The following is a 56,830-nucleotide window of genomic DNA, read 5'->3' on the forward strand; positions in this document are numbered from 1 at the left end:
CCTCGTAGCGGAGCTACTTGGGTCTTCGGCCGGTGCGGCGAGGGTGCGTGCCGGGCGCCGCGGGTGCTGTGCGGGACTTTCGAAACACCCCCTAGACGTCACAGCCTCCGAGGATCGCCGAGATGAACACCCCCGCCGCCGACGGCTTCCGCATGCCCGCCGAGTGGGCCCCGCACGACCGCACCTGGATGGCGTGGCCGGGCCCCAACCCCACCTTCGCCGACGGCGACGACCTGGCAGCGGCCCGCGCCGCCTGGGCGAGGGTCGCCCGCACGATCCGCCGCTTCGAGCCGGTCACGGTGGTGTGCGGGCCGGGGCAGTCGGCACAGGCCGCCTCCCTGCTGGGCGACGGCGTCCAGGTGGTCGAACGCGACCTCGACGACGCCTGGATGCGCGACATCGGCCCCACCTTCCTGACCGGCGCCCACGGCGAACTCGCCGCCGTCGACTGGACGTTCAACGGCTGGGGTGCCCAGGACTGGGCCCGCTGGGAGCACGACGCGAAGATCGCCGCGCACGTGGCCGACCTCGCGGGGGCGCGGACGTACGCCTCGAAGCTGGTCAACGAGGGCGGCGCGATCCATGTCGACGGCGAGGGGACGGTCCTGCTGACGGAGACCGTCCAGCTCGGCCCGGAACGCAACCCCGGCTGGACCCGGGAGGAGGCCGAGACCGAGATCCACGCCATGCTCGGCACCCGCGAGGCGATCTGGCTGCCGCGCGGCCTCACCGCCGACTACCCCCCGCACGGCTTCGGCACCCTCGGCCATGTCGACATCGTGGCCGCGTTCGCCCGCCCGGGCGTCGTGGTCGCCCACCACCAGCCCGACCCGGCGCACCCCGACCACGAGGTGACCAAGGAGGTCATCGGCATGCTGCGCGCCCGGACCGACGCGCGCGGCCGCCGGCTGGAGGTCGTCGAGGTCCCCGCCCCGACCGTGCTGGAGGCCGACGGCCACTGGGCCGACTACTCCTACATCAACCACTACCTCTGCAACGGCGGAGTCGTCCTGTGCGGCTTCGACGACCCGCGCGACGAGATCGCGGCCGGCATCTTCCGCCGGCTGTTCCCCGGGCGGGCGGTGACGCTGGTCGACGCCCGGACGATCTTCGCGGGCGGCGGCGGCATCCACTGCATCACCCAGCAGCAGCCGAGGGCCGGGGTCAGGTAGAACGTACGGGTGAACGTACTGGTCTGCGCGGCCTGCGGCTGCCGCCTCACCGAGCCGCTGCGCCTCCTGTCGGAGCTCCCGCCACGCCCCGGGTACGACGGGCTGCCGCACCCCGACGGCTCGCGGCACGCCCCGCCGACCATGCCGCGCGGCACGTACGCCACCCGCATGCACGACGGTGAGCTGATGATCTCCGCCGGCCCGCGCGGCACCCTCGTGGTGCACCCGGATGACACCAGGGGACGGCTGAGGCGCAACCCCGCCTCGAAGGAGCCGACCTGCCGCGGCCTGCCCGGCAGCGAGGGCCCCAACCAGGTGTGCGAGGGATGCGGCGCGGTGGTGGCGACACAGTTCTGCGAGTGCTGCACCCGCCATGAGACCCACTTCCTGCCCGACGCGGTGCAGGTGGCCGCCGTATGAGCCCCAGCAGCCGCACCCCGGCCCCACCGCGCGAGCGGATCCTCGCCGCCGCCATGGCGATGATCGCCGAGCGCGGTCTGGAGAAGCTCACGATGGCCGCGCTCGGCCGCGAGGTCGGGATGAGCAGCGGCCACCTCCTCTACTACTTCCACTCCAAGGACGAGCTCCTCCTGCAGACCCTGGAGTGGAGCGAGGGCCGGCTGGGCGCCGAGCGGGCCCGGCTGCTGACCCGGCCCGCGAGCGCCCGGGAGCGCCTCGACGCGTACGTCGACCTCTACGTCCCCGACGGGCACCGCGACCCCCACTGGACGCTGTGGCTGGAGGTCTGGAACCGCTCGCAGAACGCCGACGGCGCGGCCCGCGACCGCCAGGCCGCCATCGAGGGCGCCTGGCACCGCGACCTGGTGGCCCTGCTGGCGGAGGGGATCTCCGGGGGCGAGTTCCGCCCCGTGGACGCCGACCGTTTCGCGGCCCGGCTGCGGGCGCTGCTGGACGGTTTCTCCATCCACGTGGCGATCGGGCTGCGCGGCACCGGCCGGGAGCAGGTGCTCGGGCACGTCCGTGAGTTCCTCGATACGTCGCTGCTCGCATCCTGAGACGCCCGGTTCACGGCGGGACGGTTTGTGCCAGACTGCCCCCGTGCTCTCGTTCGCCACGATTATTGGCAGCAGGCGCGCCGGTCCGCAGTGACCGCCACGTACGACCAGGTACGGGTGGCCACCGTCGTCCTCGACCCGCGCGCAGACCTCTCGCACCCGCGAGAGGTTTTTCGCTTTTCTGGCCCACCCGCAGCCGGGAGCGAGCGCACGGAGGACCATGGGGACGGTGGAGCCGGTCAATCCGGTAAGACCGAAGATCCACAACAGGAGCCTTGAGACCATGACCGAGACGGCAACCAGCGAGCTCGACGACTCGTTCCACGTCTTCGACACCACCCTGCGCGACGGCGCCCAGCGGGAGGGCATCAACCTCACCGTCGCCGACAAGCTCGCGATCGCACGGCACCTGGACGACTTCGGCGTCGGCTTCATCGAGGGCGGCTGGCCCGGCGCCAACCCGCGCGACACCGAGTTCTTCGCCCGCGCCCGGCAGGAGATCGACTTCCGGCACGCCCGGCTGGTCGCCTTCGGCGCGACGCGCCGGGCGGGCGCGAAGGCGGCCGACGACCCGCAGGTCAAGGCGCTCCTGGACTCCGGCGCCGACGTCATCACCCTCGTCGCCAAGTCCCACGACCGGCACGTGGAACTGGCGCTGCGCACCACGCTGGACGAGAACCTGGAGATGGTCAGGGACACCGTCGCTCATCTCCGCGAGCAGGGCCGCCGGGTCTTCGTCGACTGCGAGCACTTCTTCGACGGCTACCGCGCCAACCCGGAGTACGCGAAGGCGGTCGTCCGGGCGGCCTCCGAGGCCGGCGCGGACGTGGTGATCCTCTGCGACACCAACGGCGGCATGCTCCCGGCGCAGGTGCAGGCGGTGGTCTCCACGGTGCTCGCCGACACCGGCGCCCGGCTGGGCATCCACGCCCAGGACGACACCGGCTGCGCGGTGGCCAACACCCTCGCCGCGGTGGACGCGGGCGCGACCCACGTCCAGTGCACGGCGAACGGCTACGGCGAGCGCGTCGGCAACGCGAACCTGTTCCCGGTCGTCGCCGCCCTGGAGCTGAAGTACGGCAAGAAGGTGCTCCCCGAGGGCCGCCTGCGCGAGATGACGCGGATCTCGCACGCGATCGCGGAGGTCGTGAACCTCACCCCCTCCACCCACCAGCCGTACGTCGGCGTCTCGGCCTTCGCCCACAAGGCCGGCCTGCACGCGTCGGCGATCAAGGTCGACCCGGACCTGTACCAGCACATCGACCCCGAGCTGGTCGGCAACACCATGCGCATGCTGGTGTCCGACATGGCGGGCCGGGCGTCGGTCGAGCTCAAGGGCAAGGAACTCGGCATCGATCTGGGCGGCGACCGCGAGCTGGTCGGGCGGGTGGTCGAGCGCGTCAAGGAGCGCGAGCTCAAGGGCTACACCTACGAGGCGGCCGACGCGTCCTTCGAGCTGCTGCTGCGCACCGAGGTACAGGGCGGCAAGCCGCTGCGCTACTTCGAGGTCGAGTCCTGGCGGGCCATCGTCGAGGACCGCCCCGACGGCACCCACGCCAACGAGGCCACCGTGAAGCTCTGGGCCAAGGGCGAGCGCATCGTCGCCACGGCGGAGGGCAACGGTCCGGTGAACGCCCTCGACCGGGCCCTGCGGGTGGGGCTGGAGAAGATCTACCCCTCGCTGGCCAAGTTCGACCTGGTCGACTACAAGGTCCGCATCCTGGAGGGCGTCCACGGCACCGAGTCCACCACCCGCGTCCTGATCTCCACGACCGACGGGACGGGGGAGTGGTCCACGGTGGGCGTGGCGGAGAACGTCATCGCGGCTTCCTGGCAGGCCCTGGAGGACGCGTACACGTACGGTCTGCTGCGGGCGGGCGTGCAGCCGGCGGAGTGACCCTCACGGCGCCCGCCAGACGTTGTCGAAGGCGGCGTCCTCGATGCGCCGCCGCTGCCGTACCCCCTCCAGCTCGGTCAGCGCGCCGCCCACGGCCGCCAGGACGGTCAGCACCGCGTCGTCGGCCGGGCCCCCGGGCGCGTCGGCCGCTCCCTCGGGGATGTCCAGGGCGGCCGCGAGACCGACGAGCACGGGCTCGCGGGACGCCCAGCGGTCCGCTGCCCGGCGCCGGCCCGGCGAGTCGGCCGGGGCGGGGTGCCCGCCCCGGCCGAACAGCCGGCGGAGGCCGGACGTGCCCGGGTGCTCCTCCGCCTCCACGGCGGTGGCGTAGGCCGAGGCCAGTCCGTTGCCCCGGCGCCACAGCCAGTCCTCGACGGACTCGTACGGGGCCTGCCGGACGAGCGCCGCCCCGGCCTCGTCCAGCAGACGGTCGCCGGTGGCCGGGACCAGGCCGGGCACGATGCGGTCGTCGTCCAGCGCGACGGCCTCGAGGGCGAGCAGGTCGGCCAGTTCGGCGCCCGCCAGGGCGAGCGACAGGTCCCCCCGTTCGACGGGACGGCCGGACGGCACGTCCAGGGAGACGATCAGCAGATCCTGCGCTGTGGTCATGTCGGACTCCCTCTCGGTTTCCCCCATCCTCCCCCCGTCACCGGCCCGCGGCACGCCCTATCTCAGGGACCACTTCTGGTTCGCCGCACCCGTGCAGGACCAGATCTGTGCCCGTGCCCCGTTGACCGGCGAGTTGTCCGTCACGTCGAGGCACCTGTCCGCGGCGAGGTTCACCACGTCCCCGGTGGCGGCGTCGTACGACCACCGCTGGGCACCGGTCCCGTTGCAGCCGTACAACTGCACCTTGGCCCCGTCCGCCGTCGAACCCGACGTCACGTCGAGGCACTTGCCGAGGGCCTGGACCGACCCGTCGGCCGTCACGGTCCACTTCTGGGCGGCCGTCCCGTTGCAGTCGTGGAGCTGCACGGCCGTACCGTCGGCGCTCGAACCCCCGGCGACGTCCAGGCACTTGCCGGCCAGCCCCACGAAGGAGCCGGTGGTGCCGCCGCCGCCCGACGGGGTGCCGGACCAGGTGAAGGTGGCCGAGGTCCGGCCGGGCAGCGAGTACGTCGCGTGCCGGGAACCCCAGTTGACCGTCACCGTCCGCGCCGTGGTCGCGTCGTTGTACGCGATCAGCGCCTTGGAGCCGTCCGGGTTGCGCCACGCCACGTTCGGCACGGCCGACGACGCCGTGGAGGCGATCCGCTGGGCGCCGGGCCGGACGAACTTCGTCAGATGGCCCATCGTGTAGTACTCGACCGTGTAGTCGACGGTCCCGCTCGCCGCGTCCCCGTGGTGCACCGTGATCAGCCCGGTGCACGTCCCGCAGCCGCCGTTGTGCGGGCCCCGGTTCTGGTCCACCGCCAGCGACCACTTGGTCACCGACTTCGCCCAGTTCCGTGTGTGGTCCACGATGTCGCGCATGTCCTCGCGCTGCTGGTGCGCGATCCACGTCCCGCCGGAGTGCTCGGTGCCGAACGCGTCCAGCTGCGGATACCGGTCGTGGACGGTCGTCTGCTCGGCCACGTCACCGCCGTATCCGTGCCAGGCGATCCCGCCGAAGTTGGGGTGCGACCGCACCGCCGCGTCGTCCACGGTCTGCGCGGCGTACGCGGCGTACACGTCCCAGTTCCAGTCGTGCGCGAGCACCTTCGTGGACAGCCCCGCCGCCGCGAGCTTCGGCAGCAGTTCGTTCTTCGTGAAGTAGGCCAGCCCGGACGCGTTCCAGCTCATCGACGGATAGCCCGAGCAGCAGGTCGGCTCGTTCTGCGCGGTCACGTACGCCACCGGCACCCCCTGGTCCCGGTACGCCTGGAGGTACTTCACGAAGTACGACGCGTAGGCCCCGTAGTACTCCGCCTTCAGCCAGCCGCCGTTGAGCTGCCCGCTGTCCTTCATCCAGGCGGGCGCCGTCCACGGCGAGGCCATCACGGTCAGGGACGGGTTGAGCCGGAGCGCCTCCCGGGTCAGGGGCAGGACGTCGGCGAGGTCGTGCGCGAGGGAGAACCGGGCCAGCGACGGGTCCGTCTCTCCCGCCGGGACGTCGTCGTACGTGTATCCGAACCGTGCCAGGTCCGAGGCGCCCATCGGGTTGCGCAGGAACGACAGCCCGATGCCCTCCGTCGGTGAGAACAGCTTGCGCATCGTCGCGTCCCGGGTGGCCTGCGACAGCGCCCCGCTGCCGTTCATCAGCCAGGCCGCGGTGTCCGTGAAGGACGCGCCGCCGCCGGTGAAGGTCTGGTAGCGGGTGTTCTCGTCGACCGTGATGTTCTCGCCGCCGCCCCCGGTGCCGGACTGGAAGGCGAACGGCGTCTGGGCCTGGAGCCCGCGCACGACGTGGCGCCCGGCGTCGTCGTCGGTGGTGGTCAGCCAGACGCTGACCTGTTCGCCGGCGGCCTGTGCGGGAGGTGCCGCCGCGGCGAGCCCGGCCGTGGCGGAGAGCAGCGCGGCCAGCAGCAGCCGGACGCCGGATTTCCTGGCAGGTTCCATGGTGCGTCGCCCTTCCTGACGAGACTGACGGGACGTCTTGACGGGTCTGCGCGCCGTTAGTTAACTCACGGCATGATCTAAGTCATGAGTGAACCGGAGAGCCCCGAGTGAACCAGAGAGCCGAGGGAAGGTCCATGCACAGAACCGCCCTGCTCGTCTCCACCGCCCTGTTCGCCGCCCTGCTGTCCCCGACCGCCGTCCGGGCGGCCGCCGACCCCGCGCCCGTCCCGGTCGACCGCTTCGAGGGCGAGGTCCCCTTCGCCGCCCAGCCCGCCGAGGGCATCTTCACCTGGGGCAGCGACGCCGACGACCCGCCCGCGCTGCGGCTGACCGACCGCACCGACGCCCCCGAGGGCGAGAAGGTCCTCACCGGGACCTACGACATCAGCGGCTGGGGCGGCTTCACCCACGACTACGCCGCCACCGGACCCGCCCGCGACTGGTCCGCCCACCGGGGCATCCGCTTCTGGTGGGAGGGGCGCGGCGACGGCCGGGTCATCGCCTTCGAGATCAAGGACGGCGGCGCCCACGGCGAGGCCTCCGAACTGTGGACGACGTCCTTCACCGACGACTTCACCGGCTGGAAGCAGATCGAGATCCCCTTCACCGACTTCCGCTACCGCACCGACTACCAGCCGGTCGGCGGCATCGACCACGTCCTCGGGCTGACGCAGATGTGGGGGTACGCGCTCACCCTCCCCGCGGGCACCCGGGGCGACTTCGCCCTGGACGGCGTCGAGCTGTACGGCCGGGCCGACCAGTCCCTGCGTGCCTCCGTCACCACCGACGCGGCCGTGTACCCGGTCGACGAGGGCGGCACGGCCACGGTCCGGGTCACCCTGGCCACCACCGGCTCAGCCCCGGTCGACGAGCCCGTGACGGTGACGTACGAGACGGCCGGCGGCACCGCCGAGCCCGGGCGGGACTACACGCCGGCCACCGGCACCCTCACCTTCCCCGCGGGCACCGCCTCCGGCACGACCCGCACGATCCGGGTCCCCACCCTGAAGGACAGGACCGCCGAGGCCGCCGAGACGGTCCCGCTGAGACTCACCGTCAACGGTGCCAAGGCCCCCGCCGAGAATCCGCAGGTCGTCGTCGACGCCCACGGACTGCCGTACCTGGACGGCAGGTTGCCGGTCCGCAAGCGCGTCGCCGACCTGCTCTCCCGGATGTCCCTGGCGGAGAAGGCGGGCCAGATGACCCAGGCCGAGCGCGGCGCGCTGACCGCCCCGGGCGACATCGCCGCCTACGACCTCGGCTCGCTCCTGTCCGGCGGCGGCTCGACCCCCACGCCCAACACCCCCGCGGCGTGGGCGAAGATGATCGACGCCTTCCAGCTCCGGGCGCGGGCCACGCGGTTCCAGATCCCGCTGATCTACGGTGTCGACGCCGTGCACGGGCACAACAACCTGGTCGGCGCCACCGTCATGCCGCACAACATCGGCATCGGCGCCACCCGCGACCCCGGGCTCGCCCGGCGGACCGGTGAGGTGACCGCCGCCGAGGTCCGCGCCACCGGCGTCCCCTGGGACTTCGCCCCCTGCCTGTGTGTCACCCGCGACGAACGCTGGGGCCGCTCCTACGAGTCCTTCGGCGAGGACCCGGCGCTCGTGGAGTCCATGGAGACCGTGATCCAGGGGCTCCAGGGGCGGGCCGACGGACGGGACCTGAAGGACGACGACAAGGTACTCGCCACCGCCAAGCACTTCGTCGGCGACGGCGGCACCACCTACGGCTCCTCCACCACCGGCACGTACACCATCGACCAGGGCGTCACCGAGGTCACCCGGCAGCAGCTGGAGGCCGTCCACCTGGCGCCGTACCAGGAGGCGGTCGACCGGGGCGTCGGCACGGTCATGCCCTCGTACTCCTCCCTCGACCTCGCCGGCGACGGCCGCGGACCGGTGAAGATGCACGCCCGCGCCGACATGATCAACGGCGTGCTCAAGGGCCGGATGGGCTTCGACGGCTTCGTCATCAGCGACTGGGCGGCCATCGACCAGCTCCCGGGCGACCAGGCCTCCGACGTCCGTACGTCGGTCAACGCCGGCCTCGACATGATCATGGTCCCGTACGCCTACAAGGACTTCACCAGGACGCTGATCAGCGAGGTGACGGCGGGCCGGATCAGCGAGCGCCGGATCGACGACGCCGTCTCCCGGATCCTCACCCAGAAGTTCCGGCTCGGCCTCTTCGAGCACCCGTACGCCGACACCACCGGCGCCGCGCGGATCGGCTCGCCGGCGCACCGGGCCGTGGCCCGGCAGGCCGCCGCCGAGTCCCAGGTGCTGCTGAAGAACGCGGGCGGGGTGCTGCCGCTGCGCAGGAACCAGAAGGTCTACGTCGCCGGCTCCGACGCCGACGACATCGGCAACCAGACCGGCGGCTGGACGGTCACCTGGCAGGGCGCGTCCGGGGACACCACGCCCGGGACGACGATCCTGGACGGCATGCGGAAGGCCGGCGGAGACCTCACGTACTCCGAGGACGCCTCCGCCCCCCTCGCCGGCCACGACGTGGGGGTGGTCGTCGTGGGCGAGACCCCCTACGCCGAGGGCGTCGGTGACGTCGGCAACGGCCACGACCTGGAACTGAGCCCGGCCGACCGGGCGGCCGTGGACAAGGTGTGCGCGGCGATGAGGTGCGTGGTGCTGATCGTCTCCGGACGCCCCCAGCTGATCGGCGACCGGCTCGGCGCGATCGACGCCCTCGTCGCCTCCTGGCTGCCGGGCACGGAGGGCGACGGCGTGGCCGACGTCCTCTACGGCAGGCGCCCCTTCACCGGGCAGCTCCCCGTCACCTGGCCCCGCTCCGAGGCCCAGCTGCCGATCAACGTCGGCGACGCGGCATACGATCCGCAGTTCCCGTACGGCTGGGGCCTGACGACGCTGACGAAGGTGCCGGAGGGCGGCACGGCGACGCTGCGGGCGCTCGCTGCTGCGGCCAGGGCCGCCGAACGGGCCGGGACCGACGCGGCCGGCCGCGCCCTGGTCACCAAGGCGCGGCTGATCGTCCAGCGCAAGGCGGGTCAGGACATCACGGCGGCCCTGGCGAAGCCCTTCGCCGCGGCGGACCATCTGCTGCTGACCGGACGGTACGGGGCGGCCGTGGCGAAACTCGAGGAGGCCTACCGGGCGGGGTGACCGGTTTGGGGGGCTTCGGGTAGTTTCGAAGCATGGACGGTGTCGTCGTGCGGTCCCGGAGCCTCCCGATCCTGCTGCTGGCTCTGGCGCTCGCCGTGCTGACCGTGTTCGCGCCCCGGGCGTCGGCCGCCACAAGTGTCTCGAAGATCGCCGAGGCGCTGCGCGCCGGCCCGGTGTACGTCGATCCGGCCGCGTCCGCCCAGCTCTCCCCGGCGGACGCGCACGCCCTCCGGCAGAAGATCGAGGACGCCGGCAAACCGCTGTTCATCGCCGTCCTGCCCGCGGACCAGCCGACCGCGGGCCTCTTCGGCGACCTCCGCACGGCCACCGGCATCACCGGTCTGTACGCCATCCGGCTCGGCGACCGCTTCGACGCCCGCGCCGACTCCTCGGTGCTGCCGCGCACGGCCGTGGGGAACCTGGTGAGCAGCGTCCAGGACGAGCCCGACGCCCGGACCCAGCTGGACGACTTCACCGACCGGGCCCTGGCCTCCATGGGCGGTTCGGCGCCCGCGAGCTGGAGCTCGTCCGACGGCGGGGGCGGGGTCTCCACGACCGCCCTGGTCACCCTCGGCGCGGTTCTGGTCGCGGGCGGCGCGGGCGCGTACACCCTGGTCCGCCGCAACCGCCGACGGCACGCCGAGGAGCAGCGGGCGGCCCTGGAACGGCTGCGGGTGGTGGTCGACGAGGACATCACCGCGTTCGGCGAGGAACTGGACCGCCTGGACTTCCACCCGGCCGAGCCGGGCGCCGACGACACCATGCGCGCCGACTACGAACGCGCCCTGGACGCCTACGACGGGGCGAAGTCGGCGATGGCCGCCGCCACCAGACCGGAGGACGTGCGCGCGGTCACCCAGGCCCTGGAGGACGGCCGCTTCTCCCTCGCCCAGCTGGCCGCCCGCCGCGAGGGCAGGGCCCTGCCGGAGCGCCGCCCGCCCTGCTTCTTCGACCCCCGCCACGGCCCCTCCACCACCGACGCCACCTGGACCCCGCCCGGCGGCGCCCCGCGCGAGGTCCCGGTCTGCGCGGCGGACGCCACCCGGCTCGCCGACGGCCGCGACCCGGTGATCCGCGAGGTGGACAGCGACTACGGCCGCCGCCCCTACTGGGAGGCCGGCCCCGCCTACGGCCCCTGGGCCGGCGGCTACTTCGGCGGCGGCCTCCTGCCGGGCCTCCTCGTCGGCACCATGCTCGGCGGCATGATGGCCACCCCCTCCTACGCCTCCGACTACGGCGCGGGCTACGGCGACTTCGGCGGCTACGAGGGAGGCGACGTCTCCGGCGCCGACTTCGACCCGGGCGACTACGGCGGCGGCTTCGGAGACGGCGGCGACTTCGGCGGCGGAGGGGACTTCGGGGGTGGCGGGGACTTCGGGGGCGGTTTCTGAGACGGGACGTCTAGGGCGCCGGACTGATCGCGCCGTTCCTGTCCATGACGAAGCTGCCCTGGGTCTTGCCGTCGACCTTGAGGTGCTTGAGCCAGTGCTTCGACAGGCTGTGCAGGTTCTTGTGCTGGATCTCCCAGGGCATGGAGTGTCCGGCGCACTCCACCTCGACGATCAGCTTGTGCTCCCCCTTGATGGCTTTGTAGAGCGCGGGGACCGAGAAGTTGAGCCTGGGGTCGGTGCTCGGCGGCGTCGTGTTGGCGGTCCTGTCGCTCTCGCCGTGCACGATCAGCACGGGCACGCTGCCGCCCAGGACGCGGTCCTGCCCGGCGGTGGTGTTGTTCCAGCCCCATCTGTAGAAGTTCCGGATCCGGCTCACGCCTTCCGGCCGCCCGGTGGCCGCGTCGACCGCGCCCCAGTTCCGGCCGACCGGGTCCTCCTCCATGAGGGCGTTCCACGCCACGTCGAGCATGTCGGGTTCACGCTGGTCCGCGCAGTCGAGCTCGCTGTCCCAGCCGTTCTTGAGTCCGCTCCGCGACAGCACGAACATCGGAAAGCCGGGCAGCGGCAACGCGGCCGACGGGTTCATGTCGTCCAGGGGCGGGAAGATCGGCGCGAGCAGGAACAGGCTCTCCACCTTCTTCGGGTTCCTGACGGCGTACGGACCCATCGTGAACGACGCCGCGGACCACCCGATGAGAGCGACCTTCTCGACCTGGCGCTCCTTGCGGATGTACTCGACGACGGTGGAGAGTTCGTCCGCGTCGCTGTCGGAGTTGGTCAGCTGGAACGGGTAGCTCGGGGTGCGCGTGCCCGTGAGCCAGGGCATGGCGAGCTTCTGCTGGGCGGGACTGATGTTGCACGGGTCCTCCATGCGGGGCCGCGGTGAGCGGCCGGAGCCCTGGAGATCCATCATGAAGACGTCGTGGCCGGCCCTGGCCAGTGCTTCGGCCCATCCGTACGAGGTGTGCTGGAGATCGAATCCGGCCAGCGCCGGCACGCTCCGGCCGTGCAGCATGAGGACGGGCTTGCGATCGGCCGGCGGGACCGACGCGTCGTAGCGTTCGCGCACGAAGAGCTGGACCTGCTTGTCCTTCGTGGCGGGGACCGACGACTTGTGGGGGACCCAGTGGTCGGTCATCTTGAGGGCGGCCATGGGCGTCCCTTCCGTTCGGCGCGAACTCGGGCGGTGCGCGCGGAGGCGTCCTGACCAGCGTCGGTACGGCGGGTTTCGCGCGCCACCCCGGACGGTCCGATCGCCTGACGCGCCCACCGGAGGAACGGGAACGGGAACGGGCCCGGCGCGGGGCGGCGCCGGGCCCGTGGGTCTCGCACGGGGACGGGACTCAGAGCGAGGACGCCGCCGAGGCGATCGCCGAGGCGAAGGTGGACACCTCGGAGTAGACGCCGGGGGCGTTGGGCCGGGCGCAGCCGATGCCCCAGCTCACGATGCCGACCTGGATCCACTCGTTGGCGGCGTCGCGGCGGAACATCGGGCCGCCGGAGTCGCCCTGGCAGGTGTCCACCCCGCCGGAGGCGTACCCGGCGCAGATCTCGTCGCTCGCGACCAGCCCGCTGTACCCGCTGTACGTGCGACAGGTCGCGTCGCTCACGAAGGGCACGGTGGCCTTGAGCAGGTACCGCTGCTGGGCGCCGCCCTCGGTCGCGGCGCCCCAGCCGGCGACGGTGAAGGTGCCGGTGTTGTACTGCGTGGTCGTGGCGATCTTCAGGGTCGGCAGGTTGATGGGCTGCGCGAGCTTGATGAGCGCCCAGTCCTTGCCGTTGCCGTTGTAGCCGGGGGCCCGGTAGACGTACGTGGACCGCACCTGGACCCGGCCGCTGGTCGACTGGAGGTCCGCGACGCCGGCGGTGGCGGTGATGCCGGTGTTGGCGCCGGTGCCGCTGACGCAGTGGGCGGCGGTCAGCACGATCTGCTGGGTGTAGAGCGCTCCGCCGCAGCCCATCGAGAGCCGGACCATGAACGGGAACTCGCCCTGCGTGGCCCGGGTTCCGCCGACGACGGGGGAGGGGGCCGCCTGCGCGGCCGAGACGGGCTGAAGGCTCGCGACGGCGAGGGCGGTCGCGCCGGCGGCCGCGAGTCTCTTGAGCGCGGTGAGGAGCTTCTTCATGGTGCTGCCTCCGTGGGGGGTGGCGAGGGGGGTCCACTCATGACGTGCCCATGTCATCGAGCAAGGCAAAGGAACGACCATGGACTGACATGGCCAGGTCAAATCTGTTGCTGGATTATGTGAACCCTGTGAGCCCCCGCACAAGGGGGCCGATTCGGCCACGCCCGGGCGACTCCGGCGGCAGGAGCCGGGGGCCGGAATAGGACGGCAGCTGTCCTAGTACGCGTCTACGGTGGCCGTATGACCGCAGCAGCCGACCCCCTGGCGCCCCTCTCCTTCGCCTCCGTGGCCGCCCTCGACGCCTGGCTCACCGAGCATCCCGCGCCGCACCCCGGTCTCTGGGTGAAGATCGCCAAGAAGGGAACCGGACTGGACTCCGTCACCGCCCGGGACGTCAACGACGTCGCCCTGTGCCACGGCTGGATCACCGGACAGCGCAAGGGCCTCGACGACCGTCACTACCTGCAGCGGATCACCCCGCGGCGGCCGGGCAGTCTCTGGTCGATGGTGAACGTGAGGCGGGTGGCGGAGCTGAGCGCCGAGGGGCGGATGCGGCCCGGCGGCCTCGCCGAGGTGGCCGCCGCGCAGGCCGACGGCCGATGGGCGGCGGCCTACGCCTCGCAGAAGGACGCGGACGTCCCCGAGGAGCTCGCGGCCGCTCTGGCCCGCAATCCGCGCGCCAGAGCGGTGTTCGACGGGCTCGGCAGGACAGACCGGTACCTTGCCATGCTCGGTCTGCTCCGGGCCCGCACCCCGCAGAGCCGGGCGGCGCAACTGGCGGCCGTCGTCGCGAAGTTGGAGGCGTCCGCCGGTACGTCCCGGTGAGCCGTCGTCAGTCCTGCGCCGCGGACCTGGCGAAGTCGAGCAGTGCCTCGAAGTCGATCGCCCCGGGATCTCCGTGCTGGTTCTCCGGGACGTGCATGTGCCCGCACACCCCCTTGAACGCGTTCCACCGCTCGTGACTCATCCGCTGCCCGCCGCCGTTCCCGGCGGACTTCGGGTAGGCCGGCCACAGCGCAGGGCCGCGCAGCGGCACATGGTGGTGGATGTGCATCCACGCCAGGTACTGGGCGACACCCCGCAGCGCCCACTCGGGGGCCTTGGGCCAGTAGATGTGGGGCAGGTCGCTCGTCCGCCACTTGGTGTGCCGCTCGGGATCGCAGGTGCCGACGAATTCCACCTGGCAGACGTTCAGGGTGTTCGTCTCGACGCCGCCGCGCAGATTGACCAGCGCGCGCGAGGAGATGTCGATGTCGAAGTGCTGGTACCACCGCAGCCGCCTGGCGCCGAAGTCCGGCACGGCCGTGAGGTTCGGTGCGCTCGCGCCGCCCTGGTAGCCGGGCAGTGAGCGGCCCTCGGTGGTGTGGAGGACGATGGCGTTGACCTCCATGCGGTCACCGCCGAACTTGCTCTGATACCAGTGGTCGCGGTTCGCGCCCGGGTAGTGCTGGGGTCCGGTCCTGGTGCTCATGGCCGCGACTGTGGCACATATCACAGACAGCGGCCGGGCATATACCGCTTCCGGCCGCTATCCGCCCTTTCCTGTTGTTTTCTGTCCCGGTCGGACGCCGGTTCACGCGTTCTTGATCGCCGAAATGTCGAAGTTCAGCTTGATCTTGTCCGAGACCAGGACGCCACCGGTCTCCAGCGCCGCGTTCCAGGTCAGGCCCCACTCGGAGCGCAGGATCTCCGCCTTGCCCTCGAAGCCGACGCGCTCGTTGCCGAACGGGTCCTTGGCGGAGCCGTTGAACTCCAGGTCGATGGTGATCGGCCGGGTGACGCCGAGGATGCTCAGGTCGCCGGTGACGCGGTAGTCGTCACCGCCCAGGGCCTCGACGGAGGTGGAGCGGAAGGTCATCTCCGGGAACTCGTCGGTCCGGAAGAAGTCCGCGCTCTTCAGGTGGCCGTCACGGTCGGCGGACCCGGTGTCGATGCTGTCCATCCGGACGTCCAGGGACGCGGTGGAGCGGGACGGGTCGCTGCCGTCCAGGTGCAGCGAGCCGGTGTGGTCGTTGAACTTGCCCTTGACGTTCGTCACCATCGCGTGGCGGGCGACGAAGCCGATCGTCGAGTGTGCCGGGTCGATCGTGTAGTCGCCGGTGAGCGCGGCGAGGTCCGGGTTCACGGCGACGGTGGTGGTGGTCTCGCCGGTGTCCTTGCGGCCGAAGATGCCCATGACGTGCCTCCTTGAGAAGGGGGAAGACCCCTGATGTTTAATCTTCAACCAGGTTAACGCGGGCCGCCGCGTACCTATTCCGGGGCGGCCGGGCCCGCCGCGTCACTCCCCCGGCCGACATCGCGCGGCGCGGCGCACGGGCCGATGTGAACTGACTCTCACCGCTCCCCTTTGTGTGACCTCTACAAGCCACACACCTCCTGAGCAGTCAGAACGGCTGCATGCCCCCCTGCTTCTGTTCGGTGGTACCAGGAAAACGCGCCGGAGACTGTACGGAGTCGACGTCTCCCTTTCCTTGGCGGGCTTCGTAAGGTCACTACATGACCGTTTTGGAAGAGACGACGGGTGAGCCCACCGCGGAGCCCTCGGAACCCTCGGAGCCCACGGACGCGCGCGGGCGCGTGGCCGAGCTGCACGAGATCCGTGCGCAGGCGCTGGCCGGTCCGAGCGAGAAGGCGACCGAGGCGCAGCACGCCAAGGGCAAGCTGACCGCGCGGGAGCGCATCGAGCTGCTCCTGGACCCGGGGTCCTTCCAGGAGGTCGAGCAGCTGCGCCGGCACCGGGCGACCGGCTTCGGCCTGGAGGCCAAGAAGCCGTACACCGACGGTGTCATCACCGGCTGGGGCACGGTGGAGGGCCGCACGGTCTTCGTCTACGCCCACGACTTCCGCATCTTCGGCGGCGCCCTGGGCGAGGCCCACGCCACGAAGATCCACAAGATCATGGACATGGCCATCGCGGCCGGGGCTCCGCTGGTCTCCCTCAACGACGGCGCCGGCGCCCGTATCCAGGAGGGCGTCTCCGCGCTCGCCGGCTACGGCGGCATCTTCCAGCGCAACACCAGGGCCTCCGGGGTCATCCCGCAGATCTCGGTGATGCTGGGCCCCTGCGCGGGCGGCGCGGCCTACAGCCCCGCCCTCACGGACTTCGTGTTCATGGTCCGTGAGACCTCGCAGATGTTCATCACCGGCCCGGACGTCGTCAAGGCGGTCACCGGTGAGGAGATCACCCAGAACGGCCTCGGCGGCGCGGACGTGCACGCCGAGACCTCCGGCGTCTGCCACTTCGCGTACGACGACGAGGAGACCTGCATCGCGGAGGTGCGCTACCTCCTGTCGCTGCTCCCGCAGAACAACCGCGAGAACCCCCCGCGCGTCGAGTGCTCCGACCCGGCCGACCGGCGCGGCGACGTCCTGCTCGACCTGGTCCCGGCGGACGGCAACCGGCCGTACGACATGACCCGGGTCATCGAGGAGATCGTCGACGACGGCGAGTACCTGGAGGTCCACGAGCGCTGGGCGCGCAACATCATCTGCGCGCTGGCCCGCCTGGACGGCCAGGTCGTCGGCATCATCGCCAACCAGCCGCAGACGCTGGCGGGCGTCCTGGACATCGAGGCCAGCGAAAAGGCCGCGCGTTTCGTGCAGATGTGCGACGCCTTCAACATCCCCATCCTCACTCTTCTGGACGTACCCGGCTTTCTCCCCGGCGTGGACCAGGAGCACGGTGGGATCATCCGCCACGGCGCGAAGCTGCTGTACGCCTACTGCAACGCGACCGTGCCGCGGATCTCGCTGATCCTGCGCAAGGCGTACGGAGGTGCCTACATCGTCATGGACAGCCAGTCCATCGGTGCCGACCTCACCTACGCCTGGCCGACGAACGAGATCGCCGTGATGGGCGCGGAAGGTGCCGCCAACGTCATCTTCCGGCGCCAGATCGCCCAGGCCGAGGACTCCGAGGCCATGCGGGCCCGCATGGTCAAGGAGTACAAGTCCGAGCTGATGCACCCGTACTACGCGGCCGAGCGCGGTCTGGTCGACGACGTCATCGACCCGGCCGAGACCCGCGAGGTGCTCATCCGCTCGCTGGCGATGCTGCAGTCGAAGCACGCCGACCTGCCCTCGCGCAAGCACGGCAACCCCCCGCAGTAACCCGGCGGACTTTCCGCGACACCCCAGCGGAAACCTCTCTCACGGAGACTGACACCCATGAACACTCCCGACATCCGCGTCGAGAAGGGCCACGCCGAGCCCGAGGAAGTCGCCGCCATCACGGCGATCCTCCTGGCCCGCGCCGCGGCCCGCACCTCCGAGCCCACCGAGGCCCACCGTCCGCACCGCAAGGCCGGCTGGCGCCGCCTGGAGCGCGAGGGCGGCTTCCGCGCCCCGCACAGCTGGCGCTGAGCCCGCAACGACAAGAAGGGCCCCTCTCCTTGAGAGGGGCCCTTCTTCGCGCCTCGGGGGCGCCAGGAACCGTGTGCGGACCACGGGCTGCCCGCGCGGGACGGCCGACGACCGTCCCAGGCAGCCCGGTGGCCGCCCGTCCACTACCGCAGCCGAGCCATCAGGGCGTGCTCCACGAGCGTGATCAGCGCCGACTTGGCGTCGGCACGATGGCGCGCGTCCGTCGTGATGATCGGGGTGTCGGGGCCGATCTGCAGGGCCTCGCGCACCTCGTCCGGGTTGTACGGCTGGTTGCCGTCGAAGCCGTTGAGGGCGATCACGAACGGCAGGCCGCTGTTCTCGAAGTAGTCGACCGCGGGGAAGCAGTCGGCCAGGCGGCGGGTGTCCACGAGGACGATGGCGCCGATCGCGCCGCGCACCAGGTCGTCCCACATGAACCAGAAGCGGTCCTGGCCGGGCGTACCGAAGAGGTACAGGATCAGGTCCTGGTCCAGGGTGATACGGCCGAAGTCCATGGCGACCGTGGTGGTCGTCTTGTCTCCGGTGTGGGTGAGGTCGTCGATACCTGCCGAAGCAGATGTCATGACGGCCTCGGTACGCAGCGGGTTGATCTCCGAGACGGCCCCGACGAACGTGGTCTTGCCCACGCCGAAGCCACCCGCCACCACGATCTTCGCCGAGGTGGTGGAGCGGGAAGGACCGCCGCTAGAGCTTGCGAAGTCCACTGAGCACCCTTTCGAGCAGTGTCACGTCTGGCTGGCCGCCGGCGTTCTCGTCGCCGCCGGGCTGATGGATGGCGACCAGTCCCGCCTCCGCCAAGTCGGCGACGAGGATCCTGGCCACGCCGAGAGGGATCGTCAGGAGGGCCGAGATCTCGGCCACCGACTTGATCTCACGGCAGAGGTTGCAGATCCGCTGATGCTCGGGCAGCTGGCCCTGCATCTGGTGCGGCTGCGCAGTGGTGTGCACCAGCGCCTCGATGGCGAGCTGGTAGCGCGGGCGGGTCCGGCCGCCGGTCATGGCGTACGGACGCACCAGGGGGTTGTTCGACGCCCCGGCGGGCGCCGGCTCGGGGGTGCGGCGATGCGGCTGCACGGGCTGGATGCGCGGGGCCGGCGGCTGGTCGTACGGGGACGGCCCGGGGCCCTGCGGCCTCTGGGGCGAGTACGGCCGCTGCTGGCTCGGGGAGGAGGGGAAGTTGTAACGGTTCGGGTTCTGGGAACCGTCGTTCGGACCCTGGGCAGGGCCGTACGACCAGTTACCCGTATTGGAACCGCCTGGGGGTGTTGCCACTTTCTCTCCTCCTCCGACTGTGCCTGGCACCCATCACTGTGGAGCCGCGTCCCGAAACCCTACGGCCTCGGGACGCCAAAACGCACCGTCCGACTGTTAGTTGAGAAGGCTCCCTTGGAGCTCTGCACGAAGGTCGGGCGTCAGAACCGTACCGGCACGGTCCACCAGAAGGGCCATCTCGTACCCAATGAGGCCGATGTCCGCCTCGGGGTGCGCGAGAACCGCGAGCGAGGAACCGTCGGAAATGGACATGATGAACAGGAATCCCCGCTCCATCTCCACAACCGTCTGGTTCACACTGCCTCCCTCGAAGATCCGGGAGGCGCCTGCCGTCAGTGACGTCAGACCGGAGGCGACGGCCGCGAGCTGGTCGGCGCGGTCGCGGGGGAAGCCTTCGGACATCGCCAGAAGGAGTCCGTCGGCGGAGACCACCACCGTGTGGGACACCCCCGGGGTGTTGTCCACGAAGTTGGTGATCAACCAGTTCAGGTTCTGTGCCGCCTGGCTCATCGGGCTCACACTAACGCTCCTGGTTGTAGGTGCTGTCAGGACCGAAGCCCTGGCCGTTCGTTTCACTGCCTGCGTTGCGCCCTCGCTGGACGCCTCGGCGCAGGTTGCTCAGCCTGCCCCGGACGTCCTCCGGAGCGCGGGAGACCTGTGGGCCTCCCTGAGGGGTGCTCTCGGCGGCGCCCTCGACCAGGTTGGCCTTGGGTACCCGCCTCGGCAGACCGGACGAGGTGACCCCGCCTGCCTTGGGCTTCCGGAGCTGCGAGGCCTGCTGCCAGCGCGCGTCGTTCGCCGAACGCCAGCCGCTGTCGCCGTTGCTCTCCGAAGTGGGGGCCGGCGCTTCCGCGTTCCCGGGCCGCACGGCGCCGTTCGAACCGTTCGCCGCGGTGGATCCGCGGCGGGGAAGCCCGGCGTCGGTCAGCTCGTGGGCGGCGGAGGGGGCCGGTCCCGGACGGTCGAAGCCTACGCGGTCCTGCTCACTCGCGTCAGCGGCCTGCGCGGATTCCGCTTCCGGAGCGTACTGGTCCGGGTAGCCGTTCTGGTAACCGGACTGCTGCGGCCAGTCGTCCTGGTAGGACTTCTCCTCGTACGCCTGGTAGCCGTCCGCCGCGGAGGTGTGCGCGGACGAGCGCTCCTCCTGGGCCGGCTCCGCATACGCGGGGTCCGGGTAGCCGCCGTTGGCCGGGAAACCGTCGTGCTGCGGCATGCCGCCGTTGTGCGAGAAGGACTCGCCCTGCGGCAGACCGTCGTTCTGGGTGAAGTACTGGTCGTCGTACGCCTGGCGCTGCTGCTCCTCGTACGACGCCTGCCGCTCCTCGTACGACGCCTGCTGCGGCTCCTGGTACGCCGTCCGGCCGTTCTGGCCGTTCTGGCCGTCGAACGCCCCGGGCTGCTCCACGAAGGCCGTCCGGCCGCTGTCGTAGCCCGTCGGGGCGGCGTCGAAGCCGTTGTCGTACGAGGGCTGCGGGGTGCCGTCGAAGCCCTCGCCGAAGGAGGGGACCTCCTGCGTCTCCTGCGGCTGGCCGGTCTGGGACTCCAGGGCCGCCTTGCGCTCCTCGCGGATCAGGGAACGGCCCACGGGGTCCAGGTCGCGCAGGTCGTCGGGGACCTCGTAGCGGCTGTCGTCGAAGCCGAGCTCCGCCGCGGTGCGCATCGGCAGGCCGTTGCTGAAGTCCTCGCCCGGCAGCTGCTGCTCCGGGATGATCTGCGAGACCGTGAACTCGTCGCGCTCCGGCTGCTCGCCGCCGCCACCGTGGGTGATGGCGTCCGGGAGCATGACCAGCGAGGTGGTGCCGGCCTGCTCGCCCGAGGGGCGCAGCTGGACCCGGATGCCGTGCCGGTCGGACAGCCGGCCGACCACGAAGAGGCCCATGCGCTGGGAGATCGCGGCGTCCACGGTCGGCGGGTTGGCCAGCTTGTGGTTGATGTCCGCGAAGTCCTCGGCGGTGAGGCCGATGCCCTTGTCGTGGATCTCGATCATCACGCGGCCGTCGGGGAGACGGGTCGCGGTCACGCGGACCTTGGTCTGCGGGGAGGAGAACGTGGTGGCGTTCTCCAGCAGCTCGGCGAGCAGGTGCACGAGGTCGGTCACGGCGCGGCCGTGGATCTCGGCCTCCGGGACGCCCGACAGCTCGATGCGCTCGTACTGCTCCACCTCGGAGGAGGCGGCGCGCAGCACGTCGACCAGCGGGACCGGCTGGTCCCAGCGGCGGCCGGGCTCCTCGCCGGCGAGGACCAGGAGGTTCTCGCCGTTGCGGCGCATACGGGTCGCGAGGTGGTCCAGGCGGAAGAGGTTCTCCAGCTGGTCCGGGTCGGCCTCGTTGTTCTCCAGGTCGGTGATCAGGGTCAGCTGGCCCTCGATCAGAGACTGGTTACGGCGCGAGAGGTTGGTGAAGATCGCGTTGATGTTGCCACGGAGCAGGGCCTGCTCGGCGGCGAGCCGGACGGCCTCGCGGTGGACCTGGTCGAAGGCGCGGGCGACTTCGCCGATCTCGTCCCGGGTGTTGATCGGGATGGGCTGGACGCGGGTGTCCACGCGGCCGGGGTCGGTGCGCGAGAGCTGGTCGACCAGCATCGGCAGGCGCTGCTCGGCGATGCCGAACGCGGCGTTGCGCAGCTGGCGCATGGAGGTGCTCATCTGGCGGGCCATGAGCGAGGCGATGATGAACGCCGCGAGCAGGGCGATGATGACGATCGAGGCGTTGATGATCGCGTCGCGCTGGGCGTCGGAGGCGATCTGGCCGGCGTCGTCCACCGCGCGGTTGATGAGCTCGGTCTCGACCTGGCTGTAGCCCTCGAACTTCAGGGTGGCGGCCGACATCCACGAGCTGGCGGTGACGCCCTGCGCGGAGAGCTGGGCGGGCGTCTGGCCGCTGCCGATCAGCTTGATCATGTCGGTCATCGAGGGCGGGGTGGTGAAGTTCTTGCCCGCGGCTTCGGCCTTGGCCTTGGCGTCGGCGACCTGCTTCTCGCCCTCGGCCTGCTTCTCCTTCATGACCTCGGCGAGCCGGGCGGCGTCCTGGGTGGTGCCACCGGAGCCGTACTCCTGGACCGCCACCTGCTCCAGGTAGGCGTACGAGGTGAAGGCGACGAGCTGCTGGCGGTAGACCGTCTCGTCGGGGCTGGGCCGGACCAGCAGGTGCATGCCGATCGCGCGCTGCAGGGACTCGGCGCCCTTGGCCAGGGCGATGGCGTAGACCGTACGGCCGTAGGCCGTGATGTTGCCGGTGCCGAGGCCGAGTTCGTTGGAGAACTCCATCAGCAGGTGCTCGACCGCGACGTAGCCCTCTTCGGTCTTCACCGGGTCCATGGCCTTGGTGTAGGCGGCCGCGCGGATCTTCGTCAGCGTCGGCTCGGCCTGTTCCACCAGGTTCAGACGGCGCTTGAGGCCCTCCTTGTCGGGCATCCCGACGGTCTCCTGGTGGAAGGCGGTGGCCTTCTCGTCGGTGAGGGTGCGGGCCTGCTTGACCGCCGAGTCGTTCTTCTTGTTCTCCAGCAACGGCTCCGCGGTGAGGTCGCGCTCGTTGAGGAGGGCCTCGGCGTACTCACCGGCGGCGGCCACGATCTTCGCGGTCTTCTCCGCGTCGCGGGCCTCCTGCCAGGTGTCGATCGAGCCCTTCACCTGGAAGCCGCCCATGACGAGGCCGACCAGCACGGGTATGAGCAGGATCGCGTTCAGCCGGGTCGGCACGCGCCAGTTGCGCGGAGAGAGGCGGCCGCCGCTCTTCGCGGGCGCGGCCGACGGCTCCGAGCCGGGCACAGGGGCGGACGCCGCTCCGCGCGGCGGCGGGGTGAAGTTGCCCCGGGCCGCAGGCTCGGGACTTTTCTTGCTTCGCCTCACTCGACCAACAACCTCTCGGCGGTCGGCACCTTCCGTGCCGCAGTGACTCAGAGCCCGGTCAGCCATCGACCATCAGTACGTCATTGACTATTGGGCAGTTCAGGCATTCCAGCACGACGGCCTGCGCTCTTCCAAACATGGAGAAGTGCCGGTTCGAAGTGATGTAAGCCCCAGATAAAACGGTCAAAAAGAGCGAGCCCCGCCAAAAGGCGGGGCCGTCGTGCGCACAGCGAGACCAAGCGACCGCGACGCGTTGCGGTACCACCCGATTCCTCTGCCGAAACGTTATGAACACCGGAGCCGGCCGTGTCAAAGGCCACAGCCGGCTCCGAAGCGTCTACGACAACTGCCATATGCGCCCGTGTACTTGAAAGTTACCGCAGTCGCGCCATGAGCGCGTGCTCGACCAGCGTGATCAGCGCGCTCTTCGCGTCCGAGCGGTGTCGCGCGTCGGTCGTGATGATCGGGGTGTCCGGACCGATCTGCAGCGCCTCGCGCACCTCCTCGGGCTGGTAGGGCTGCTGCCCGTCGAAACCGTTGAGGGCCACCACGAACGGCAGGCCGCTGTTCTCGAAGTAGTCGACCGCGGGGAAGCAGTCGGCCAGCCGGCGGGTGTCCACCAGCACGACCGCGCCGATCGCACCGCGCACCAGGTCGTCCCACATGAACCAGAACCGGTCCTGGCCCGGCGTACCGAAGAGGTACAGGATCAGGTCCTGGTCCAGAGTGATACGGCCGAAGTCCATGGCCACCGTGGTGGTGGTCTTGTCCCCGGTGTGGGTGAGGTCGTCGATGCCCGCGCTCGCGGACGTCATCACGGCCTCCGTGCGCAGCGGGTTGATCTCGGATACCGCTCCCACGAACGTGGTCTTGCCCACGCCGAAGCCACCCGCCACCACGATCTTCGCGGATGTGGTGGCCCGGCCTCCGTCAGAGCTTGCGAAGTCCACTGAGCACCCTTTCGAGCAGCGTCACGTCCGGAGCGCCGCCGTTGTTCTCGTCGCCGCCCGGCTGGTGGATGGCCACCAGGCCGGCCTCGGCGAGGTCCGCCACCAGGATCCGCGCCACACCCAGCGGCATGGCCAGCAGCGCCGAGACCTCGGCGACCGACTTCACCTCACGGCACAGGTGGCAGATGCGCTGGTGCTCCGGGAGCAGCCCCATGAGTGCTGCCGGGTCGGCCGTGGTGCTGATCAGCGCCTCGATGGCGAGCTGATAGCGCGGCCGGGTCCGGCCACCGGTCATCGCGTACGGACGCACCAGCGGCTGGTCGCCCTCATCCCCGTACGGCTCCGCGTACGGATCATGATGGGCGGGGGGCGGGGTCATGGATCCTCCGGGCGGGACAGCATTCTCGGTCAGTCGTGCCGTCCGTCGAGGCCGGTGGGGGGATTGTGTCGGCCGGACGGTGATTTCGTGAGGCGGGTGGTACCGGGGCGGGTCAGTGGAGCAGACTGCCCTGGAGCTCGGCGCGCAGGTCCGGGGTGAGGACCGCGCCCGCGCGGTCGACCAGCAGCGCCATCTCGTAGCCGACGAGGCCGATGTCGCACTCGGGGTGCGCGAGCACGGCCAGGGAAGAGCCGTCCGAGACGGACATGAGGAAGAGGAACCCTCTCTCCATCTCCACGACCGTCTGTGCCACGTTGCCGCCCTCGAAGATCCGGGAGGCACCGGCCGTGAGCGAGGTGAGCCCCGACGCGACCGCCGCCAGCTGGTCGGCACGGTCGCGCGGGAAGCCCTCGGACATCGCGAGCAGAAGCCCGTCGGCGGACACGACGACGGTGTGGGACACCCCGGGGGTGTTGTCCACGAAGTTGGTGATCAACCAGTTCAGGTTCTGTGCAGCCTGGCTCATCTGGCTCAACTAACGCTCCTGCGGGTGAGTGGGGCTCGGGAAACTGCCGGTCTGACCGTTGCCGGCCTGACGACCCTGCGCGATGCCCCGACGAAGATTGGTCAGCCGTCCGCGCACGTCGTCAGGCGCACGCGAGACCTGCGGACCGGTTTGGTGCTGTTGCTGCTGAGCCGTGCCCGGGACGAGGTTCGCCCTCGGCACCCGGCGCGGCAGGCCGGACGTGGTGACGCCGCCCGCGGCCGGCTGCCGGACGCGCTCGGCCTGGCGGACGAGTTCGTCGTTCGGCGAGGTACGCCACGAGGGAGCCGAGGCGCCGGTGGCCGCGGGACGCTGGGGGGCAGCCGGAGCCTGCGGCTGCTGCTGCGGAGCCTGCGGTGCCGGAGCCTGACCACCCGCCTGCGAACCGTGGAACCAGTTGGTCTCCAGCGTGTCGTACAGCGGGGTGCGTCCGTCGCCCGGACCCTGGGCCGGCGGCAGCGCCTCCGGCTCGGGACGGTGGGCCGGACGCGGCGGAACCTGCGGCTGCGGGGTGCCGTAGCCGTTGGTCCCGTTGCTCTGGGGGCGCTCGAACTGTCCCGTCGACGACAGGTCCTGGCGGCCGGGCAGCGCGTGCTGGCCGGTGGAGGAGTTGTCGTAGCCGGGCGCGGCGAACTGGCCGGTGGAGCTGTTGTCGTACGCCTGCGGAGCGAACTGGTTGGGGTTCGCCGGGGCGTTCTGGCCGCCCGGGGCGCCGTAGACGTCGGACCGGGAGAAGCCGTTGTCCTGCGGGGCGCTGGTGCCCGGGCGCTGGAACTGGCCCGTGTCCTGGCGTCCGCCCCGGCCCTGGGGACCGCCCACGGCCGGGAACTGGCCCGTGCCCTGCAGACCGGTCGCACTGAAGTCGGCCGGACCCTGGCGGTCGTCGAAGCGCGGGATCGCCGGCATCTCCGTGGTGGAGGGGCCCTGGCGGTCGTCGATGCGCGGCATGCGCGAGGTCTGCGCGACGTCCGGCTCCTCGTGGCCGCGCGGGGCGTCCAGCGGGGTGCGCGGCACCGGCGGCTGGGCGTTCTCGTCGCCCCAGCTGGTCACGCGCGGCTGCGGGTTGCCGCCGGGCAGCTCGGCGCGCGGCGGGAGCTGCGGCTGACGGCCACGCGGCTCGTTGTTGTTCTTGCGCTGCGGCGGACGTCCGCCACCGAAGAAGTCCTGGTTCTGGCCGTTGGCACCGGTGCTCTGCAGACCCTGCGACGCGCCGGGCGCCTGACCGCCGAAGCCGGCGCCCGCACCGGCCGGAGCCGGGCGGCCCTGCTGGGGCGAGGCGGGAGGCTGCGTTCCGCGCGGCGGCTGACCGCCGGGACGGCCACCGCCGTCACGGCCGGGCAGCGCGGCCCGGGGACCCTGGCCGGCGCCGAGCCGGCCGCCTCCGCCGGGACCGGAGCCGGTGCCCGCGCCGAGGGCGCCGCCACCGGACGGAGCACCGAGGGAACCGCCCTGCTGACCGCCCTGACGGCGCGCGGCTGCCGCGCCCGCGGCGGCCTGCGCGGCGGCGGGGCCACCCGCGGCGCCGCCCTGACCGGGCTTGGGCTGGGGCTTCTTGCCGCCCTGGGCGACGTCGACGGGCAGCATGACCAGCGCGGTCGTACCACCGGAGTCGGACGGGCGCAGCTGGATGCGGATGCCGTGGCGCTGCGACAGACGACCGACCACGAAGAGGCCCATGCGCCGGGACACCGAGACGTCCACGGTGGGCGGCGAGGCGAGCCGCTCGTTGATCGCGGCCAGGTCCTCGGGGGAGAGGCCGATACCGGTGTCGTGGATCTCGATCAGGACGCGGCCGTCGGGCAGCGCGTGACCGGTGACCTTGACCTTGGTCTGCGGCGAGGAGAACGAGGTGGCGTTCTCGAGCAGCTCGGCGAGGAGGTGCACGAGGTCGTTGACGACCCGGCCGGCCACTTCGGTGGTCGGCACGGAGGCCAGCTCGATGCGCTCGTACTGCTCCACCTCGGAGGCGGCGGCGCGCAGGACGTCGACCAGCGGGACCGGACGGGTCCAGCGACGGCCCGGCTCCTCACCGGCGAGGACGAGGAGGTTCTCACCGTTACGGCGCATACGCGTCGCGAGGTGGTCGAGCTTGAACAGCGAGGACAGCTGGTCCGGGTCGGCCTCGCGGGACTCCAGCTCGGAGATCAGCGACAGCTGGCGCTGGATCAGACCCTGGGAGCGGCGCGAGAGGTTGGTGAACATCGCGTTGACGTTGCCCCGCAGCAGGGCCTGCTCGGCGGCGAGGCGGACCGCCTCGCGGTGCACGTCGTCGAAGGCCGCGGCCACCTGGCCGATCTCGTCCCGGGAGTGCACACCGACCGACTCCACGGACGTGTCCACGTCCTGCGGGTCGGCCTCGGACAGCTGCTTGACCAGCTCGGGCAGACGGTCCTGGGCGACCTTGGTGGCGGTCTCCTGGAGCCGGCGCAGCGAGCGGATCATGGACCGGGCGACGACGAACGCGCCGACCAGCGACACACCGAGCACGAGCAGGATGAGCGCACCGGAGATGATCGCCTCGCGCTCCGACTCGGCGCGCAGCTCACGCGCCTTCTGCTCCATGTCCTCGAGCAGCGTGTGCTCGATGTTGTTCATCTGCCGGATCTTGGTGGTCGCGTCGTCGATCCAGTCCTGGTACGACCGCTGGTCCTGCGACGTCAGACCGGAGGCGGAGGCGAACGCGCGGGAGGCGTAGGTGTCGGCCTCCTCGATCACCGGGTTGCCCTGCTCGATGGGCTTCAGCAGCTCCTCGGCGCCGTCGTCGCCGTAGATGCTGCGGAAACTCGCGAGCTCGGAGTCCTCGTTGTCGAACGCCGCGCCGCCGTACTGCCGCTCGTTGTTGGAGAGCTCGCCGTACGAGGTGTTGTTCGCGGGCAGCGCGGCCGCGAGCACGGCGCGCTGGATGGAGGCGTACTCCTTGGCGTTGGAGAAGGCGGCCAGCGCACGCGTGCGCTGGATCATCTCCGGGTTGCTGGTGGCCTGGGCCATGTCCTGCGAGAGGTCGAGCAGCTTCGTGATGAGCTGGTGGTAGGCATCGACCGTCTGGGAGGAGTTGCCCTTCTCCGAGTACGCCGTCTCGCGGATCTTCTGGAGGTTGTTCAGGTCGTCGAGCAGACCGATGAGGCTGTCGCGGACACCCTGGAGGTTGCCGTCCTGGGTGGCGTCGTTGATCTCCTCGGACGCGTCCTGGAAGGCGGTCACGGCCCGGTCCGCCTTGGTCCGGTAGCCCTTGATGCCGAAGTCGGTCGCCTTGGTGCCGTGCGCCAGCGGTCCGGCCGAGCGGTCGCGCTCCTCCTGGAGGGCGACGGCGAGCTCGGTGGCCTGCTTGGTCATGTCCGTCAGCAGCTTCATGTTGTCGAGCTGCTGGATGTCGTCCATGGACTCGTTGATGCGCAGCGCGCCCAGCGTGGTGGCCGCGACCACCGGCAGGGTCAGCAGTGCCACCAGACGCGTGGAGATGCGCCAGTTGCGCAGCGCCACCCGGGGACCGGGGCCGGGGGGACCGGCCGGCGGCTTGACCGTCGGAGTCGGGGGAAGGGAGCTCGGCGACGCGGACGCGCCGGGGCGCCCGGAGCGCTCACCGCCGTCGCCGGACGCAGCCGGGCCCGGGTTCTGGGCGTGCTGGGGCGAGGAGCTGCCATTGCTGGGGGCAGTCCCGCCGTGCGGCTCCGGCTCCGCCGAAGCACTGCCATCCCTCTTGAAACGTCCCTGCACTAGCGTCGCAACCTCTGGACCAGGCGCCCTTCCGGGTGAACGGAAGGACGGTGTCGGCGTGTTGGGGGACGCCCTGAATTACGTCCCTCGAATGGTCGTGAGTGACCGGCGCTGGCTCCCCCTTCCAACCGCCACTACGGCGCTGATGCGCCCCGGTGCGCCGGTTCGATCCAGCGGCGGTCCGTGAGATTCCAGCACAGTGCCGGATCTCCAACAAGGTGTGTTGGCCGGGCTGTGACATGCGTGACAGCTTGTGAGGGGCGCGTCACGGGATGTAGAAAAGGTTCCCGTATAAAGCGGGCATAAGGGCGCGAAGCACCGAAGGGCGGTGCGTGTCCCAGTCGCCATGATCAGGAGCGGAATGAGTGCTTCAGGTGCCGAATGCCCGTTTCGCGGTAGTCGACCGCCGGTCTGAATTGACCGCTTTGGGTGGCGATTCGTGAGCAAACTCACATGCTGATCATGCGACCTTCACGCCTTCCCCGGGAATCGCGTGTTTAGCCTGACGCTTTACAGGGATGGCATATCCGACAAGCCGGCAGTACGAGCAGACAGGGTCCAGTACAACAGTGAAGACGACGACGATGTTCCACAAGATCGCCAACCCGCGGCGCACGACGCTGGCGCACCTCCAGGACGCCGACGAACTGCAGCTCCCGGAGCCGGAGCACGCCGTCGACCTTCCCGCCCAGACTGCCAATCCCAAGCGCACCATCCTCATGGAGGCCCCGGTCGCGGCCTCCGTCGCGGAGTAGATCCCCCGAGGGGATCCACGAGATCTTCACCGATCTCGCGGAGCAATACGGGCACGGGCCGCCGAATGCTCAAGGCGCCCGCCCACGGATGTCAAGGGCGTCCCCGGCCGGGGGCGCCCTTCCGCGTTAGCCTGGAGCGTCACACTCCAGCCAGCTCAGTCAAGGGGCCAACCAACCCGTGCGCATCGCCAGGTTCTCCATCGACGGCAACGTCGCCTTCGGCGCGGTCGAGGGCGACAAGCCGGACGAGCTCGTCCTCGACATCATCAAGGGCATCCCGTTCGCGGAACACGAGCTCTCCGGCACGAAGGTGCCGCTGAGCAAGGTCCGGCTGCTTCCGCCCGTGCTGCCCAACAAGGTCGTGGCCTTCGGCCGCAACTACGCCGAGCACGCCAGGGAACTGGGCAACGAGGTGCCGGACGCCCCGTTCGCCTTCTTCAAGCCGTCCACCTCGGTGATCGGCCCCGGCGACGACATCCAGTACCCCCCGTTCTCCGAGGAACTGCACCACGAGGCGGAGCTCGCCGTCGTCATCGGCCGGATGTGCCGCGAGGTCCCGCGGGAGCGCGTGGCGGACGTGATCCTCGGCTACACCTGTGCCAACGACGTCACCGCACGGGACGTCCAGCGGCGCGAGAAGCAGTGGGCGCGGGCCAAGGGCTTCGACACGTCCTGCCCGCTCGGCCCCTGGGTGGAGACGGACATGGACCTCGCCACCGCGTCCGACCTCACGATCCAGCTCACGGTCGACGGCCAGCAGCGCCAGCTCGGCCGCACCAGCGAGATGATCCACTCGATCGAGGATCTGATCGTCAACATCACCGAGGCCATGACGCTGCTCCCCGGCGACGTGATCCTCACGGGCACCCCGGCAGGGGTCGGCCCCCTGGCTGTCGGCGACGAGGTCGCCGTCACCATCGAAGGCATCGGCACTCTCACCAACAAGGTTGTCAAGCGTGGCTAGCGCACCCGGCTCACCCGTCCGCGTACGTTTCTGTCCTTCCCCCACCGGTAACCCCCACGTGGGCCTGGTCCGCACCGCCCTGTTCAACTGGGCGTTCGCCAAGCACCACCAGGGCACGCTGGTCTTCCGCATCGAGGACACCGACGCGGCCCGCGACTCCGAGGAGTCGTACAACCAGCTGCTCGACTCCCTGCGCTGGCTGGGCTTCGACTGGGACGAGGGCCCCGAGATCGGCGGCCCGCACGCGCCGTACCGCCAGTCGCAGCGGATGGACCTCTACAAGGACGTCGCCGCCAAGCTCCTGGACGCCGGCCACGCCTACCACTGCTACTGCTCGCAGGAGGAGCTGGACACCCGCCGCGAGGCCGCCCGCGCCGCCGGCAAGCCGTCCGGCTACGACGGCCACTGCCGGGACCTGACCGAGGCGCAGGTCGAGGAGTACCGGGCCCAGGCCCGCACCCCGATCGTCCGCTTCCGCATGCCCGACGAGACGATCACCTTCACCGACCTGGTCCGCGGCGAGCTGACGTTCACCCCGGAGAACGTGCCGGACTACGGGATCGTGCGAGCCAACGGGGCGCCCCTCTACACGCTCGTGAACCCGGTCGACGACGCGCTGATGGAGATCACGCACGTCCTGCGCGGCGAGGACCTGCTCTCCTCCACCCCGCGCCAGATCGCCCTGTACAAGGCGCTGATCGAGCTGGGCCTCGCCCAGCGGATCCCCGCCTTCGGGCATCTGCCGTACGTGATGGGCGAGGGCAACAAGAAGCTGTCGAAGCGGGACCCCCAGTCCTCGCTCAACCTCTACCGCGAGCGCGGATTCCTCCCCGAGGGCCTGCTCAACTACCTCTCCCTCCTCGGCTGGTCGCTCTCCGCCGACCAGGACATCTTCACCATGGAGGAGATGGTCGCGGCCTTCGACATCACGGACGTCAACCCCAACCCGGCGCGCTTCGACCTGAAGAAGTGCGAGGCGATCAACGCCGACCACATCCGCCTGCTGGAGGTCAAGGACTTCACGGAGCGCTGCCGCCCGTGGCTGAAGGCCCCGTTCGCCCCCTGGGCGCCGGAGGACTTCGACGAGACGAAGTGGCAGGCGATCGCCCCGCACGCGCAGACCCGTCTCAAGGTCCTCTCGGAGATCACCGACAACGTCGACTTCCTGTTCCTCGCGGAGCCGGTCTTCGACGAGCCGAGCTGGACGAAGGCGATGAAGGAGGGCAGCGACGCCCTGCTGCGCACGGCCCGCGAGAAGCTGGAGTCCGCCGACTGGACCTCGGCGGAGTCCCTGAAGGAGGCCGTCCTGGCCGCCGGTGAGGCCCACGGCCTCAAGCTCGGCAAGGCCCAGGCCCCGGTCCGCGTAGCCGTCACCGGCCGCACGATCGGCCTGCCCCTCTTCGAGTCCCTGGAAGTCCTGGGCAGGGAGACGACGCTGGCCCGCATCGACGCGGCACTGGCGAGGCTCGCGGCCTGACACGGGCGTGCGTGAGGGGCGGTACCCGGACCACCGGGTGCCGCCCCTTCGCCGTCGGCCCGGACAGCCCGGCCGGCTCCGGGATACCGTCGGGTCATGAGCATTCACGCCGTGGTCTGGGACGTTGACGACACCCTCTTCGACTACACGACCGCGGACCGGGAGGGAATGCGGGCCCATCTCGTGGCCGAGGGGCTGATGGCCGGGTACGGGAGCCCCGAGGAGGCCCTCGGCCGGTGGCGGGAGGTCACCGACCGGCAGTGGGCACGGTTCTCGGCGGGGGAGGTCACCTTCGAGGGGCAGCGCCGGGACCGGGTGCGGGTCTTCCTGGGGGCCGAGCTGACCGACGCGGAGGCCGACGCCTGGTTCCAGCGGTACATCAGGCACTACGAGGCCGCCTGGGCGCTGTTCCCGGACGTCCTGCCCGTCCTGGACGCCCTCGCCGCCAGCCACCGGCACGCGGTGCTCTCCAACTCCAGCCTCACCGTCCAGGACCACAAGCTGCGCGTCCTCGGGGTGCACGACCGGTTCGAGACCATCCTGTGCGCGGCGGAGCTGGGCGTCTCCAAGCCGGAGGCCGCCGCCTTCCTCGCCGCCTGCGACGCCCTGGGACTGCCCCCGCACCAAGTGGCGTACGTCGGCGACCACCCGGAGATCGACGGGCGGGGCGCCGCCGACGCGGGGCTGCTCTCGGTGTGGATCGATCGCTACGGCGGTACGGCGGCCGTCGAGACCCCGGCCGGCCGGCACCGGATCGCCACCCTCGCCGAACTGCCCGCGATCCTCGGCCCGGATACCCGTTTTGGAGCGCAGTCCACCTTCGGGTAATGTTCTTCCTGCGCCGCCGGGAGCGGGCCGAAAGGCCGGAAACCGGAGGAGCGAACTAGAACAAGATCCCCTCCGGGGCTTGCGTTCCAGTGGCCTATGGTGTAATTGGCAGCACGACTGATTCTGGTTCAGTTAGTCTTGGTTCGAGTCCAGGTAGGCCAGCTCGCAGAGCTCATCTGCAAAGCCCCCGTTGTGTAGCGGCCTAGCACGCTGCCCTCTCAAGGCAGTAGCGCCGGTTCGAATCCGGTCGGGGGTACTGGTTCCGATCATCTCGGGACTGCTAGGGCCCCCGTTGTGTAGCGGCCTAGCACGCCGCCCTCTCAAGGCGGTAGCGCCGGTTCGAATCCGGTCGGGGGTACTGACTGGTCTAAACCACATTGGTCTATGGTGTAATTGGCAGCACGACTGATTCTGGTTCAGTTAGTCTTGGTTCGAGTCCAGGTAGACCAGCTCGGACCTGCGGAAACGCAGTGTCCATGCCCCCGTTGTGTAGCGGCCTAGCACGCCGCCCTCTCAAGGCGGTAGCGCCGGTTCGAATCCGGTCGGGGGTACGTCACGGAAGGCCCTCCGCTTCGGCGGGGGGCCTTCCGCGTGTCCGGGGTCACTCGAAGCCGTACCGCCGCGCCGACTCCTCCTCCTGTGCCAGCCGGTGCAGCGCCTGCAGCATCGGCTCGACGAGGATCGCCCCCAGCACCGCGGTCTCGATCCGCTCCGCCTCCGACTCCCGCGACTCCACGAAGTCCAGGTCGAGGACGGCGGCCCGGTGCATCAACCGGGCGTAGGACGCGAGCAGTTCGGCGTCCCAGTCGTAGCCGAGGCGGCGCAGCGCGGCGACCGCCACCACCAGTGAACGGTAGGCGGGGGAGATGGTGGTCAGCAGGCGGGCGTTGGCCCAGCCCAGCGTCCGCAGCAGTGCGTCGGCCTCCCGCTGCGCGGCCCGTACGTACTCGTCCTCCGCGTCCGGCTCCGGGACCTGGGGCAGCGCCCACAGGGCCGCGCCGAGCCGGATCGTACGGCCGAGGGAGTCGTCGTCGACGTGTCCGAGGACCTCGCGGACCGTGGCCACCGGGATCCGGCCCACCTGGATCATCGCCCGCACCAGCCGCAGCCGGCGCAGGTGCTCCTCGTCGTACTCGGCGGTCGTCGCGTTGATCTGGCGGCCGGGCGGCAACAGGCCTTCGCGCAGGTAGTACTTGATCGTCGCCGTGGAGATCCCGCTGCGCTCGCTCAGTTCGGCCAGTCGCACGTCTTGCGCCCTTCCTTGGTCAGCGGCACTATCCAAGCATGTCTGTAGCCACCCGTACCACCGCGGACGCACAGGGTGACGTGGTCGTCCTGCTCATCGGCATGCGAGTCAACCACTTCTGGGCCGTGCACCAGTGGGTGCCGGTGATGCTGGCGATGTTCCGGATGCTGGCCGAGCTGAGGAAGGATCCGGGCCGGGGGCTCCTCAGCCGGGTTCTGCTGACGGCCTCGCCGCGGACGTACTACGTCGTCCAGTACTGGGAGTCCAAGGAGAAGCTGTACGCGTACGCGGGCGCGCCCGACGCGTTCCACCACCAGGCGTGGGCCAGGCTCAACCGCCTGGAGCGGGAGGGCAAGGTGCGCGGGCACGTGGGGATCTGGCACGAGGCGTACGTCGTGCCGGAGGGATCGTACGAGGCGATCTACGGGGACATGCCGGCGTTCGGGCTGGCCGCCGCGCACGGACAGGTGCCGCTGGCGGAGCGGGGGCGGTACGCGAAGGATCGCTACGCGTACCGGTCCGCCCGGGCCGGCGGGAAGACCGGGTGACGGGGGGTTCCGGGGGACCGGGGAGGGCCTGCCGCGGCGTTGAGGCCGGCCCTCCCCGGTGATGTCCGGGGTCTCCCGTCGACGGGACGCTCAGCCCGTGCGGCGCAGGGCCTCCGACAGCCGGGCCGCCGCGTCGATGACCGCCTGGGCGTGCATACGGCCCGGGTGGCGCGTCAGCCGTTCGATGGGGCCGGAGACGGACACCGCGGCCACCACGCGGTTGGAGGGGCCGCGCACCGGCGCGGAGACGGACGCGACGCCCGGCTCGCGCTCGCCGATGGACTGGGCCCAGCCGCGGCGCCGTACGCCCGACAGGGCGGTCGCCGTGAAGCGGGCGCCCTGGAGGCCGCGGTGCAGCCGCTCCGGCTCCTCCCAGGCCATGAGGATCTGGGCCGAGGAACCGGCCTTCATCGTGAGCGTGGAGCCGACCGGGACCGTGTCCCGAAGGCCGGACAGGCGCTCCGCCGCGGCGACGCAGATGCGCATGTCGCCCTGGCGGCGGTAGAGCTGCGCGCTCTCGCCCGTCACGTCACGGAGGTGGGTGAGCACCGGTCCGGCGGTCGCGAGGAGGCGGTCCTCGCCGGCTGCCGCCGCGAGCTCCGCGAGGCGGGGGCCGAGGATGAAACGGCCCTGCATGTCGCGCGCCACCATACGGTGGTGTTCCAGTGCCACGGCCAGTCGGTGGGCCGTGGGTCGTGCGAGTCCGGTGGCCGCGACCAGCCCCGCGAGGGTGGCCGGGCCGGACTCGAGGGCGCTCAAGACAAGGGCCGCCTTGTCCAGAACGCCCACGCCGCTACTGTTGTCCATGAAACGATATTCCCGTCTCACTCTGTGAAACGCAAGTTCATTTTTCCGTGAGACGCGCAACCCTTGGACACATGGCGGCCCGGAGACCAGCGGGCCTGGCGGCGGGTGCCCGGGAACAGGGGCCGTGGGCGTCGCCTCCACAAGATCTCTAGTTGGGCCGGTGCGTCATTGCCGGCCGGAGGGAAAGCGATGGGTAGGACACTCGCGGAGAAGGTCTGGGACGACCACGTCGTCCGGCGCGCCGAGGGCGAGCCCGACCTCCTCTTCATCGATCTGCACCTGCTGCACGAGGTGACCAGCCCCCAGGCCTTCGACGGTCTGCGGCAGAACGGCCGCCCGGTGCGGCGTCTGGACCTCACCATCGCGACCGAGGACCACAACACCCCCACCCTCGACATCGACAAGCCGATCGCCGACCCGGTCTCCCGGGCCCAGCTGGAGACGCTGCGCAAGAACTGCGCCGAGTTCGGCGTCCGGCTGCACCCGCTCGGCGACGTCGAGCAGGGCGTCGTCCACGTCGTGGGCCCCCAGCTGGGTCTGACCCAGCCCGGCACCACCGTGGTCTGCGGCGACTCCCACACCTCCACGCACGGTGCCTTCGGCGCGCTGGCGTTCGGCATCGGCACCTCGCAGGTCGAGCACGTGCTGGCCACCCAGACGCTGCCGCTGGCCCGCCCCAAGACCATGGCCATCACGGTCGACGGCGAACTGCCCGAGGGCGTCACCGCCAAGGACCTGATCCTGGCGATCATCGCCAAGATCGGTACGGGCGGCGGCCAGGGCTACATCCTGGAGTACCGCGGCTCCGCCATCGAGAAGCTCTCGATGGAGGCCCGGATGACCATCTGCAACATGTCGATCGAGGCCGGCGCCCGCGCGGGCATGATCGCTCCCGACGAGACCACCTTCGCGTACCTCCAGGGCCGTCCGCACGCCCCCGAGGGCGAGGACTGGGACGCCGCCGTCGCGTACTGGAAGACCCTGAAGACGGACGAGGACGCGGTCTTCGACGCCGAGGTCCACATCGACGCCGCCGCGCTCTCGCCGTTCGTCACCTGGGGCACCAACCCCGGCCAGGGCGCGCCGCTTTCGGCGGACGTCCCCGACCCGGCTTCGTACGAAGACGCTTCGGAGCGCCTCGCCGCCGAAAAGGCCCTGGAGTACATGGGGTTGGAGGCCGGACAGCCGCTGCGCTCCATCAAGGTGGACACCGTCTTCGTAGGCTCCTGCACCAACGGCCGCATCGAGGACCTGCGCGCCGCCGCGGACATCCTCAAGGACCGCAAAGTCGCCGACGGCGTGCGGATGCTGGTCGTGCCGGGCTCCGCGCGGGTCGGTCTGCAGGCCGTCTCCGAGGGCCTCGACGTGGTCTTCAAGGAGGCCGGCGCCGAATGGCGGCACGCGGGCTGCTCGATGTGCCTGGGCATGAACCCCGACCAGCTGGCCCCCGGTGAGCGCTCCGCGTCCACCTCCAACCGCAACTTCGAGGGCCGGCAGGGCAAGGGCGGTCGTACGCACCTGGTGTCGCCGCAGGTCGCGGCCGCCACGGCCGTCCTCGGTCACCTGGCCTCCCCGGCCGACCTGTCCGCCGACACCCCCGCGCCCGCTGGAGTCTGATCAGTCATGGAAGCATTCACCACGCACACCGGCCGGGCCGTCCCGCTGCGCCGCTCCAACGTCGACACCGACCAGATCATCCCTGCTCACTGGCTCAAGAAGGTCACGCGGGACGGGTTCGAGGACGGTCTGTTCGAGGCCTGGCGCAAGGACGAGACGTTCATCCTCAACCGCCCCGAGCGGCAGGGGGCGACCGTGCTGGTCGCCGGCCCCGACTTCGGCACCGGCTCCTCCCGTGAGCACGCCGTCTGGGCGCTCCAGAACTACGGCTTCAAGGCCGTGATCTCCTCCCGCTTCGCCGACATCTTCCGCGGCAACTCGCTGAAGAACGGCCTGCTCACGGTGGTCCTGGAGCAGAAGATCGTGGACGCGCTGTGGGAGCTCACGGAGAAGGACCCCACTGCTGAGGTCACGGTGGACCTCGAGGCGCGTGAGGTGCGCGCCGAGGGCATCACCGCCTCCTTCGAGCTGGACGAGAACTCCCGCTGGCGGCTGCTGAACGGCCTGGACGACATCTCCATCACCCTCCAGAACGAGGCGGACATCGCCGCGTACGAGGCCAAGCGTCCGTCGTACAAGCCGAGGACGCTCCCGGTCTGAGCCGCGGCCCCGGCGCAAGTCGAGATTCGGCCAGCCCAACACCCCTCCTGTACCCCCGATCGGTCCGATCGGGGGTACAGGCGTGTCTGGGGTCCCGCGCGGCCGCGAAGCGTCGTCCGTCCTGCCAACTTCCCACGTTAGGGCGGTGGTTGCCGGGGTACGCGCCTTGTGTGGACGTGGCCTCCGTCGGTGCCCGGACGGCCGTTTGAGGCGTCAGTTGCCCCCTGGGCGGGCGACAACTCGCCCCAGATGGCACAATCTGTGCATGGAACACGACGGCCAACTCGAGCTCTATACGGCGGTCGCGAACCAACTCAAGGAAGCGCACGCAGCGGTGCGCGCACTGCAAGTCCCGGAGGGCGTACGGATGGCGCTGACCCGGAAGCTGCTGGTCATTACGGCCGCGGCCAAGCACGATCTCGCCGATGCGACAAGGCGTCTGGAGGGGTTCATGAGGGACCTCGACGAAGGGCGAATGCCCGAAGAGGAGCGTTGATCGCCTCCAAAGCAGCCGAGTTCGTTGCGGCACAAGGGTGATTAGCCCGTTTCGTGTTTGATTTGCGGTATATATCTGCCTAACGTGCGAAAAAGCTTGAACACTTTCGTTCTGGCGATGTCTCCGAAGGGGAAGACGTGAACAAGGCGCAGCTCGTAGAAGCGATTGCCGACAAGCTCGGCGGCCGACAGCAGGCCGCCGACGCGGTCGACGCGGTCCTGGACGCCATCGTCCGCGCGACCGTCGCGGGGGACCGGGTCTCGGTCACCGGCTTCGGTTCGTTCGAGAAGGTCGACCGGCCGGCCCGCTACGCTCGCAACCCCCAGACGGGCGAGCGTGTTCGGGTCAAGAAGACGTCCGTGCCGCGCTTCCGCGCAGGCCAGGGCTTCAAGGACCTGGTGAGCGGCTCCAAGAAGCTGCCGCGCGGCGGCGAGGTCGCCGTCAAGAAGGCCCCCAAGGGCAGCCTGTCCGGCGGCGCCTCCGCGACGGTCAAGAAGGCCGCCGCGAAGAAGGCCACCACCAAGACCGCCGCCGCGAAGAAGGCCACCCCCGCGAAGAAGACCACGGCCACCGCCAAGAAGACCACCGCGAAGAAGACGACCGCCAAGAAGACGACGGCGGCCGCCAAGAAGACCACCACCGCCAAGTCGGCCACGGCGAAGAAGACCACCCCGGCGAAGAAGGCGACCGCCAAGAAGGCCCCCGCCAAGAAGTCGACCGCCCGCAAGACCACCGCCAAGAAGGCCACGGCCCGCCAGTCGTAGGACGCCTACGGCGGCGAGGGCACTCACGCGCCGGGCCGGACTCCCTCTCGGAGTCCGGCCCGCGGCGTGTCCGGCCCGCGGCGTGTCCGGCCCGCGCCCCGGATCCCGGGCGCCCGTGTGCGCTGCCGTGCGGCTCAGAACGTGTGCAGGGTGACCAGAGTGACGCGCCGGGCGTCGCCTTCGCCCTCGGTCTCGATCCTCACCCGCTGCCCCGGCCGCAGCAGCCGCAGCCCGCCCGCGTCGAACGCGGGCGCGTCGAAGGGCACCGGAGTGCCGTCGTCCAGCAGCACCTGCCCGCTGTGCGTGTCGGGGTCGTACGTGTATGCGGTCGCCTGCATGAGGCGCAGCCTACTGCCCGGGCCCGGGGGCCGCCGCCCTCCTGCGGCCCGGTCCGCCGGACAGGCCCAGCAGCCGGGCCGCCGCCGCGGCCGTCCGGGGCCCCACGCCCAGGGACAGCGCCGCCCGCAGATCCTCCCCGGTGTCCACGTCCTGGCGCACGGAATCGACCGCCGTCAGGATGAGTTCCGCGGCGCCCGAGGCGCGATGACGGGAGCGGGAATCCGGCCCGAATGCCGGGAGCAATTCACGGCCGGGGGAAACCGCGAGAAGTGTGGTGCCGATTGCCGCCGCGTCGGCGAGAAAAGCACGGGGGAATTCCGCGGCGGCGTTCAGGACCCTGCTCAATTCGGGCGGGCGCAGGGCCGGCAGATCCGCGTTGAGGGCCGCCACCGCGGCGTCGGGACGCGCGCGGCGTACGGCGGCGGCACCGTACGCCAGTGCCGCGTTCAGGCCCGCGCCGGGCCCGTCGGGGACGACGCGGGCGCCGAGCGCCGCCAGGGTGTGTCCGGCCAGCGTGTCGTCCGTGACGACCACCACATCCCCCACCGCGGCGCAGGCCAGCGCGGCCGCCACCGTGTCCTCGGCGAAGGCGAGGGCGAGGCCCGGGCGCAGACCGTCGGCGGCGGTGTCCGCGAGCCTGCTCTTGGCCAGCGCCAAGGGCTTCAGGGGTATGACCACGCTCCACTGCACCGGCGTACCGCCCCTCTCTTCTCGCGGCCATTGTCACCCGGCCCCTCCGCCGGTCGGGCGGGCGGGCGTACGGTGTTCTCGACAGACCGGCGGCCCGGGGCGACACTTGTGCGTCCCCAGGCCCGAAGGGAAGCCTGGGAACCCTAGAGGAAGGTGTCCGCGTGCCCCGCCGCAGAATCGGCTTCTGGTACCGCTTCGCAGCGGTCCTCTGCAAACCACCGCTGGTGGTTCTGATCAAGCGGGACTGGCGTGGAATGGAGCACATTCCGGCCGAGGGTGGATTCATCACCGCGGTGAACCACAATTCGCACGCCGATCCCTTCGCCTACGCGCACTTCCAGTACAACACCGGGCGAGTGCCGCGCTTCCTGGCGAAGAGCGCGCTGTTCAAGGACGGCTTCGTGGGCGCCGCGATGCGCGGCACCGGACAGATCCCCGTCTACCGCGAGTCCACGGACGCGCTCAGCGCCTTCCGGGCCGCGATCGACGCCGTGGAGCGGGGCGAGTGCGTCGCGTTCTACCCCGAGGGCACCCTCACCCGCGACCCGGACGGCTGGCCGATGACCGCCAAGACCGGCGCCGCGCGCGTGGCCCTGCAGACCAAGTGCCCGGTGATCCCGGTCGCCCAGTGGGGCGCCAACGAACTGCTGCCGCCGTACGCCAAGAAGCCCAACCTCCTTCCGCGCAAGACCCACCGCGTGCTCGCGGGCCCGCCCGTCGACCTGACGCGTTTCTACGACAAGGAGATGACCCCGGAGCTCCTGAAGGAGGCGACCGAGGTCATCATGGCCGCCATCACCCGCCAGCTGGAGGAGATCCGCGGCGAGAAGGCGCCCGACACGCCCTACGACCCGCGCCGCGAGCGGATCGAGCAGCGGCGCCGGACCGAGGCGGAGACCGGTGTGCGGACGACCCGTCCCGAGGGGGAGAAGAGCAAGTGAGCAAGCCCGTCAAGGCGGCCGTCTTCAGTGCCGGTTCATGGGGGACGGCCTTCGGCATGGTGCTCGCCGACGCGGGGTGCGAGGTCACCCTGTGGGCGCGCCGCCCGGAGGTGGCCGAGGCGATCAACACCAGCCGCGCCAACCCCGACTACTTCCCCGGCATCGAGCTCCCGGAGAACCTGCGCGCCACGACGGACCCCGCCGAGGCCGCCGCCGGCGCCGACTACACGGTCCTGTCGGTGCCCTCCCAGACCCTGCGCGCCAACCTCGCCGAGTGGTCCCCCCTGCTCGCCCCGGACACCGTCCTCGTCTCCCTGATGAAGGGCGTCGAACTCGGTACGACCATGCGGATGAGCGAGGTGATCGAGGACGTCGCCAAGGTCGGCCGGGACCGCGTCGCCGTCGTCACCGGGCCCAACCTCGCCCGGGAGATCGCCTCCCGCATGCCGGCCGCCGCCGTGGTCGCCTGCACCGACGAGGGCGTCGCCCGGCGGCTCCAGGCCGCCTGCCACACGCCGTACTTCCGCCCGTACACCAACACCGACGTGGTGGGCTGCGAGCTGGGCGGCGCGGTGAAGAACGTCATCGGCCTGGCCGTCGGCATCGCGGACGGCATGGGCCTCGGTGACAACGCCAAGGGCTCCCTGATCACCCGCGGCCTCGCCGAGACCACCCGGCTGGGCCTCGCCATGGGCGCCGACCCGCTCACCTTCGCCGGACTCGCCGGCCTGGGCGACCTGGTGGCCACCTGCTCCTCGCCGCTGTCCCGCAACCACACCTTCGGCACCAACCTGGGCAAGGGCATGACCCTGCAGGAGACCATCGCCGTCACCCGGCAGACCGCCGAGGGCGTCAAGTCCTGCGAGTCCGTGGCGGATCTGGCCCGCCGGCACGGCGTCGACATGCCCATCACCGAGACGGTCGTGGACATCGTCCACGAGGGCAAGCCTCCGGTGGTCGCGCTCAAGGAGCTGATGTCGCGCAGCGCGAAGCCCGAACGACGCTGAGCGAACCCGGCGGGTGGCCGCTGACTCCCGCCCCGGCCACCGGGTACTCTCATGCCGATATGAGCACCGAGAACCTCCCCCAGAGCCCCGAGCAGCCGTCGCGCAAGCCGCGTGTGGCCGTCGTGTCCGGTGGCCGCAGCTCCGAACACGGGATCTCCGTGGTCACCGCCGGAGCCGTCCTGAAGGCCATCGACCGGACCAAGTACGAGGTCCTGCCGATCGGCATCACCCGGGACGGGCGCTGGGCCCTCATCGCCGACGACCCGGAGCGCATGGCGATCACCGACCGCCGTACGCCCGACATCGACGCGCTCGCCGAGTCGCAGGAGGGCGGCGTGGTGCTTCCCGTCGACCCCGCGAACCGCGAAGTCGTCTACAGCGAGCCGGGATCGGTGCCCAAGGCGCTCGGCGAGGTCGACGTGGTCTTCCCCGTCCTGCACGGCCCCTACGGCGAGGACGGCACCCTGCAGGGCCTGCTGGAGCTCTCCGGTGTCCCCTACGTCGGCTCGGGCGTGCTCGCCTCGGCCGTCGGCCAGGACAAGGAGTACATGAAGCGGGTGTTCACCTCCTTCGGGCTCAAGGTCGGCCCGTACGTGGTGATCCGGCCGCGTGAGTGGCAGCAGGACACGGCGGCCGCCCGCAAGAAGATCGTGGACTTCGCCGGCGAGCACGGCTGGCCGCTGTTCGTGAAGCCCGCGCGCGCGGGCTCGTCGATCGGCATCACCAAGGTCGACGACCTGTCCGGGCTCGACGAGGCGATCGAGGAGGCCCAGCGGCACGACCCGAAGATCCTGGTCGAGGCGGCCGTGCGGGGCCGTGAGATCGAGTGCGGCGTCCTGGAGTTCGAGGACGGCCCGCGGGCCTCCGTACCGGCCGAGATCCCGCCGCCGGACGCGCACGCGTACTACGACTTCGAGGCGAAGTACATCGACTCGACCCCGGGCATCGTCCCCGCGCCGCTCACCGAGGAGGAGACGGCCGAGGTCCGCAGGCTCGCCGTGGACGCCTTCGAGGCGGCCTCCTGCGAGGGCCTGGTCCGCGCGGACTTCTTCCTCACCGAGGACGGCGAGTTCGTCATCAACGAGATCAACACGATGCCGGGCTTCACACCGATCTCGATGTACCCGGCGATGTGGCAGGCGAGCGGCATCAGCTACGAGGAGCTGGTGGACCGGCTGATCCAGGCGGCACTGCGCAGGTCCACGGGACTGCGGTAGACGTCAGTCGGCGATCCCCTCGGGGATCGCCTTACTGACCGCGGGGGCCAGGTCCACGAGGGGGGCCATCCCGTTCCCCGTACGGGCCTCGGGGATGGTGACCTCGACGTACGCCCTGCGCAGCGTGCTGGTGAAGCGGAATGATCCGTTCTCCTGCTTCTCCAGCAGCCAGCCCACCCCGTTCACCTCGACCCCGTCGGCCTCCGCGTCACTCATCTTCGCGGGCCGCTCCACACCGCAGCGCAGTATGATCGCCGGGTTCCCCCAGCCCGAGGTCAGCGCGGAGGCGGGCTCGGGATCCCGGCGGTCTTGGCCGTCCACCTTCGACGGCAGTGCCTCGTCCAGGTTCCCGCACAGTTTCGCGACCTCGGTCGCGGGACGGGGAACCGCCGCGGACGTGCTGTCGTCTGCGGAGGAGCAGCCCGCGGCGGCACACAGCAGGGCGAGGGCGGGCAGACCACTGAGCCGGTGACGGAAAAGGTTCACCGGCCAAGGGTAGACGGGGGCTACAGATGCACGACCGGGCAGGTCAGGGTACGGGTGATCCCGTCCACCTGCTGGACCTTGGCGACCACCATCCGGCCGAGGTCGTCCACCGTGTCGGCCTGGGCCCGCACGATCACGTCGTACGGTCCCGTCACGTCCTCGGCCTGGACCACGCCAGGAATCTTGCTGATCTCCTCGGCGACGGTCGACGCTTTGCCGACCTCCGTCTGGATCAGGATGTACGCCTGTACCACGGAACCTCCAGGGCGGCCACGAGGATCATGTGGGGAAAAGGAACGCCACGGTATCGCGTCGCCGCGCGCCGCGGGGAGACCTGCGGGGAGCGCGGCCCCCGTGCCGGGGTGCAGGGATGGCAGAGGTTGACGGTCACGTCGACCGTCCGGGTCGGGTGGGCCGTGTCGGCCCCTTCGACCGTATCGAGGACACTGGTGCTGCGCGACCGGGCACGGACAGGTACAGAAGGGGCGAAAGGGCAATGAAGGGCACTGTTGGTGAGCTCGGGGAGTTCGGGCTCATCAGGGAGCTCACCTCCCGTCTCACCACCACCTCGGCGGTGCGGGTCGGCCCCGGCGACGACGCCGCGGTGGTGGCCGCGCCCGACCGCCGGGTCGTGGCCAGCACCGACATCCTGCTCGAGGGCCGGCACTTCCGCCGCGACTGGTCCACCGCCTACGACGTCGGCCGCAAGGCCGCCGCCCAGAACCTCGCCGACATCGCCGCCATGGGCGCGGTGCCGACCGCCCTGCTGCTCGGCCTCGTCGTGCCCGCCGAACTGCCGGTGACCTGGGCGAGCGAGCTGATGGACGGACTGCGTGACGAGTGCCAGGTCGCCGGTGCCTCCGTGGTCGGAGGCGACGTCGTACGCGGCGACACGATCATGGTGTCGATCACCGCGCTCGGCGATCTGCGCAACCAGGAGCCGATCACCCGGGGCGGTGCCCAGCCCGGCGACCTCGTCGCCGTGACCGGCTGGCTCGGCTGGTCCGCCGCCGGGTACGCGGTCCTCTCCCGGGGCTTCCGTTCCCCCCGCGCCTTCGTCGAGGCCCACCGCCGCCCCGAGCCGCCGTACCACGCGGGCCCGGCCGCCGCCGCGCTCGGCGCCACCGCGATGTGCGACGTCAGTGACGGGCTCATCGCCGACCTCGGGCACATCGCCGAGGCCAGCAAGGTCCGTATCGACATCCGCTCGGGCGCCATAGACATCCCCACCCAGATGAACGACATCGGGCAGGCCGTCGGCGTCGACCCCATCCAGTGGGTGCTGACCGGGGGAGAGGACCACGCGATCGTGGCCACCTTCCCGCCCGACGTGAAGCTGCCCGCCCGCTGGAAGGTGATCGGCGAGGTCCTCAACCCGTCCGCGCTGCCCCAGGTGACCGTCGACGGGGCGCCCTGGACCCGGCAGGGCGGCTGGGACCACTTCGGGGACATGGAGTCGTGAAGCCCGCCGTGCTGACGGTCGCCGGCTCCGACTCCGGCGGGGGCGCGGGCATCCAGGCCGACCTGAAGACGATGCTGGCGCTCGGCGTGCACGGCATGAGCGTCGTCACGGCGGTCACCGCACAGAACTCCCGCGGCGTGCAGGGGGTTTGGGAACTGCCGGCGGAGGCGGTGCGGGCCCAGTACCGCAGCGTCGTGGACGACATCGGCGTACGGGCCGTGAAGACCGGCATGCTCTCCTCCGCCGGACTCGTCGACACCGTGGCCGAGTTGATCGCCGGCACGGACGCCCCGGCCGTCGTGGACCCGGTGGGCGTCTCCAAGCACGGCGACCCGCTGCTGGCCGCCTCCGCGCTGGACTCCGTCCGCACCGGACTGCTCCCGGCCGCGACCGTCGCCACCCCGAACCTCGACGAGGTCGCCCAACTCACCGGCGTGCAGGTCGAGTCGGAGGACCAGTTGCGGGACGCGGCGGCAGCCGTCCTGGCCTACGGACCGCGCTGGGTGCTCATCAAGGGCGGCCATCTCCCCGGTGACGCGGTCGACTTGCTGACGGACGGGACCGAGGAGCACTGGCTGCGCGCGCCGCGGCACGACAACCGGCACACGCACGGCACGGGCTGCACCCTCGCCTCCGCGATCGCGTCGCAGCTCGCGCACGGGCGGTCCGTGCCGGAGGCCGTGAAGGCGGCCAAGCGGTACGTCACCGGGGCGATCGCCGCCGGCTTCGCGCTCGGCGGCGGGATCGGCCCCGTGGACCACGGCTGGGACCTCAGCCCCGGGCGGGCGGGTAGGCCCTCAGCCTGATGTCGGTCGCCGCCTTCTCGGTGAGCTTCCTGAAGAAGCCCGCCAGCAGGCGCGAACCGAGCAGCCGGTACATCCGGTCCCGGCTGCGGATGCGGCGCTCGGTCGCCGGGGCGAAGAACGGACCCGCGTTGCCGGAGATCTTCTGACAGCCCTTGGCGAAGGACCGGATCCGGGTCTCGTACTCGGCGAACGCGGTCCGGTGGTCGCCGCCCGCCAGCGCCAGTTCACCGGCGAGGACGTACGCGCCGACGACCGCCACGCCCGTCCCCATGCCGCCCATGGTCGCCCCGTACCCGGCGTCCCCGAGCAGCGCCACCCGGCCCTTGGTGAGCCGGTCGACGTGGATCTGCGCGATCGCGTCGAAGTACAGGTCGTCGGTCTCCTCGAGGGCCTCGAGGACGTGCGGCGTCTCCCAGCCCATCCCCGCGAAACGCTCCCTGAGGATCCGCTTCTGCGCGGCGATGTCGTGGCGGTCGTACGACAGCCGCTCGGACCGGAAGACCAGCATCGCCCCCGCGCGGTCCGGGTCGCCGTCGTAGTTGCCGACGGCCACCGCGCGGCCGGGCTCGCTGTAGATCCGGCCGGTGCGGTCCAGGCCCAGATGGTTGGGGACCGCGAAGCCCGCCACGTAGTGGTCGAAGAAGCGCAGGTAGCGGGACTCGTCGCCGAAGACGAGGCGGCGGGTGAGGGAGTGCAGTCCGTCGGCGCCGACGACGAGGCCGAAGCGGCGGGGCGCCCCCTTGTCGAAGGTCACGTCGACGCCGTCCGCGTCCTCGGTGAGCGAGGCGACCGAGTCGCCGAAGACGTACTCGACGCGGTCCCTCGTCCGCTCGTACATGATCCGTGCGAGCTCGCCGCGGAAGAGCTCCACGTCCCCGCTCATCATCTCGGCGGGCAGGTCCACCCGCGGGCTGCCGTCCGCGCCGACGACGGTCTGGCGGCCCATGTGGGTCTGGCGGGCGTGGATCTCGTCCCAGATGCCCATGTCCGTGAGGACCCCGCGGTGGACGTGCCCCCGGAAGTCGACGGCGAAGCCGCCCCCGCGCAGGGCGGGCGCCTTCTCGACCACCGTGACGCGGGCGCCGTACCGGGCGAGGTTCAGCGCGAGCGCCGGGCCGGCGACGCTGGCGCCGGAGATCAGGACGGTCAGATGGCTGAGGTCGTTCGTCTCGTTCGTCATGCACGGCAGCCTCGGCGGGGCCGCTGACCGTCCTCCTACCGTTCGCTGACGGCCGCTGACCGCAGGCCGCGCCCCCGGTCGAAGGCCTGGTCGTAGACCTGAGGGGACAGCAGCGCGCGCACCGTCCGCTCGGTCCGTACGACGTCGGGGTCGCCCCCGGCGCGCACGCCCCGCAGGGCCGCCGCCGCGCCCAGCAGTTCGGCCGCCCGCTCCGCCGGCGCGGCCACCGAGGCGAGCGCCTCGGCCACGGCCGCCAGGGCCTCGGGGCCGGGCGATCCGCCGGTGAGGGCGAGGGCCTGGGCGAACCACTCGCGGGCCTGCCCGACGTCCCCCTCGGCGGCCGCCGTACGGCCCAGCCCGACCAGGATGAGGACGCTCTCGCCGAGGCTGAACCAGTTCGCCGCGCACGCCTCCAGGGCGCTCTCGTACCGCACGCGCGCGTGCGCGGTGTCCCCGGACAGCCGGGCGGTGTCACCGAGCCCGCGCCGGGCGGCCGCCACCTTGTCGGAGGCCCCCGCCGTGCGGGCGAGGGCGGCGGAGCGCGTGAAGTGGGCGGCGGCCTCCTCGGTGTCGCCCCGGTGCAGCAGGACGAAACCGCGCGTGCGCAGCAGGTCCGCGGTCTCCTCCGGCGCCCGCAGCTCACGGACGTACGTCAGGCCCTCGTCGATCAGTTCCAGGGCGCGCGGGTACTCCCCGCGCCGGCCCGCGTACATGCCCAGCGGATCGAGGCAGTTGGCCATGCCCCAGCGGTCGCCCGTCTCCCGGAAGCCGGCCAGCGCCCGGACGAAGGAGGCCTCGGAGGCGAGCGCGTCGCCCGCGAACTGGCACTGGTAGGCGGTGCCGAGGTCGAGCAGCGCGCGCCGCCAGGCCCCGTCCCCGAGCTGCACCCGCACCTGGTCGTCGAGGGACGTCGACAGCGGCCCGCCGGTCAGCGACCACAGCACCATCGTGAACGGCAGCCGCAACGGCCCCGCCAGGGACGTCATCACGGCCGCCGCGCGCGTGACGCGTCCGGCCTCCGCGGGGTCGTCGCCCCGTCCGGTGACGGTGTTCATCAGGCACAGCGCGTATTCCTCGGCGAGCCCCTCGGGCGGCTCGTCGCCCACGGCCGCGAGCAGCGCACGGGCCTGCGGCACCTGCTCGCCGTGCAGGCCGCGCAGCCGCCGGAACCAGGTCAGCGCCGCCATCAGCCGCAGCGCGGCGGCGGGGTCGGTGCCGGTCAGGTGGTCCAGGGCGGCGTCCAGATCGGCGTGCTCGGCGTCCAGCAGGGCCAGCCAGGGCAGCTGCTCCCCGCCGCGCAGATACGGTTCGGCGCGCTCGGCGAGGCGCACGAAGTAGCCGGCGTGCGCGTCCCGCAGGTCCGCCTCACAGGTGCGCTCCCCGGCCGCGAAGGCGCGGATCGTCTCCAGCATGCGGTAGCGGCCCTCGGAGACCTCCAGGAACGACTTCTCGACCAGGGAGGCCAGCACGTCCTCCGGGTACGGCAGCCCGCACACCGCCTCCACCGCCTCCAGTGTGGCGCCCCCGGAGAACACCGACAGCCGCCGCGCCAGCTCCCGCTCCTCCTCGTCCAGCAGGTCCCAGCTCCACTCCACGACCGCGCGCAGGGTGCGGTGCCGCGGCGCCTTGGAACGGTCGCCCCGGGAGAGCAGCCGGAAGCGGTCGTCGAGGCGGTCGGCCAGTTCCCCGGGGGTCAGGGTGCGCAGCCGGGCCGCCGCCAGCTCGATCGCCAGCGGCAGCCCGTCGAGGGCCGCGCAGATGCCGGCCACGCGTGCGTGCCCCTCGAATCCGGGCCGCACGGCCCGCGCGCGGTCCACGAAGAGCCGTACGGCGGGATCCGGCGGCAGCGGCGGCACCGGTACCAGGACCTCGCCGGTGATCCCGAGGGACTCCCGGCTGGTCGCCAGCACACGCACCCCGGGACAGCCCGCGAGCAGCAGCGCCGACAGCCGGGCCGTGTCCTCCACCAGGTGCTCGCAGTTGTCGAGGACCAGCAGGACCTCCCGCTCCTCCAGCGCGGCCAGCAGCCGGTCCGTCGCGTCCCCGGCGGGCGTACGGAACCCCTCGCGCACGCCGAGCGCCGCGAGGACGGCGTACGGGATCCGGGCCCCCTCGGTGAGCGGGGCCAGCTCGACGAAACACACGTCCACGCGGGTGCGTGCCGCGCCGTGGCCGGAGGGCTCGGTACGCGCGCGTGCCGCCTCGATCGCCAGCCGGGTCTTTCCCGCGCCGCCCGGTCCGGTGAGCGTGACGAGCCGGGTCTCGGACAGGGCCTCGAGGATCCGGGCGAGCTCGGCCTCCCGCCCCACGAACCGGGTGAGCTGCACCGGCAGCGCGGGCCGCGCCGGGCCGCCGCCCTGAAGCAGCTCCAGGTGGAGCGCGGCGAGCTCGGCTGAGGGGTCGGCGCCCAGCTCGTCGGCGAGGGTGCGCCGGGCCTCCTCGTACACGGTGAGCGCCTCGGCGGGCCGCCCGCCCGCGTGCAGCGCCCGCATCAGCTGCCCGTACAGCCGCTCGCTGAGCGGATTGGCCGCCAGCAGGCCGCGCAGCTCGGGCACCAGCTCCGGCCCGCCACCGAGCGCGAGGTCCGCCTCGACCCGGTCCTGTACGGCGGCCAGCCGCAGCGCGTCCAGCCGGGCGCGCTCGGCGTGCGCGTCCGGCAGGTCGGGCAGCGCCGGGCCGCGCCAGAGCGCGAGGGCCTCCCGCAGCCGGGCGGCGGCCCGCGCGGGGTCCCCCGCGGCGAGAGCGGTCCGTCCCCGCGCCGCCAGCCGCTCGAAGCGGTGGACGTCGACGGCGTCCGGCGGGGCGGTGACCCGGTAGCCGGCGGGAGTGGCCTCTATCCCGGCGTGCGGGGCCAGCCGGCGGCGCAGCCGGGAGACCTGGGACTGGAGCGCGTTGGCGGCCCCGGCCGGCGGCTCGGCGCCGTACAGGCCGTCGGTCAGCCGTTCGAGGGAGACGCTGCGGCCCGCGTCGAGCAGCAGGAGTGTGAGCAGGGCGCGGGGGCGGGGACCGCCGGGATCGAGGGGGGTGCCGTCATCGGTACGGAGGTCCAAGGAGCCCAGGATCCCGAAGCGCATGGGCCGCAGTCTGCCAGGCCGGGCCGGTGCCGGGCACAGCAAAAAGCCGACCCACACGAGGTGGATCGGCTAGATGCGGCGAACCAGCATGGCCGCGCACGAGGTGCGTCCCCCCGCCTCGAACGGAGCCGAGAGGTGGGGGATGTGCGTCAGCGCGAGACCTTGCCGGCCTTGATGCACGAGGTGCAAGCGTTCACGCGCTTCGGCGTCCCGCCGACCACGGTACGCACACGCTGGATGTTCGGGTTCCAGCGGCGGGACGTACGGCGGTGCGAGTGCGAGATGTTGTTGCCGAAGCCCGGCCCCTTGCCGCAGACGTCGCAGTTGGCAGCCACGGGTCACTCCAAAGACTTCAGATGCACTTACGGTTGATCCCGGCATGCCGGGATCAGGATCGTAGGATCTGAGTGGCGGTGCCAGGGGGAAGAGCCCGATCTGCATCGGGCAACCGGAGCAGCATACAACGACTGCGCCAGTAGAACGAAACTACCATGGCGGCGCACACCTCCCGCCCACGGCCCCCATCAGCCCGCTTTCCGGTGGACCCCGGCCCGGGGTCTACGCTGCGTCCATTCCAGGAGTCCGAGGAGGCGCAGGTGGCGCAGGTGCCGCAGACATTCTTCGATGCTCTCGCGGTGCGCACCTGGTGCGGGCTCGCGCTCACGGCGCTGGGCCGGGCGCGCGAGGAGATCGACGCGATCAACGTGTACCCCGTCGCGGACGGGGACACGGGCACCAACCTCTATCTGACCGTCGAGTCCGCCGCGACCGCCGTCGAGGCCGTGTTCGCCGGGTACCGGGCCGGTCCGTCGGCGGTGCGCAGCCCCTCCCTCGCCGACGCCGCGCACGCGATGGCGCACGGAGCCCTCATAGGGGCGCGCGGGAACTCGGGGACGATCCTCGCCCAGCTCCTGCGCGGCATGGCCCAGATCCTCGCCGCCGAGGGCGAGGCCCCGCACACCGACGGCGACGGGCTGCGGCTGGCCCTGCGGCACGCCGCCGACTCGGCCCGCCAGGCCGTCGCCCACCCCGTCGAGGGCACCGTCCTGTCCGTCGCCTCGGCCGCCGCCGCCGCGGCCGAGGAGGCCGAGGGGGACTGCGGGACGGTCGCCCGCGCCGCCTACCGCGGGGCGTGCGCGGCGCTGGCCGCGACTCCGGCCCAGCTGGCCGTCCTGGAGCGCGCCGGAGTGGTCGACGCGGGCGGGCGGGGCCTGGTCGCGGTCCTCGCGGCCCTGGTGGAGACGTTCACGGGGGAGACGCCGGCGCTCTCCGGTGCCCTCGCCGCGGCGGGGACGGGGGTGCACGCACGCGTGGAGGCCTTCCGGACGGAGAGCGCCGAGGACTGCGCCGACGCCCCCGACGGGGAGGGCGGCCCCGCCTTCGAGGTGATCTATCTCCTGGAGGCCGAGGACGCGGCCGTGGCCCGCCTGCGGCAGCGGCTGGACGACCTGGGGGACTCGCTCGTCGTGGTCGGCGGCGACGGCCTGTGGAACGTCCACGTGCACGTGGACGACGCGGGCGCCGCCGTCGAGGCGGGCGTCGAGGCAGGCCGGCCGTACCGGATCCGCATCACCCACTTCGGCGCGGGCGACGCGCACACGCGCGGGGGCGAGCGCCCCGTCCGCGAGCGCGTCCAGCGGGCCGTCGTCGCCGTCGTGCCCGGCGAGGGACTGGCCGGGCTGTACACCGAGGCCGGCGCGACCACGGTCCTGGCCCGCCCCGGCGAGCCGCCCGCCAGCGGGGAGCTCGTCGAAGCCGTACGGCGGGCCCACGCGCGCGAGGTCGTCCTGCTGCCCAACGACGCCGACCTGCGCCACACGGCGGCCGCGGCCGCCGAACAGGCCCGCACGGAAGGCATCCGGGTGGCCCTCATCCCGACCCGGTCCGCCGTCCAGGGCATCGCCGCGCTCGCCGTGCACGAGCCGGACCGCCGCTTCGACGAGGACGTCGTCTCCATGACCTCGGCGGCCGGCGCGACCCGCTACGCCGAGGTCGCCGTCGCCGAGCGCCAGTCGTGGACCATGGCCGGCATCTGCCAGGCCGGCGACGTCCTCGGGCTCATCGACGGCGACGTCGCCGTCATCGGCGCCGACGTCACCGTCACCGCCGAGACCGTCCTGGACCGCATGCTGTCGGCGGGCGGCGAACTCGTCACCCTCGTGCTCGGCGACGACGCCCCCGAGGGGATCGCCGAGCACCTGGAGGCACGGGTGCGGGAGGCGTACCTCGCCGTCGACACGGTGGTGTACCGGGGCGGACGCCAGGGGGCACTGCTGCTGATCGGGGTGGAGTAGCCCTACTCGGCGGTCTCCTCCGCCACCTGCAGCAACTGCTCCGCCTCCGCCCGCCGGGCCCGGACCGTCTCGGCATCCCCGCCGTCCGCACCGTCCCCGGCACCCGCGCCGGCCCCGTCCGGGTAGGCCCCCAGCACCGCACGCGCGCGTGCCGCCGCCTCCGCCGGGCGCCCCAGGTCGGTCTCCAGCCAGCCCGCGGCCAGCTCGGCGCCGGTGCGGGCGTGCAGGGCGTCGTCGTCCAGGGCGACGAACACCGCGACCGCCTCCGCCATCTGCGACAGCGCCTCCTCCAGGGCGTCCCTGATCGAGTCGTCGTCCGCGTCCTCGGCCGCCGAACGGGCGAGCAGGTCGCCGAACTGGCGGTGCGTGTGGCCGAGTTCGGCGACCAGCCGGAGCCGCTCCTCCTCCTCGTCCGCCACGGCGAGCGCGTCCGCGCACTCCTCCACGGCGCCGGTCATCAGCGCCCGCGCCCCCTCCGTGCCGTCCTCCGTGCGCAGCGCCAGCCACGCGCGGGCGCGCAGCGAGCGGACGAGACCGTGCACATTGCCCAGCTCACGCCACAACTCACCCGCGCGCGCGTACGCCTGGTCCGCCTCGTCGTGCAGTCCCGCGTGGCCGAGGGACTCGGCGGCCAGGTGGGCGAGGGTCGCGTGGTCGTGCTGCTCGGGCCAGTGCCGGGCGATCTCGGCGGCCTGCAGCCGCCGCTCGGCGGCGTCCCGGTGCTCACCCAGCTCGCTCAGGCAGTCGCCCAGCCACCACTGCGTCTGGACCACCGCCCCGTCGCCGTGCGTCTCGGCCCGCAGATCGGCCAGCGCCGACTCCAGCACCTCCGCGGCCTCGGCCCAGCGGCCCAGCCGGACCAGGTACCCGCCGAGCTGGTGGCGCGCCCAGGCGCCGAGCGTCGGACCCTCGCCCGCCTCGTCGGCCCAGTGCGCCGACTCCAGCGCGTGCTCGGCGGCCTCCTCGGCCTGCCCCCGGCCCCCGACCACCTCGGCGAGCTGAAGGTAGAGCTGAGCCCGCCCGACCGGCTCCAGAAAGGGTCCGCCGTGCTCCAGGGCCGCCCGCAGCGCCCGCTCCGCCTCCGCCATGTCGCCCAGATGGTGCGCGAGACCGGCCAGCCGGGCCTCGTACTCCACGGCGAACCACGGCAGGCCCGCCCCGGTGAACCCGGCCGCGGCCCGCGCGAACATCTCCGCGCCGGTCTCCACGTCCCCGGACCGCGTGGCGAGCTCCCCGAGCATCGCGTGCCCCTCGGCGACCCGCGCGGTGAGCCGTACGTCGTCCTCGGTCCGCCCGTCGACCAGCGCCAGCAGCTCCCGTACGGCGGCCTCCGCCTCCGCCAGAACCGTTTCCGCGACCGGCCCGTCCGCCTCGTGGACGCGCCGCATCAGGATCCGCGCCCGTGCCATCAGCACGCCCGCCGCCTGCCGCACCTGGGTGCCGCCGTCGGCGTACAGCGCGAGGACGTCGTCGTACGGGCCGGCGACGGCCGCCAGCGCCTCCTCGACGTCGCCCCCGGCGAGCACGCGCACGTACGCCCCCCGCGCGCGGGCCGCCAGCGCCTCCCCGGGGTCGCCCGCCTCCACGTACAGCTCCGCGGCCCGCTCGAACGTCTCCGCGCCCTCCGGTCCGAGCGCGAGCGCCTCGTGCTCGGCGATCTCCGCACGGTCGCGGGCGTCCAGCTCCACCCCCTCGACGCTCCCGGCCGCCCGCGCGACCGCCGCCCACGCCTCCACGGCGTCCGGCCGCAGGGTGTCCGACAACCGCCGCGCCTCGGCGAGCAGGGCGTCCAGACCGGCCCCGCCGGCCTCCCGGGTCTCCTCGGCGTCCCGCGCCTCGGGGACCGGGGGCGGCGCGACCACCGCGGCCCGGACCGGCCGTGCCGCCCGCACCCCCAGCGGCAGCCGCTCCACCAGCGGACGCTGCTCCATACGCGCGCGTGCCCGCTCGCCGACGTGCGCCGTGCCGTTGCGCTCGTCGAACCGCGCGGCCAGCGCCAGAGCCTCCGCGCGGGCGTGCGCGGCGAGTCCGTCGGCCGTCCACTCCCGCCCCGCGGGACCGGGCACCGGCTGACCGCCCAGACCCCGCTCCGACAGCCGCCCCATGAGCAGCGCCACGACACTCAGGAACTCCAGCTTGCTGCGCGGATGCCCCTCGTCGGTGAAGTAGGCCGGCCGCTCCGCGAGCAGCTCCAGGCCCCGCGCCTCGTTGCCGGTCAGCGCGCAGAACTCCACGTGGTCGGCGTACGCCCCCCGCATGCTCTCCATGGACCGCACCAGCCGGAAGCCCCGCAGATGGTGGGCGCGCGCCTCGTCCACGCGGCCCAGCCGCAGCAGCGGCACCAGGGACGACGCGAGCACCGTATGCGGCTCGTGCGCGCACGTGTACTCGCCCTCCAGGACCGGCGCCCACAGCCGCAGCGCCTCCTCGTCCCGGCCCTGCTCCGCCCGCCACCAGCCCTGACCGTGCAGTTCGCACGCGTGACAGTCGGCCATCGCGTCCCGGTCCGCGGCCATCCAGGCGGCGAACGCCCGCTCCGCGCGCGGAACGTCCCCGACATGCGCGGCCACGCTGAACTCGGCACTGCGCACCGCGCGCTCGGAGTGCCCGGCGAGCCGGTAGCGGTGCTCCATCTCGCCCAGCCACTTCTCCACCGACGCCAGCGGCACGTGCGGCTGGTCGAGCATGCCCGCCGACATCCACTTGAAGACCCAGTGCAGCGAGTGCGTCTCGTACTCGTCGAAGTCGCCGGGCCGCTCGTCCCACATGCGCAGCAGCCGCGCGAACGGGACGAACATCTTGTCCTTCTCGGAGCTGTAGTTGTAGACCTTCAGCTGGTGCCCGAGCGCCTCGATCACGGCGAGCGGGATGTTCAGCTTCTCGGCCTCCGCCAGCAACTGCTCCGCGCGCGCGTTGCGCGCCGGACCCTCCGGCCGCTCGCCGTTCTCCGCCATCGCACGGCGGAGGGAGTCGAAGTCCCTGATCTCACTCATCACTGGTCGTCCTCCCGGTGTGCGTCCTCCCCGTGCGTGGCCCACTCCAGAAGGCCGATGAACGCCCGGTTCAGCAGCGCCGAGTCCGCGGGCCGCAACGGCCGTTGCGCCATCAGCAGCGCCTGCCCGTACAGGGACTCCGTCGCGGTGCCGATCAGTTCCGCCTCACGCAGCGAACCGATCCTGCGGATCAGCGGGTTGAGATGGTTCAGCACCAGCCGCGCGCGCGGGGCACCGCCGCGCAGCGAGCCCAGGATGCCCGCCCACAGATCGTCGGCCTGCGCCTCGGCCTCCGCCCGCGCCTGCTCGTGCCGCGCCGCACGGTCGTCCAGGTGCAGCGCGGGCACCGACAGCGGATGGAAGGCACGCAGCACGACGTCACAGCCCAGGGGGTCGAGCTTCGCCCGCGCGGCCGCCAGGAACCCCGACAGCGCCAGCTCCTCCGCCGGGTCCACGGCGTCCAGATGAGCCGTCACGGTGTCCGCGTCCAGCTCGGCCACCACCGTCCCGGGCCGCACCGACGGCAGCGCCTCGACCAGCTCGCTGTCGTACGTGTAGCCGCCGTTGATCACCCCGACGCCCTGCGCGGACGCGATCGGCGCGACCTGCCGGTACTCCTCCACGGTCCGCGTGAAGTGCACCACCGGGTGCCGCTGCGCGAACTCCTCCAGCGACAGCCGCCCGTCGGTCGTCTCGAACGGCAGCCACGGCAGCATCGTCCGCAGCATCTCCGGGTCGTGCCGCGCCAGCGACTTCACCCCCAGGTGGTGCACGGCCAGGAAGGCCGACAGCCGCTCCGGGTCACCGGCCGCGAGGCCGGTCAGCCAGGCCCGGATCCGTTCCCCCAGCGCCTCCCGGACGGCGGCCAGCGTCTCGTCCTCGTACAGCGACTCGCGCGAGGCCGTGGGCCGCAGACTGTCGGTGTCCAGGACGCAGCGCACGAAGAACGCCCAGTCCGGCAGCAGCTGTTCGGCCCGCTCGGTCAGCAGCATGCCCTTCAGGTGCACCCGGTGCGAGGCCCGCTGCGCCGGGCTCACCGCCGCCGGCAGCACGTACGCCACCCCGCGGACCCCCGCCGCCGGCACGTCCAGCTCGATCGTGTCCAACGGCGTGAACCCGAACAGCCGGTGGCAGTGCCGGGCCAGCGCCACCCGCCGGTTGGCGGGGGAGGGGTACGGCCGGTCCCAGGGCGCCGGCAGATCGGTGACTGCCTCGTCGCCCACCCGCACGTCGTACGGCAGCAGCGAACCGAAGTCCCGCGCCAGCCCGAGCACCCGCTCCTCGGTGAGCCATTCCCCGGCACCGGCCCGCGCCACCAGATGCACGGTGGTGCCCGGCTCGGGCCGCGCGTCGTGGGGCAGCGTCCGCACGGTGTAGGAACCGTCCTCGCGCGCCGTCCACTCCACGGGGGGCTCACCGGGCGTACGGGAGCTGCGGCTGACCACCCGGATCCGCTCGGCGACCACGAAACAGGCCAGCAGCCCGATGCCGAACTGCCCGAGGAAGTCGGACCGGGCCTCGCGCAGATCGTCCGCCCGCTTGGAGCTGCGCCCGATGGTCGCGAGGAGCCGGTGCACGTCCGACTCGGTGAGCCCGACGCCGGAGTCCTCCACCCGCAGCGCCCCGTCCGCCGCGTACAGCCGCACCCGCGCCGGGGCGCCGGGCTCCTCGGCCCGCCGGGCGGTGATGGCGTCCACGGCGTTCTGCAGCAGCTCCCGCAGGTAGACCTTGGGACTGGAGTAGAGGTGATGGGACAGCAGGTCCACCAGACCACGCAGGTCGACCTGGAACGTGTGAGGTGACGGTGATGCCTGGGATGACTGTGAGGTCTGGGAGTCCATCGCTGCAGCGCCGCGAAGTGGGG

49 protein-coding genes and 5 tRNA genes are annotated in these 56,830 nt (G+C 71.8%); 29 read left to right on the forward strand and 25 right to left on the reverse strand.

Going from position 1 to position 56,830, the window contains the following annotated elements; translation table 11 throughout:
• Positions 1-122 precede the first annotated feature (122 nt).
• The 4 genes from ACFY2L_RS31855 to cimA all read left to right on the forward strand — a co-directional run bounded on the left by ACFY2L_RS31855 (position 123) and on the right by cimA (position 4,085).
• Positions 123-1,172 (forward strand): agmatine/peptidylarginine deiminase, encoded by a 1,050-nt coding sequence (locus ACFY2L_RS31855; protein ID WP_390661370.1) that lies wholly within the window; start codon positions 123-125, stop codon positions 1,170-1,172.
• A 9-nt stretch (positions 1,173-1,181) separates the two neighbouring features.
• Entirely contained in the window at positions 1,182-1,592 is a 411-nt protein-coding gene (locus ACFY2L_RS31860) for a hypothetical protein (RefSeq protein WP_390824096.1), read from the forward strand.
• A complete protein-coding gene (locus tag ACFY2L_RS31865) occupies positions 1,589-2,188 on the forward strand; it encodes a TetR/AcrR family transcriptional regulator (RefSeq protein WP_390661368.1) in 600 nt (199 codons plus the stop codon). The genes ACFY2L_RS31860 and ACFY2L_RS31865 overlap by 4 nt, the downstream gene beginning before the upstream one ends.
• A gap of 283 nt (positions 2,189-2,471) precedes the next feature.
• On the forward strand, positions 2,472-4,085 hold the full coding sequence (gene cimA, locus ACFY2L_RS31870) for a citramalate synthase (RefSeq protein ID WP_390824097.1): 1,614 nt from the start codon (positions 2,472-2,474) through the stop codon (positions 4,083-4,085).
• 3 nt (positions 4,086-4,088) lie between these two features.
• Here the strand turns inward: cimA and ACFY2L_RS31875 are convergent, their stop codons facing one another.
• A complete protein-coding gene (locus ACFY2L_RS31875; RefSeq protein ID WP_390824098.1) occupies positions 4,089-4,694 on the reverse strand; it encodes a GPP34 family phosphoprotein in 606 nt (201 codons plus the stop codon).
• 57 nt (positions 4,695-4,751) lie between these two features.
• On the reverse strand, positions 4,752-6,623 hold the full coding sequence (locus tag ACFY2L_RS31880) for a ricin-type beta-trefoil lectin domain protein (RefSeq protein WP_390824099.1): 1,872 nt from the start codon (positions 6,621-6,623) through the stop codon (positions 4,752-4,754).
• 134 nt (positions 6,624-6,757) lie between these two features.
• Here ACFY2L_RS31880 and ACFY2L_RS31885 point away from each other — a divergent pair, with 134 nt between their 5' ends.
• On the forward strand, positions 6,758-9,769 hold the full coding sequence (locus ACFY2L_RS31885) for a glycoside hydrolase family 3 N-terminal domain-containing protein (protein ID WP_390824100.1): 3,012 nt from the start codon (positions 6,758-6,760) through the stop codon (positions 9,767-9,769).
• Between the two features lie 32 nt (positions 9,770-9,801).
• Entirely contained in the window at positions 9,802-11,160 is a 1,359-nt protein-coding gene (locus ACFY2L_RS31890; RefSeq protein WP_390824101.1) for a hypothetical protein, read from the forward strand.
• Between the two features lie 10 nt (positions 11,161-11,170).
• Here the strand turns inward: ACFY2L_RS31890 and ACFY2L_RS31895 are convergent, their stop codons facing one another.
• A complete protein-coding gene (locus tag ACFY2L_RS31895; protein ID WP_390661362.1) occupies positions 11,171-12,313 on the reverse strand; it encodes an alpha/beta fold hydrolase in 1,143 nt (380 codons plus the stop codon).
• A gap of 190 nt (positions 12,314-12,503) precedes the next feature.
• Positions 12,504-13,286: a serine protease gene (locus ACFY2L_RS31900; RefSeq protein ID WP_390661361.1), complete on the reverse strand. Its 783-nt coding sequence runs from the start codon at positions 13,284-13,286 to the stop codon at positions 12,504-12,506.
• Between the two features lie 240 nt (positions 13,287-13,526).
• Between ACFY2L_RS31900 and ACFY2L_RS31905 the strand changes: the two genes are divergently transcribed.
• Positions 13,527-14,111, forward strand: a complete 585-nt coding sequence (locus ACFY2L_RS31905) for a YdeI family protein (RefSeq protein WP_390661360.1) — start codon at positions 13,527-13,529, stop codon at positions 14,109-14,111.
• Positions 14,112-14,118: 7 nt separating this feature from the next.
• Here the strand turns inward: ACFY2L_RS31905 and ACFY2L_RS31910 are convergent, their stop codons facing one another.
• Both ACFY2L_RS31910 and ACFY2L_RS31915 read right to left on the reverse strand, forming a co-directional pair.
• Complete coding sequence (locus ACFY2L_RS31910) at positions 14,119-14,757, reverse strand: hypothetical protein (RefSeq protein ID WP_390661359.1); 639 nt, start codon at positions 14,755-14,757, stop codon at positions 14,119-14,121.
• Between the two features lie 102 nt (positions 14,758-14,859).
• Positions 14,860-15,462, reverse strand: coding sequence for a YceI family protein (locus tag ACFY2L_RS31915; RefSeq protein ID WP_390824102.1), 603 nt, complete (start codon positions 15,460-15,462; stop codon positions 14,860-14,862).
• Between the two features lie 320 nt (positions 15,463-15,782).
• On the opposite strand from ACFY2L_RS31915, the gene ACFY2L_RS31920 reads away from it, so the two are divergent.
• Positions 15,783-17,396 carry an acyl-CoA carboxylase subunit beta gene (locus ACFY2L_RS31920; RefSeq protein ID WP_390661357.1) on the forward strand — a complete coding sequence of 538 codons (1,614 nt, stop codon included), beginning with the start codon at positions 15,783-15,785 and terminating at the stop codon, positions 17,394-17,396.
• Between the two features lie 57 nt (positions 17,397-17,453).
• Positions 17,454-17,648: an acyl-CoA carboxylase subunit epsilon gene (locus ACFY2L_RS31925; protein ID WP_390661356.1), complete on the forward strand. Its 195-nt coding sequence runs from the start codon at positions 17,454-17,456 to the stop codon at positions 17,646-17,648.
• A 143-nt stretch (positions 17,649-17,791) separates the two neighbouring features.
• On the opposite strand, the gene ACFY2L_RS31930 is transcribed toward ACFY2L_RS31925, so the two are convergent.
• The 8 genes from ACFY2L_RS31930 to ACFY2L_RS31965 all read right to left on the reverse strand — a co-directional run bounded on the left by ACFY2L_RS31930 (position 17,792) and on the right by ACFY2L_RS31965 (position 28,375).
• Positions 17,792-18,373: an ATP/GTP-binding protein gene (locus tag ACFY2L_RS31930; RefSeq protein WP_026248371.1), complete on the reverse strand. Its 582-nt coding sequence runs from the start codon at positions 18,371-18,373 to the stop codon at positions 17,792-17,794.
• Positions 18,354-18,941 carry a DUF742 domain-containing protein gene (locus tag ACFY2L_RS31935; protein ID WP_390661355.1) on the reverse strand — a complete coding sequence of 196 codons (588 nt, stop codon included), beginning with the start codon at positions 18,939-18,941 and terminating at the stop codon, positions 18,354-18,356. Before ACFY2L_RS31935 ends, ACFY2L_RS31930 begins: the two co-directional genes overlap by 20 nt.
• A gap of 96 nt (positions 18,942-19,037) precedes the next feature.
• Positions 19,038-19,451 carry a roadblock/LC7 domain-containing protein gene (locus tag ACFY2L_RS31940; RefSeq protein ID WP_004983065.1) on the reverse strand — a complete coding sequence of 138 codons (414 nt, stop codon included), beginning with the start codon at positions 19,449-19,451 and terminating at the stop codon, positions 19,038-19,040.
• A 10-nt stretch (positions 19,452-19,461) separates the two neighbouring features.
• The gene (locus tag ACFY2L_RS31945) at positions 19,462-22,788 is read right to left on the reverse strand and encodes a nitrate- and nitrite sensing domain-containing protein (protein ID WP_390824103.1); all 3,327 of its coding nucleotides are present in this window, start codon (positions 22,786-22,788) and stop codon (positions 19,462-19,464) included.
• Positions 22,789-23,162: 374 nt separating this feature from the next.
• On the reverse strand, positions 23,163-23,738 hold the full coding sequence (locus ACFY2L_RS31950) for an ATP/GTP-binding protein (RefSeq protein ID WP_030793795.1): 576 nt from the start codon (positions 23,736-23,738) through the stop codon (positions 23,163-23,165).
• The gene (locus tag ACFY2L_RS31955) at positions 23,719-24,117 is read right to left on the reverse strand and encodes a DUF742 domain-containing protein (RefSeq protein WP_055633953.1); all 399 of its coding nucleotides are present in this window, start codon (positions 24,115-24,117) and stop codon (positions 23,719-23,721) included. Before ACFY2L_RS31955 ends, ACFY2L_RS31950 begins: the two co-directional genes overlap by 20 nt.
• A gap of 112 nt (positions 24,118-24,229) precedes the next feature.
• Positions 24,230-24,643, reverse strand: coding sequence for a roadblock/LC7 domain-containing protein (locus ACFY2L_RS31960; RefSeq protein WP_003973453.1), 414 nt, complete (start codon positions 24,641-24,643; stop codon positions 24,230-24,232).
• A gap of 9 nt (positions 24,644-24,652) precedes the next feature.
• Entirely contained in the window at positions 24,653-28,375 is a 3,723-nt protein-coding gene (locus ACFY2L_RS31965) for a nitrate- and nitrite sensing domain-containing protein (RefSeq protein WP_390824104.1), read from the reverse strand.
• 569 nt (positions 28,376-28,944) lie between these two features.
• On the opposite strand from ACFY2L_RS31965, the gene ACFY2L_RS31970 reads away from it, so the two are divergent.
• The 9 genes from ACFY2L_RS31970 to ACFY2L_RS32010 all read left to right on the forward strand — a co-directional run bounded on the left by ACFY2L_RS31970 (position 28,945) and on the right by ACFY2L_RS32010 (position 32,950).
• Positions 28,945-29,130, forward strand: a complete 186-nt coding sequence (locus ACFY2L_RS31970) for a hypothetical protein (protein WP_390661352.1) — start codon at positions 28,945-28,947, stop codon at positions 29,128-29,130.
• Between the two features lie 178 nt (positions 29,131-29,308).
• Positions 29,309-30,094 (forward strand): fumarylacetoacetate hydrolase family protein, encoded by a 786-nt coding sequence (locus ACFY2L_RS31975; protein ID WP_390661351.1) that lies wholly within the window; start codon positions 29,309-29,311, stop codon positions 30,092-30,094.
• Complete coding sequence (gene gltX, locus ACFY2L_RS31980) at positions 30,087-31,571, forward strand: glutamate--tRNA ligase (protein ID WP_390824105.1); 1,485 nt, start codon at positions 30,087-30,089, stop codon at positions 31,569-31,571. The genes ACFY2L_RS31975 and gltX overlap by 8 nt, the downstream gene beginning before the upstream one ends.
• A 96-nt stretch (positions 31,572-31,667) precedes the next feature.
• The gene (locus ACFY2L_RS31985; RefSeq protein ID WP_390661349.1) at positions 31,668-32,399 is read left to right on the forward strand and encodes an HAD family hydrolase; all 732 of its coding nucleotides are present in this window, start codon (positions 31,668-31,670) and stop codon (positions 32,397-32,399) included.
• 90 nt (positions 32,400-32,489) lie between these two features.
• A tRNA-Gln gene (locus ACFY2L_RS31990) sits at positions 32,490-32,561 on the forward strand.
• Between the two features lie 21 nt (positions 32,562-32,582).
• A tRNA-Glu gene (locus tag ACFY2L_RS31995) sits at positions 32,583-32,655 on the forward strand.
• 29 nt (positions 32,656-32,684) lie between these two features.
• A tRNA-Glu gene (locus tag ACFY2L_RS32000) sits at positions 32,685-32,757 on the forward strand.
• Between the two features lie 20 nt (positions 32,758-32,777).
• A tRNA-Gln gene (locus ACFY2L_RS32005) sits at positions 32,778-32,849 on the forward strand.
• 28 nt (positions 32,850-32,877) lie between these two features.
• A tRNA-Glu gene (locus ACFY2L_RS32010) sits at positions 32,878-32,950 on the forward strand.
• A gap of 50 nt (positions 32,951-33,000) precedes the next feature.
• On the opposite strand, the gene ACFY2L_RS32015 is transcribed toward ACFY2L_RS32010, so the two are convergent.
• Complete coding sequence (locus ACFY2L_RS32015; protein ID WP_390824106.1) at positions 33,001-33,645, reverse strand: MerR family transcriptional regulator; 645 nt, start codon at positions 33,643-33,645, stop codon at positions 33,001-33,003.
• A gap of 38 nt (positions 33,646-33,683) precedes the next feature.
• On the opposite strand from ACFY2L_RS32015, the gene ACFY2L_RS32020 reads away from it, so the two are divergent.
• Positions 33,684-34,193, forward strand: coding sequence for a DUF4188 domain-containing protein (locus ACFY2L_RS32020; RefSeq protein ID WP_390824107.1), 510 nt, complete (start codon positions 33,684-33,686; stop codon positions 34,191-34,193).
• Positions 34,194-34,283: 90 nt separating this feature from the next.
• On the opposite strand, the gene ndgR is transcribed toward ACFY2L_RS32020, so the two are convergent.
• Positions 34,284-35,000, reverse strand: coding sequence for an IclR family transcriptional regulator NdgR (gene ndgR / locus ACFY2L_RS32025; RefSeq protein WP_015036427.1), 717 nt, complete (start codon positions 34,998-35,000; stop codon positions 34,284-34,286).
• 189 nt (positions 35,001-35,189) lie between these two features.
• Between ndgR and leuC the strand changes: the two genes are divergently transcribed.
• The 4 genes from leuC to ACFY2L_RS32045 all read left to right on the forward strand — a co-directional run bounded on the left by leuC (position 35,190) and on the right by ACFY2L_RS32045 (position 38,477).
• Positions 35,190-36,617: a 3-isopropylmalate dehydratase large subunit gene (gene leuC / locus ACFY2L_RS32030; RefSeq protein WP_390824108.1), complete on the forward strand. Its 1,428-nt coding sequence runs from the start codon at positions 35,190-35,192 to the stop codon at positions 36,615-36,617.
• A 6-nt stretch (positions 36,618-36,623) separates the two neighbouring features.
• The gene (gene leuD / locus ACFY2L_RS32035) at positions 36,624-37,217 is read left to right on the forward strand and encodes a 3-isopropylmalate dehydratase small subunit (protein WP_390661345.1); all 594 of its coding nucleotides are present in this window, start codon (positions 36,624-36,626) and stop codon (positions 37,215-37,217) included.
• A 265-nt stretch (positions 37,218-37,482) separates the two neighbouring features.
• Positions 37,483-37,713 carry a hypothetical protein gene (locus tag ACFY2L_RS32040; protein WP_390661344.1) on the forward strand — a complete coding sequence of 77 codons (231 nt, stop codon included), beginning with the start codon at positions 37,483-37,485 and terminating at the stop codon, positions 37,711-37,713.
• 137 nt (positions 37,714-37,850) lie between these two features.
• Positions 37,851-38,477 (forward strand): HU family DNA-binding protein, encoded by a 627-nt coding sequence (locus ACFY2L_RS32045; RefSeq protein WP_390824109.1) that lies wholly within the window; start codon positions 37,851-37,853, stop codon positions 38,475-38,477.
• Positions 38,478-38,611: 134 nt separating this feature from the next.
• Here the strand turns inward: ACFY2L_RS32045 and ACFY2L_RS32050 are convergent, their stop codons facing one another.
• A complete protein-coding gene (locus ACFY2L_RS32050; RefSeq protein ID WP_390661342.1) occupies positions 38,612-38,815 on the reverse strand; it encodes a hypothetical protein in 204 nt (67 codons plus the stop codon).
• A 10-nt stretch (positions 38,816-38,825) separates the two neighbouring features.
• Positions 38,826-39,506 (reverse strand): 2-phospho-L-lactate guanylyltransferase, encoded by a 681-nt coding sequence (gene cofC / locus ACFY2L_RS32055; protein ID WP_390824110.1) that lies wholly within the window; start codon positions 39,504-39,506, stop codon positions 38,826-38,828.
• A gap of 161 nt (positions 39,507-39,667) precedes the next feature.
• Here cofC and ACFY2L_RS32060 point away from each other — a divergent pair, with 161 nt between their 5' ends.
• The 3 genes from ACFY2L_RS32060 to ACFY2L_RS32070 are packed head-to-tail and all read left to right on the forward strand — an operon-like array spanning position 39,668 to position 42,671.
• Entirely contained in the window at positions 39,668-40,447 is a 780-nt protein-coding gene (locus ACFY2L_RS32060; protein ID WP_390661340.1) for a lysophospholipid acyltransferase family protein, read from the forward strand.
• A complete protein-coding gene (locus ACFY2L_RS32065) occupies positions 40,444-41,454 on the forward strand; it encodes an NAD(P)H-dependent glycerol-3-phosphate dehydrogenase (RefSeq protein ID WP_390661339.1) in 1,011 nt (336 codons plus the stop codon). Before ACFY2L_RS32060 ends, ACFY2L_RS32065 begins: the two co-directional genes overlap by 4 nt.
• Before the next feature lie 59 nt (positions 41,455-41,513).
• Entirely contained in the window at positions 41,514-42,671 is a 1,158-nt protein-coding gene (locus ACFY2L_RS32070; protein ID WP_390661338.1) for a D-alanine--D-alanine ligase family protein, read from the forward strand.
• Between the two features lie 3 nt (positions 42,672-42,674).
• On the opposite strand, the gene ACFY2L_RS32075 is transcribed toward ACFY2L_RS32070, so the two are convergent.
• Both ACFY2L_RS32075 and ACFY2L_RS32080 read right to left on the reverse strand, forming a co-directional pair.
• On the reverse strand, positions 42,675-43,157 hold the full coding sequence (locus ACFY2L_RS32075) for a DUF3515 domain-containing protein (protein ID WP_390824111.1): 483 nt from the start codon (positions 43,155-43,157) through the stop codon (positions 42,675-42,677).
• Positions 43,158-43,177: 20 nt separating this feature from the next.
• Complete coding sequence (locus ACFY2L_RS32080) at positions 43,178-43,411, reverse strand: Lrp/AsnC family transcriptional regulator (RefSeq protein ID WP_079659261.1); 234 nt, start codon at positions 43,409-43,411, stop codon at positions 43,178-43,180.
• 242 nt (positions 43,412-43,653) lie between these two features.
• On the opposite strand from ACFY2L_RS32080, the gene ACFY2L_RS32085 reads away from it, so the two are divergent.
• Complete coding sequence (locus ACFY2L_RS32085) at positions 43,654-44,619, forward strand: thiamine-phosphate kinase (RefSeq protein ID WP_390661336.1); 966 nt, start codon at positions 43,654-43,656, stop codon at positions 44,617-44,619.
• Positions 44,616-45,425 (forward strand): bifunctional hydroxymethylpyrimidine kinase/phosphomethylpyrimidine kinase, encoded by an 810-nt coding sequence (thiD, locus tag ACFY2L_RS32090; protein ID WP_390661335.1) that lies wholly within the window; start codon positions 44,616-44,618, stop codon positions 45,423-45,425. The genes ACFY2L_RS32085 and thiD overlap by 4 nt, the downstream gene beginning before the upstream one ends.
• On the opposite strand, the gene ACFY2L_RS32095 is transcribed toward thiD, so the two are convergent.
• The 3 genes from ACFY2L_RS32095 to rpmB form a co-directional block, all read right to left on the reverse strand.
• Positions 45,391-46,605: an FAD-dependent monooxygenase gene (locus tag ACFY2L_RS32095; RefSeq protein ID WP_390824112.1), complete on the reverse strand. Its 1,215-nt coding sequence runs from the start codon at positions 46,603-46,605 to the stop codon at positions 45,391-45,393. The two genes, thiD and ACFY2L_RS32095, sit on opposite strands and share 35 nt — an antisense overlap.
• Positions 46,606-46,640: 35 nt before the next feature.
• Positions 46,641-49,679 (reverse strand): ATP-binding protein, encoded by a 3,039-nt coding sequence (locus ACFY2L_RS32100; protein WP_390824113.1) that lies wholly within the window; start codon positions 49,677-49,679, stop codon positions 46,641-46,643.
• Between the two features lie 149 nt (positions 49,680-49,828).
• Positions 49,829-50,014 carry a 50S ribosomal protein L28 gene (rpmB, locus tag ACFY2L_RS32105; protein ID WP_003993230.1) on the reverse strand — a complete coding sequence of 62 codons (186 nt, stop codon included), beginning with the start codon at positions 50,012-50,014 and terminating at the stop codon, positions 49,829-49,831.
• A gap of 261 nt (positions 50,015-50,275) precedes the next feature.
• Between rpmB and ACFY2L_RS32110 the strand changes: the two genes are divergently transcribed.
• Positions 50,276-51,973, forward strand: a complete 1,698-nt coding sequence (locus ACFY2L_RS32110) for a DAK2 domain-containing protein (RefSeq protein WP_390661332.1) — start codon at positions 50,276-50,278, stop codon at positions 51,971-51,973.
• A 2-nt stretch (positions 51,974-51,975) separates the two neighbouring features.
• Here ACFY2L_RS32110 and ACFY2L_RS32115 read toward each other — a convergent pair whose 3' ends face one another.
• Both ACFY2L_RS32115 and ACFY2L_RS32120 read right to left on the reverse strand, forming a co-directional pair.
• A complete protein-coding gene (locus ACFY2L_RS32115) occupies positions 51,976-54,966 on the reverse strand; it encodes a tetratricopeptide repeat protein (RefSeq protein ID WP_390824114.1) in 2,991 nt (996 codons plus the stop codon).
• Entirely contained in the window at positions 54,966-56,807 is a 1,842-nt protein-coding gene (locus ACFY2L_RS32120; protein WP_390661330.1) for an HSP90 family protein, read from the reverse strand. Before ACFY2L_RS32120 ends, ACFY2L_RS32115 begins: the two co-directional genes overlap by 1 nt.
• Positions 56,808-56,830: the final 23 nt, after the last annotated feature.

The organism is Streptomyces sp. NPDC001381 (genome assembly GCF_042895685.1).
Classification (GTDB): domain Bacteria; phylum Actinomycetota; class Actinomycetes; order Streptomycetales; family Streptomycetaceae; genus Streptomyces.

Bases quoted from the DNA above. Each gene is read 5' to 3' on its own strand.
- ACFY2L_RS31955 (WP_055633953.1), bottom strand. From the start codon at position 24,117: ATGACCCCGCCCCCCGCCCATCATGATCCGTACGCGGAGCCGTACGGG.
- leuC (WP_390824108.1), top strand. From the start codon at position 35,190: ATGGGTAGGACACTCGCGGAGAAGGTCTGGGACGACCACGTCGTCCGG.
- ACFY2L_RS31900 (WP_390661361.1), bottom strand. From the start codon at position 13,286: ATGAAGAAGCTCCTCACCGCGCTCAAGAGACTCGCGGCCGCCGGCGCG.
- ACFY2L_RS31985 (WP_390661349.1), top strand. From the start codon at position 31,668: ATGAGCATTCACGCCGTGGTCTGGGACGTTGACGACACCCTCTTCGAC.
- ACFY2L_RS31910 (WP_390661359.1), bottom strand. From the start codon at position 14,757: ATGAGCACCAGGACCGGACCCCAGCACTACCCGGGCGCGAACCGCGAC.
- ACFY2L_RS32120 (WP_390661330.1), bottom strand. From the start codon at position 56,807: ATGGACTCCCAGACCTCACAGTCATCCCAGGCATCACCGTCACCTCAC.
- ACFY2L_RS31890 (WP_390824101.1), top strand. From the start codon at position 9,802: ATGGACGGTGTCGTCGTGCGGTCCCGGAGCCTCCCGATCCTGCTGCTG.
- ACFY2L_RS31915 (WP_390824102.1), bottom strand. From the start codon at position 15,462: ATGGGCATCTTCGGCCGCAAGGACACCGGCGAGACCACCACCACCGTC.
- ACFY2L_RS31855 (WP_390661370.1), top strand. From the start codon at position 123: ATGAACACCCCCGCCGCCGACGGCTTCCGCATGCCCGCCGAGTGGGCC.
- ACFY2L_RS31905 (WP_390661360.1), top strand. From the start codon at position 13,527: ATGACCGCAGCAGCCGACCCCCTGGCGCCCCTCTCCTTCGCCTCCGTG.
- ACFY2L_RS32040 (WP_390661344.1), top strand. From the start codon at position 37,483: ATGGAACACGACGGCCAACTCGAGCTCTATACGGCGGTCGCGAACCAA.
- ACFY2L_RS31880 (WP_390824099.1), bottom strand. From the start codon at position 6,623: ATGGAACCTGCCAGGAAATCCGGCGTCCGGCTGCTGCTGGCCGCGCTG.
- ACFY2L_RS32115 (WP_390824114.1), bottom strand. From the start codon at position 54,966: ATGAGTGAGATCAGGGACTTCGACTCCCTCCGCCGTGCGATGGCGGAG.
- ACFY2L_RS31940 (WP_004983065.1), bottom strand. From the start codon at position 19,451: ATGAGCCAGGCGGCACAGAACCTGAACTGGTTGATCACCAACTTCGTG.
- ACFY2L_RS31865 (WP_390661368.1), top strand. From the start codon at position 1,589: ATGAGCCCCAGCAGCCGCACCCCGGCCCCACCGCGCGAGCGGATCCTC.
- ACFY2L_RS31895 (WP_390661362.1), bottom strand. From the start codon at position 12,313: ATGGCCGCCCTCAAGATGACCGACCACTGGGTCCCCCACAAGTCGTCG.
- ACFY2L_RS31920 (WP_390661357.1), top strand. From the start codon at position 15,783: ATGACCGTTTTGGAAGAGACGACGGGTGAGCCCACCGCGGAGCCCTCG.
- ACFY2L_RS32085 (WP_390661336.1), top strand. From the start codon at position 43,654: ATGAAGGGCACTGTTGGTGAGCTCGGGGAGTTCGGGCTCATCAGGGAG.
- ACFY2L_RS32050 (WP_390661342.1), bottom strand. From the start codon at position 38,815: ATGCAGGCGACCGCATACACGTACGACCCCGACACGCACAGCGGGCAG.
- leuD (WP_390661345.1), top strand. From the start codon at position 36,624: ATGGAAGCATTCACCACGCACACCGGCCGGGCCGTCCCGCTGCGCCGC.
- ACFY2L_RS32070 (WP_390661338.1), top strand. From the start codon at position 41,514: ATGAGCACCGAGAACCTCCCCCAGAGCCCCGAGCAGCCGTCGCGCAAG.
- ndgR (WP_015036427.1), bottom strand. From the start codon at position 35,000: ATGGACAACAGTAGCGGCGTGGGCGTTCTGGACAAGGCGGCCCTTGTC.
- ACFY2L_RS31960 (WP_003973453.1), bottom strand. From the start codon at position 24,643: ATGAGCCAGGCTGCACAGAACCTGAACTGGTTGATCACCAACTTCGTG.
- ACFY2L_RS32020 (WP_390824107.1), top strand. From the start codon at position 33,684: ATGTCTGTAGCCACCCGTACCACCGCGGACGCACAGGGTGACGTGGTC.
- ACFY2L_RS31875 (WP_390824098.1), bottom strand. From the start codon at position 4,694: ATGACCACAGCGCAGGATCTGCTGATCGTCTCCCTGGACGTGCCGTCC.
- ACFY2L_RS32100 (WP_390824113.1), bottom strand. From the start codon at position 49,679: ATGCGCTTCGGGATCCTGGGCTCCTTGGACCTCCGTACCGATGACGGC.
- ACFY2L_RS31885 (WP_390824100.1), top strand. From the start codon at position 6,758: ATGCACAGAACCGCCCTGCTCGTCTCCACCGCCCTGTTCGCCGCCCTG.
- ACFY2L_RS31925 (WP_390661356.1), top strand. From the start codon at position 17,454: ATGAACACTCCCGACATCCGCGTCGAGAAGGGCCACGCCGAGCCCGAG.
- ACFY2L_RS32095 (WP_390824112.1), bottom strand. From the start codon at position 46,605: ATGACGAACGAGACGAACGACCTCAGCCATCTGACCGTCCTGATCTCC.
- cimA (WP_390824097.1), top strand. From the start codon at position 2,472: ATGACCGAGACGGCAACCAGCGAGCTCGACGACTCGTTCCACGTCTTC.